53 protein-coding genes (2 of these 53 cut by a window edge) are annotated in these 56,136 nt (G+C 60.5%); 28 read left to right on the top strand and 25 right to left on the bottom strand.

Translation table 11 applies throughout. The features are described 5' to 3' along the window. The 6 genes from emhB to V3W27_RS08615 all read left to right on the top strand — a co-directional run. Nucleotides 1-1,297, top strand: partial view of an efflux RND transporter permease subunit EmhB gene (gene emhB, locus V3W27_RS08640; protein WP_027614405.1) — the 3' portion only. Its footprint begins 1,853 nt before the window's first position; 1,297 of the gene's 3,150 nt are visible here — the last part of the coding sequence; the start codon falls outside the window, past its left edge; the stop codon is at nt 1,295-1,297. Further along, a complete protein-coding gene (emhC, locus tag V3W27_RS08635; protein WP_027614404.1) occupies nt 1,294-2,754 on the top strand; it encodes an efflux RND transporter outer membrane subunit EmhC in 1,461 nt (486 codons plus the stop codon). Before emhB ends, emhC begins: the two co-directional genes overlap by 4 nt. A 411-nt stretch (nt 2,755-3,165) precedes the next feature. Further along, nucleotides 3,166-4,425 (top strand): OprD family porin, encoded by a 1,260-nt coding sequence (locus V3W27_RS08630; protein ID WP_285373235.1) that lies wholly within the window; start codon nt 3,166-3,168, stop codon nt 4,423-4,425. 188 nt (nt 4,426-4,613) lie between these two features. Next, complete coding sequence (locus V3W27_RS08625) at nt 4,614-5,804, top strand: NAD(P)/FAD-dependent oxidoreductase (protein WP_330206387.1); 1,191 nt, start codon at nt 4,614-4,616, stop codon at nt 5,802-5,804. A 26-nt stretch (nt 5,805-5,830) separates the two neighbouring features. Next, nucleotides 5,831-6,187: a DUF1641 domain-containing protein gene (locus tag V3W27_RS08620; protein WP_027614401.1), complete on the top strand. Its 357-nt coding sequence runs from the start codon at nt 5,831-5,833 to the stop codon at nt 6,185-6,187. A 21-nt stretch (nt 6,188-6,208) separates the two neighbouring features. Next, a complete protein-coding gene (locus V3W27_RS08615; RefSeq protein ID WP_330206386.1) occupies nt 6,209-7,027 on the top strand; it encodes a methyltransferase domain-containing protein in 819 nt (272 codons plus the stop codon). A gap of 578 nt (nt 7,028-7,605) precedes the next feature. Here the strand turns inward: V3W27_RS08615 and pcaC are convergent. From pcaC to pcaR, 11 genes are all read right to left on the bottom strand, one after another. Then, nucleotides 7,606-7,998: a 4-carboxymuconolactone decarboxylase gene (pcaC, locus tag V3W27_RS08610; protein WP_027614399.1), complete on the bottom strand. Its 393-nt coding sequence runs from the start codon at nt 7,996-7,998 to the stop codon at nt 7,606-7,608. A 10-nt stretch (nt 7,999-8,008) separates the two neighbouring features. Beyond that, on the bottom strand, nt 8,009-8,800 hold the full coding sequence (gene pcaD, locus V3W27_RS08605; RefSeq protein WP_135295112.1) for a 3-oxoadipate enol-lactonase: 792 nt from the start codon (nt 8,798-8,800) through the stop codon (nt 8,009-8,011). A 12-nt stretch (nt 8,801-8,812) separates the two neighbouring features. After that, entirely contained in the window at nt 8,813-10,177 is a 1,365-nt protein-coding gene (locus V3W27_RS08600; RefSeq protein ID WP_150370418.1) for a 3-carboxy-cis,cis-muconate cycloisomerase, read from the bottom strand. Nucleotides 10,178-10,223: 46 nt separating this feature from the next. Then, nucleotides 10,224-11,519: an MFS family transporter gene (locus V3W27_RS08595; protein ID WP_041070509.1), complete on the bottom strand. Its 1,296-nt coding sequence runs from the start codon at nt 11,517-11,519 to the stop codon at nt 10,224-10,226. Nucleotides 11,520-11,790: 271 nt separating this feature from the next. Further along, entirely contained in the window at nt 11,791-12,357 is a 567-nt protein-coding gene (pcaG, locus tag V3W27_RS08590; RefSeq protein WP_003222412.1) for a protocatechuate 3,4-dioxygenase subunit alpha, read from the bottom strand. 1 nt (nt 12,358) lies between these two features. Continuing rightward, nucleotides 12,359-13,063 (bottom strand): protocatechuate 3,4-dioxygenase subunit beta, encoded by a 705-nt coding sequence (gene pcaH / locus V3W27_RS08585; protein ID WP_027614394.1) that lies wholly within the window; start codon nt 13,061-13,063, stop codon nt 12,359-12,361. A gap of 37 nt (nt 13,064-13,100) precedes the next feature. Next, nucleotides 13,101-14,306, bottom strand: coding sequence for a 3-oxoadipyl-CoA thiolase (gene pcaF, locus V3W27_RS08580; protein WP_177408942.1), 1,206 nt, complete (start codon nt 14,304-14,306; stop codon nt 13,101-13,103). Beyond that, complete coding sequence (locus tag V3W27_RS08575) at nt 14,303-15,082, bottom strand: CoA-transferase subunit beta (RefSeq protein ID WP_027614392.1); 780 nt, start codon at nt 15,080-15,082, stop codon at nt 14,303-14,305. The genes pcaF and V3W27_RS08575 overlap by 4 nt, the downstream gene beginning before the upstream one ends. Further along, nucleotides 15,082-15,939, bottom strand: coding sequence for a CoA transferase subunit A (locus tag V3W27_RS08570; protein WP_003222404.1), 858 nt, complete (start codon nt 15,937-15,939; stop codon nt 15,082-15,084). Before V3W27_RS08570 ends, V3W27_RS08575 begins: the two co-directional genes overlap by 1 nt. Before the next feature lie 273 nt (nt 15,940-16,212). After that, entirely contained in the window at nt 16,213-17,559 is a 1,347-nt protein-coding gene (locus V3W27_RS08565) for an MFS transporter (protein ID WP_027614391.1), read from the bottom strand. 294 nt (nt 17,560-17,853) lie between these two features. Next, nucleotides 17,854-18,696: a pca regulon transcriptional regulator PcaR gene (pcaR, locus tag V3W27_RS08560; protein ID WP_007963153.1), complete on the bottom strand. Its 843-nt coding sequence runs from the start codon at nt 18,694-18,696 to the stop codon at nt 17,854-17,856. A 653-nt stretch (nt 18,697-19,349) separates the two neighbouring features. Here pcaR and V3W27_RS08555 point away from each other — a divergent pair. Continuing rightward, complete coding sequence (locus tag V3W27_RS08555) at nt 19,350-19,550, top strand: hypothetical protein (protein ID WP_003222398.1); 201 nt, start codon at nt 19,350-19,352, stop codon at nt 19,548-19,550. Between the two features lie 376 nt (nt 19,551-19,926). Continuing rightward, a complete protein-coding gene (locus V3W27_RS08550; protein ID WP_003222397.1) occupies nt 19,927-21,402 on the top strand; it encodes an inorganic phosphate transporter in 1,476 nt (491 codons plus the stop codon). Nucleotides 21,403-22,465: 1,063 nt separating this feature from the next. Here V3W27_RS08550 and ccoM read toward each other — a convergent pair. The 3 genes from ccoM to V3W27_RS08535 form a co-directional block, all read right to left on the bottom strand. Continuing rightward, a complete protein-coding gene (ccoM, locus tag V3W27_RS08545; protein ID WP_003222396.1) occupies nt 22,466-22,579 on the bottom strand; it encodes a cytochrome c oxidase subunit CcoM in 114 nt (37 codons plus the stop codon). Nucleotides 22,580-22,727: 148 nt separating this feature from the next. Then, nucleotides 22,728-22,889: a hypothetical protein gene (locus V3W27_RS08540; protein WP_096797040.1), complete on the bottom strand. Its 162-nt coding sequence runs from the start codon at nt 22,887-22,889 to the stop codon at nt 22,728-22,730. 112 nt (nt 22,890-23,001) lie between these two features. Next, complete coding sequence (locus tag V3W27_RS08535) at nt 23,002-23,343, bottom strand: aspartate-semialdehyde dehydrogenase (protein ID WP_330206385.1); 342 nt, start codon at nt 23,341-23,343, stop codon at nt 23,002-23,004. Nucleotides 23,344-23,595: 252 nt separating this feature from the next. Here V3W27_RS08535 and rapA point away from each other — a divergent pair, with 252 nt between their 5' ends. Further along, complete coding sequence (rapA, locus tag V3W27_RS08530; protein WP_150370417.1) at nt 23,596-26,442, top strand: RNA polymerase-associated protein RapA; 2,847 nt, start codon at nt 23,596-23,598, stop codon at nt 26,440-26,442. A gap of 162 nt (nt 26,443-26,604) precedes the next feature. Here the strand turns inward: rapA and V3W27_RS08525 are convergent, their stop codons facing one another. Beyond that, nucleotides 26,605-27,954: a spinster family MFS transporter gene (locus V3W27_RS08525; protein ID WP_330206384.1), complete on the bottom strand. Its 1,350-nt coding sequence runs from the start codon at nt 27,952-27,954 to the stop codon at nt 26,605-26,607. Between the two features lie 300 nt (nt 27,955-28,254). Here V3W27_RS08525 and V3W27_RS08520 point away from each other — a divergent pair, with 300 nt between their 5' ends. Next, a complete protein-coding gene (locus V3W27_RS08520; RefSeq protein WP_095138466.1) occupies nt 28,255-28,623 on the top strand; it encodes a YkgJ family cysteine cluster protein in 369 nt (122 codons plus the stop codon). 147 nt (nt 28,624-28,770) lie between these two features. Next, the gene (locus V3W27_RS08515) at nt 28,771-31,053 is read left to right on the top strand and encodes a putative bifunctional diguanylate cyclase/phosphodiesterase (RefSeq protein ID WP_330206383.1); all 2,283 of its coding nucleotides are present in this window, start codon (nt 28,771-28,773) and stop codon (nt 31,051-31,053) included. Here the strand turns inward: V3W27_RS08515 and V3W27_RS08510 are convergent. Beyond that, complete coding sequence (locus tag V3W27_RS08510) at nt 30,944-31,840, bottom strand: NAD(P)-dependent oxidoreductase (protein WP_330206382.1); 897 nt, start codon at nt 31,838-31,840, stop codon at nt 30,944-30,946. The two genes, V3W27_RS08515 and V3W27_RS08510, sit on opposite strands and share 110 nt — an antisense overlap. Nucleotides 31,841-32,037: 197 nt before the next feature. Between V3W27_RS08510 and V3W27_RS08505 the strand changes: the two genes are divergently transcribed. Next, nucleotides 32,038-34,236: a hypothetical protein gene (locus V3W27_RS08505; protein ID WP_123586962.1), complete on the top strand. Its 2,199-nt coding sequence runs from the start codon at nt 32,038-32,040 to the stop codon at nt 34,234-34,236. A gap of 295 nt (nt 34,237-34,531) precedes the next feature. On the opposite strand, the gene V3W27_RS08500 is transcribed toward V3W27_RS08505, so the two are convergent. Next, nucleotides 34,532-34,837 (bottom strand): DUF2288 domain-containing protein, encoded by a 306-nt coding sequence (locus V3W27_RS08500; protein ID WP_330206381.1) that lies wholly within the window; start codon nt 34,835-34,837, stop codon nt 34,532-34,534. A 351-nt stretch (nt 34,838-35,188) separates the two neighbouring features. Here V3W27_RS08500 and V3W27_RS08495 point away from each other — a divergent pair, with 351 nt between their 5' ends. The 5 genes from V3W27_RS08495 to V3W27_RS08475 all read left to right on the top strand — a co-directional run bounded on the left by V3W27_RS08495 (nt 35,189) and on the right by V3W27_RS08475 (nt 40,189). Then, entirely contained in the window at nt 35,189-36,316 is a 1,128-nt protein-coding gene (locus tag V3W27_RS08495; RefSeq protein WP_047601142.1) for a branched-chain amino acid ABC transporter substrate-binding protein, read from the top strand. Between the two features lie 230 nt (nt 36,317-36,546). Continuing rightward, nucleotides 36,547-37,470, top strand: coding sequence for a high-affinity branched-chain amino acid ABC transporter permease LivH (gene livH / locus V3W27_RS08490; RefSeq protein ID WP_027614381.1), 924 nt, complete (start codon nt 36,547-36,549; stop codon nt 37,468-37,470). After that, nucleotides 37,467-38,723 carry a high-affinity branched-chain amino acid ABC transporter permease LivM gene (locus V3W27_RS08485; RefSeq protein WP_007969481.1) on the top strand — a complete coding sequence of 419 codons (1,257 nt, stop codon included), beginning with the start codon at nt 37,467-37,469 and terminating at the stop codon, nt 38,721-38,723. Before livH ends, V3W27_RS08485 begins: the two co-directional genes overlap by 4 nt. Further along, a complete protein-coding gene (gene livG, locus V3W27_RS08480) occupies nt 38,720-39,487 on the top strand; it encodes a high-affinity branched-chain amino acid ABC transporter ATP-binding protein LivG (protein ID WP_007969480.1) in 768 nt (255 codons plus the stop codon). Before V3W27_RS08485 ends, livG begins: the two co-directional genes overlap by 4 nt. Next, nucleotides 39,488-40,189, top strand: a complete 702-nt coding sequence (locus V3W27_RS08475) for an ABC transporter ATP-binding protein (protein ID WP_003222380.1) — start codon at nt 39,488-39,490, stop codon at nt 40,187-40,189. A 184-nt stretch (nt 40,190-40,373) separates the two neighbouring features. On the opposite strand, the gene V3W27_RS08470 is transcribed toward V3W27_RS08475, so the two are convergent. Then, the gene (locus tag V3W27_RS08470) at nt 40,374-41,612 is read right to left on the bottom strand and encodes a DUF2599 domain-containing protein (RefSeq protein WP_330206380.1); all 1,239 of its coding nucleotides are present in this window, start codon (nt 41,610-41,612) and stop codon (nt 40,374-40,376) included. A 30-nt stretch (nt 41,613-41,642) separates the two neighbouring features. Continuing rightward, the gene (locus V3W27_RS08465) at nt 41,643-43,016 is read right to left on the bottom strand and encodes a DUF2599 domain-containing protein (protein WP_330206379.1); all 1,374 of its coding nucleotides are present in this window, start codon (nt 43,014-43,016) and stop codon (nt 41,643-41,645) included. Nucleotides 43,017-43,320: 304 nt separating this feature from the next. On the opposite strand from V3W27_RS08465, the gene V3W27_RS08460 reads away from it, so the two are divergent. From V3W27_RS08460 to V3W27_RS08445, 4 genes are read left to right on the top strand one after another with little or no spacing between them, the layout of a single operon-like run. Next, nucleotides 43,321-43,629 (top strand): BufA1 family periplasmic bufferin-type metallophore, encoded by a 309-nt coding sequence (locus V3W27_RS08460; RefSeq protein ID WP_330206378.1) that lies wholly within the window; start codon nt 43,321-43,323, stop codon nt 43,627-43,629. 25 nt (nt 43,630-43,654) lie between these two features. Beyond that, nucleotides 43,655-44,542, top strand: a complete 888-nt coding sequence (bufB, locus tag V3W27_RS08455; RefSeq protein ID WP_330206377.1) for an MNIO family bufferin maturase — start codon at nt 43,655-43,657, stop codon at nt 44,540-44,542. Then, nucleotides 44,539-45,297 (top strand): HvfC/BufC N-terminal domain-containing protein, encoded by a 759-nt coding sequence (locus V3W27_RS08450; protein WP_330206376.1) that lies wholly within the window; start codon nt 44,539-44,541, stop codon nt 45,295-45,297. The genes bufB and V3W27_RS08450 overlap by 4 nt, the downstream gene beginning before the upstream one ends. Beyond that, the gene (locus V3W27_RS08445) at nt 45,294-45,770 is read left to right on the top strand and encodes a DoxX family protein (RefSeq protein WP_247269444.1); all 477 of its coding nucleotides are present in this window, start codon (nt 45,294-45,296) and stop codon (nt 45,768-45,770) included. The genes V3W27_RS08450 and V3W27_RS08445 overlap by 4 nt, the downstream gene beginning before the upstream one ends. 107 nt (nt 45,771-45,877) lie before the next feature. On the opposite strand, the gene V3W27_RS08440 is transcribed toward V3W27_RS08445, so the two are convergent. Beyond that, nucleotides 45,878-46,792 (bottom strand): LysR family transcriptional regulator, encoded by a 915-nt coding sequence (locus tag V3W27_RS08440; protein ID WP_123586970.1) that lies wholly within the window; start codon nt 46,790-46,792, stop codon nt 45,878-45,880. Nucleotides 46,793-46,895: 103 nt separating this feature from the next. Between V3W27_RS08440 and V3W27_RS08435 the strand changes: the two genes are divergently transcribed. The 3 genes from V3W27_RS08435 (at nt 46,896) to V3W27_RS08425 (ending at nt 49,919) form a co-directional block, all read left to right on the top strand. Further along, nucleotides 46,896-47,495, top strand: coding sequence for a short chain dehydrogenase (locus V3W27_RS08435; protein ID WP_330206375.1), 600 nt, complete (start codon nt 46,896-46,898; stop codon nt 47,493-47,495). A gap of 59 nt (nt 47,496-47,554) precedes the next feature. Beyond that, the gene (locus V3W27_RS08430; RefSeq protein ID WP_247269446.1) at nt 47,555-48,208 is read left to right on the top strand and encodes a COG3650 family protein; all 654 of its coding nucleotides are present in this window, start codon (nt 47,555-47,557) and stop codon (nt 48,206-48,208) included. 97 nt (nt 48,209-48,305) lie between these two features. Next, the gene (locus V3W27_RS08425; RefSeq protein ID WP_330206374.1) at nt 48,306-49,919 is read left to right on the top strand and encodes an NAD(P)/FAD-dependent oxidoreductase; all 1,614 of its coding nucleotides are present in this window, start codon (nt 48,306-48,308) and stop codon (nt 49,917-49,919) included. Nucleotides 49,920-50,056: 137 nt separating this feature from the next. Here V3W27_RS08425 and V3W27_RS08420 read toward each other — a convergent pair whose 3' ends face one another. Then, nucleotides 50,057-51,151 (bottom strand): PLP-dependent cysteine synthase family protein, encoded by a 1,095-nt coding sequence (locus tag V3W27_RS08420; RefSeq protein ID WP_442962648.1) that lies wholly within the window; start codon nt 51,149-51,151, stop codon nt 50,057-50,059. Between the two features lie 336 nt (nt 51,152-51,487). On the opposite strand from V3W27_RS08420, the gene V3W27_RS08415 reads away from it, so the two are divergent. From V3W27_RS08415 to V3W27_RS08405, 3 genes are read left to right on the top strand one after another with little or no spacing between them, the layout of a single operon-like run. Then, the gene (locus V3W27_RS08415) at nt 51,488-52,711 is read left to right on the top strand and encodes an S-type pyocin domain-containing protein (protein ID WP_330206372.1); all 1,224 of its coding nucleotides are present in this window, start codon (nt 51,488-51,490) and stop codon (nt 52,709-52,711) included. A gap of 7 nt (nt 52,712-52,718) precedes the next feature. After that, a complete protein-coding gene (locus V3W27_RS08410) occupies nt 52,719-52,964 on the top strand; it encodes a colicin E3-like toxin immunity protein (protein WP_041070595.1) in 246 nt (81 codons plus the stop codon). 27 nt (nt 52,965-52,991) lie between these two features. Continuing rightward, nucleotides 52,992-53,243, top strand: a complete 252-nt coding sequence (locus V3W27_RS08405) for a pyocin S6 family toxin immunity protein (RefSeq protein WP_041070597.1) — start codon at nt 52,992-52,994, stop codon at nt 53,241-53,243. 73 nt (nt 53,244-53,316) lie between these two features. On the opposite strand, the gene V3W27_RS08400 is transcribed toward V3W27_RS08405, so the two are convergent. Next, complete coding sequence (locus V3W27_RS08400) at nt 53,317-53,781, bottom strand: glycine zipper 2TM domain-containing protein (RefSeq protein WP_007969461.1); 465 nt, start codon at nt 53,779-53,781, stop codon at nt 53,317-53,319. A gap of 167 nt (nt 53,782-53,948) precedes the next feature. Here V3W27_RS08400 and V3W27_RS08395 point away from each other — a divergent pair, with 167 nt between their 5' ends. Next, a complete protein-coding gene (locus V3W27_RS08395; RefSeq protein WP_096797521.1) occupies nt 53,949-54,185 on the top strand; it encodes a hypothetical protein in 237 nt (78 codons plus the stop codon). A 5-nt stretch (nt 54,186-54,190) separates the two neighbouring features. Here V3W27_RS08395 and pdxH read toward each other — a convergent pair whose 3' ends face one another. The 3 genes from pdxH to V3W27_RS08380 form a co-directional block, all read right to left on the bottom strand. Further along, the gene (pdxH, locus tag V3W27_RS08390; RefSeq protein WP_330206371.1) at nt 54,191-54,838 is read right to left on the bottom strand and encodes a pyridoxamine 5'-phosphate oxidase; all 648 of its coding nucleotides are present in this window, start codon (nt 54,836-54,838) and stop codon (nt 54,191-54,193) included. 24 nt (nt 54,839-54,862) lie between these two features. Next, on the bottom strand, nt 54,863-55,999 hold the full coding sequence (locus V3W27_RS08385) for an OmpA family protein (RefSeq protein WP_330206370.1): 1,137 nt from the start codon (nt 55,997-55,999) through the stop codon (nt 54,863-54,865). Between the two features lie 113 nt (nt 56,000-56,112). After that, nucleotides 56,113-56,136, bottom strand: partial view of a serine hydrolase domain-containing protein gene (locus V3W27_RS08380; protein ID WP_330206369.1) — the 3' portion only. 1,122 nt of this gene lie beyond the right edge of the window; 24 of the gene's 1,146 nt are visible here — the last part of the coding sequence; its start codon lies off the right edge, out of view; its stop codon occupies nt 56,113-56,115.

Genomic DNA, 56,136 nt, shown 5'->3' with positions numbered 1-56,136 from the left:
CGGTCGTGGTCAGAGCTCGGGGCTGGCGTTCATCATGCTCAAGCCGTGGCACGAGCGAGATTCGGGCAACAGCGTGTTTGCCCTGGCACAGCGTGCGCAGCAACACTTCTTCAGTTTCCGCGATGCGATGGTGTTTGCGTTCGCCCCGCCTGCGGTACTGGAATTGGGTAACGCCACCGGTTTCGACGTGTTCCTGCAGGACCGCGCCGGTATCGGTCACGAAAAACTGATGGAAGCCCGCAACCAGTTCCTCGGCATGGCCGCGCAGAGCAAGGTGCTCTACCAGGTACGTCCGAACGGTCTGAACGACGAGCCGCAATACCATCTGGAAATCGACGATGAGAAAGCCCAGGCCCTGGGTCTGAGCCTCTCCGACATCAACAGCACCCTGTCGATCTCCTTCGGTAGTAGCTACGTCAACGACTTCATCGACCGTGGTCGGGTGAAGAAGGTGTATGTGCAAGGTCAGGCCGGTGCGCGCATGAGCCCTGAAGACCTGAAAAAGTGGTACGTGCGCAACAGCGCCGGGACCATGGTGCCGTTCTCCGCGTTCGCCAAGGGCGAGTGGATCTACGGTTCGCCGAAACTGGCCCGTTACAACGGCGTCGAAGCGATGGAAGTGCTCGGTTCTCCGGCGCCGGGTTACTCCACCGGTGAAGCGATGGCCGAAGTCGAAGCGATTGCCAAGAAGCTGCCGGCCGGTGTCGGTATCTCCTGGACCGGTCTGTCCTACGAGGAACGTCTGTCGGGCTCGCAAGCGCCAGCGCTGTACGCCCTGTCGCTGCTGATGGTGTTCCTGTGTCTGGCGGCGTTGTATGAAAGCTGGTCGATTCCGATCGCGGTCATGCTCGTGGTACCGCTGGGGATCATCGGTGCGCTGATGGCCACCAGCCTGCGCGGGCTGTCCAACGACGTGTACTTCCAGGTGGGCCTGTTGACGACCATCGGTCTTGCGGCTAAAAACGCCATTCTGATCGTCGAGTTCGCCAAGGAGCTGCATGAACAAGGGCGCAGTCTGCGCGATGCGGCGATCGAAGCGTGCCGCATGCGTCTGCGACCGATCATCATGACCTCGCTGGCGTTCGTCCTCGGTGTAGTACCGCTGGCGATCTCCACCGGTGCCGGTTCGGGTAGCCAGCACGCGATCGGTACTGGCGTGATTGGCGGTATGCTCACGGCCACGATCCTGGCGATCTTCTGGGTCCCACTGTTCTTCGTCACGGTTTCGTCCATCGGCCAGCGTAAAATCGCCGACCCGGACGAGACGACTGAAACTCCTAAAGAGGCTGGCCAATGAGCAAGTCGCTACTCTCCATCGCAGTCGCCGCCTTCGTGCTGAGCGGTTGCTCGCTGATCCCCGATTATCAGCAGCCTGAAGCACCGGTCGCGGGCCAGTACCCGCAGGGGCCGGCGTACTCGCCGGCCCAGGCTCCGGCGCAAGCCGCTGCCGAACAGGGCTGGAAGCAGTTTTTCCATGACCCGGCCCTGCAACAGCTGATCCAGGTATCACTGGAAAACAACCGCGACCTGCGTGTCGCGGCGCTGAACATCGACGCCTATGCGGCTCAATACCGCATCCAGCGTGCTGACCTGTTCCCGGCGGTTTCGGCCAATGCCAGCGGCAGCCGTCAGCGGGTTCCGGCCCGTGCCTCGCAGACCGGTGAAGCGAACATCAGCAGTTCCTACACCGCGACCGTCGGCATCAGCGCCTACGAACTCGACCTGTTCGGTCGGGTGCGCAGCCTGAGCGAACAAGCGCTGCAACAATATTTCGCCACCGAAGAAGCGCGCCGCAGCACGCAGATCAGTCTGGTGGCCAGTGTGGCCAACGCTTACATGACCTGGCAGGCCGACAAGGAACTGCTCAAGCTGACGCAAGACACCCTCGGTGCCTTTGAAGAAAGCTACAAGCTGACCAGCCGCAGCAACGAAGTCGGTGTGGCTTCGGCGCTGGACCTGGCGCAGTCGCGCACCTCGGTGGAAAACGCCCGGGCGCAACTGGCCAAGTACACCCGTCAGGTGGCTCAGGACGAAAACAGCCTGACGCTGCTGCTCGGCACCGGCATCCCGGCCAATCTGCAAGCGGCCAAACCGCTGTCGGATGATCTGCTCAGCGACGTACCGGCCGGTCTGCCTTCGGACCTGCTGCAGCGTCGTCCGGACATCCTCCAGGCCGAGTACAACCTGAAAGCGGCCAACGCCAACATCGGCGCCGCCCGTGCAGCGTTCTTCCCGAGCATCAGCCTGACCGCCAACGCGGGCAGCCTGAGCCCGGACCTGTCCGGTCTGTTCAAGGGTGGTTCGGGAACCTGGCTGTTCCAGCCGCAGATCAACCTGCCGATCTTCAACGCCGGCAGCCTGCGTGCCAGCCTCGACTATGCCAAGATCCAGAAGGACATTGGCGTGGCGAACTACGAGAAGTCGATTCAAACCGCCTTCCAGGAAGTCGCCGACGGCCTGGCTGCCCGCCAGACCTACACCGAGCAGTTGCAGGCGCAGCGTGACTTCGTCGCGGCCAACCAGGATTACTACCGCCTGGCCGAGCGTCGTTACCGCATCGGTGTCGACAGCAACCTGACCTTCCTCGACGCCCAGCGTCAGTTGTTCAGCGCGCAACAGGCACTGATCACCGACCGCCTCGCGCAGCTGACCAGTGCGGTCAACCTGTACAAGGCCCTGGGTGGTGGCTGGAATGCGCAGACCGCGCAGAACGAACCGCTGAAAGAAGAAGCACCGAAGATGAAGCTGTTCTGATCATCCGGTGAACACAAGGAGCCCGCCATTTGGCGGGCTTTTTGTTGCCTGAAACAAATGTGTTGTCTGGAATGGCGCTATCGCGAGCAGGCTCACTCCTACAGGGGAACGCATTCCAATTGTAGGAGTGAGCCTGCTCGCGATAGCGCCTTATCGACCACCACAAAACCCGGCTCAATCTTGCGTTCGATAATCGCCCAGAACCCGCTTTTACCAATTGAATCAAAACATCCGCCCCCCGCACCATTCGCTCCACAAAACCAATAACAACAGGTTCGATACATGCTCCCGCGCCCTGTCCCGTCCGGCTGATCGCCGCCGCTTCATCCCTGATTCTGCAAGCTCGTGCCCGCCCCGAAAATGGCGGCAACGGCTCTGTTCGACCTAAAAAAAATAACAAGAGACCCTGCGATGACTCATCCCACTGCGCCGTACGCACTCCCCGGCCTGATCGCCCTGGCCCTGACCGGCGTCGCCCTCCCCGCCGCAGCCGAAGAAGCCGGTTTCGTCGAAGGTGCCAAGGTCAACCTCAACCTGCGCAACTTCTACATCAACCGCAACTTCACCAACCCGACCAAGGCTCAGGGCAAGGCTGAAGAGTGGACGCAGAACTTCATTCTCGATGCCAAATCCGGCTTCACCCAAGGCACCGTCGGCTTCGGCATGGACGTGCTCGGCCTGTACTCGGTGAAGCTCGATGGCGGCAAAGGCACCGGTGGCACGCAACTGCTGCCGCTGGATCACGACGGGCGGCCGGCGGACAACTTCGGTCGCACCAACGTCGCGTTCAAGGCCAAGCTCTCTCAGACCGAAATCAAGGTTGGCGAATGGATGCCGGTGCTGCCGATCCTGCGCTCGGACGACGGCCGTTCGCTGCCGCAAACCTTCCGTGGCGGGCAGATCACTTCGAAGGAAATCAACGGGCTGACCCTGTACGGCGGGCAGTTCCGCGCCAACAGCCCGCGCGACGACAGCAGCATGAGCGACATGTCGATGACCGGCAAAGCGGCGTTCACCTCTGATCGCTTCAACTTTCAGGGCGGCGAGTACGTTTTCAACGAAAAACGCACGCAGATCGGCCTGTGGAACGCCGAACTCAAGGACATCTACAGCCAGCAATACCTCAACCTGATTCACAGCCAGCCACTCGGCGACTGGACGCTGGGCGCCAACCTGGGCTTCTTCTACGGCAAGGACGACGGGAGCGCCCGCGCCGGCGAACTCGACAACAAGACCTGGTCGGGGATGTTCTCGGCCCGCTACGGCGGCAACACCTTCTACGTCGGCCTGCAAAAACTCACCGGCGACAGCGCCTGGATGCGGGTCAACGGCACCAGCGGCGGCACCCTCGCCAACGACAGTTACAACGCCAGCTACGACAACGCTCAGGAACGCTCCTGGCAGGTGCGCCACGACTACAACTTCGCCGCCCTGGGCATCCCCGGCCTGACCCTGATGAACCGCTACATCAGCGGCGACAACGTGCACACCGGAACCATCACCGACGGCAAGGAATGGGGCCGCGAATCGGAACTGGGCTACACCGTGCAGAGCGGCGCCCTGCGCGACCTCAACGTGCGCTGGCGCAACTCGACCATGCGCCGCGATTTCAGCAACAACGAGTTCGACGAAAACCGTCTGATCATCAGCTATCCGATCAGCCTGCTCTGAACCCGCACGCCGGCGCTGCACAAGCGGCGCCGGCATCAACCACTGGTCAGCCCGGACTGGCGATTTGTCGAGGCGCAGATACAGTCAACAGAGTGTGTAAATTCTCCAGCCTGCTGTAGGAGCCCTTAGTTTTCTTCCGTTATCTCCGGATGCTGTACGCGAAGCTGCCTTGGCCACGGAGGTCAGGTATGAGCAAGCGAATAGTTATCGTCGGTGGCGGTGTAGGTGGAACCATGCTGGCCAATCAACTGGTCGGCAAGCTGTATCCCGAAGTTCTACGCGGCGACGTCTCGATCACATTGCTGTCCAGTTCCCCCGATCATTACTACAAACCTGCGTTCATGTACGTGGCGTTCAGCCAGTTCTTCGAAGAAGAACTCAAACGTCCGGAACGCTCATTGTTGCGCCCGGAAATCAGTTTCCACGTTGAAGAAGTCACCCGTTTCGACTTTTCCGGGCAGCAATTGCGCACCCGAACCGGCAAGCGCTTCGACTATGATTTTCTGGTGATCGCCACCGGCTGCGTGCCGGCGCCGGAACGCATCGAGGGTCTGCAAGAAGCCGGCGACCACTTCTATCAATACCTTCCTGCCCGGCAGCTGGCGCAACGCCTGAACAGCATCGAAAAAGGCCGGATTTTCATTACCGTGTCCTTCCCGCAGACACCGAACGTCCCGCACCAATGCGGAATCGCACCCGTGGAAACGACATTGATGCTGGATGATTTGTTGCGTCGTCGAGGTGTTCGCGAGCAGGTGGAAATCATCTACACCTACCCGACGGTTGCCCAGCTATTGCGCAATTGTCTGTTCTTGCAGCGCCCCACGGGTGAAATTCTGCCGAGCATTTTTGCCCGGAAAAACATTCAATTTCAGCGCGGCTTCACCCTGAGCCATGTGGATCCTGATGCAAAAATCGCCTACTCAGCCGAGGGCGATGCGCAACCCTTCGACATTCTGATGGCTACTCCACCCATCCAGGCCGTCGAGGTGGTGCGTGGGTGCGGCATCTCACAAGCCGCCAATGATGAAGGATGGCTGCCGACCAATCACGAAACGCTGCAGGTCTACGGTCTGGAGAATGTCTACGTGATCGGCGACACCGTCGACCTGCCGGTCAGCAAGGCCGGCGGCGCCTGTCATAACCAGGCGCCGGTGATCGCCAACAACATCACGGCCCAGATCCGTCTTGGTGCACCCAACTCGGTATACGACGGTCGGGTACAGGCGGTAGCCCAAATGGGCCTGAATGCCGGGATGCCACTGTGGTACGACTACGCCCACGATGTATTGCCGACACCCCCGACCAAATTGGGCGGTCTGCTCAGAAACGGTTTCAATCGCGGTCTTTACTGGGCGGTGGCCCGGGGAATGCTTTGACCCTGCACAGGGAGGAGTGATTGCTCATGAACATGCCCGAGGAAATGTCAGCCACGCCCGGGTTCACTGCCTTGATGGCAAAACTGCAACCGTTAATCGATGGCGGACGCCTGGAGAATATTGTCGACCTGCTTTCCCTGGTTTCCGATATCGCCGATCTGCTCGACGCGGCCATGGTGGAAAAACTCGCGCAATTGTTCGAGAGCAGCACAGCCGCCACCTGGACAGTCAGTAATGCAGTGCGCGTAGCCAAAGCCGAAGTATCGGCACAGTCAGCGGCGCCGGGCACTCTGGCGTTGCTCAAACTGCTGAATGAAGAGGACACACGCAAAGGCGTGGCCGTTGTCCTGAAAACCCTCAACGTCATTGGACGACAACTGTAATCCGCCAGAGAGGACCTCCTCATGAGCGCCAAACTCGAAACGGCAGGGAACGCCTGCACCCACTGGGACGCCAAGGCGTACCAGCAGTTTTCCCGTCTCAGGCAACGCCCGGTCAACGAATTGCTCGACCGCGTCGATCTGCACGACCCTAAACACATTTATGACCTGGGCTGCGGCACCGGCATAGCCACGCAGCTGCTGGCCGAACGCTGGCCGCGTGCGCAGTTGCTGGGTGTCGACAGCTCGCGGCAGATGCTTGATCAGGCCCGGTGCCTGCCGATCAACGCCCAATGGCAAGAGTGCGACCTGCTCGACTGGCAACCCGAACAACCAGCCGATCTGCTGCTCGCGGCGGCAGTGCTGCATTTCATTGGCGATCATCAACACCTGCTGCCGCGCCTGCTGGGGTATCTGCGCCCGGGCGGCTGTCTGGCGGTGCACATGCCGGACTGGCGCGATGCCTTGTGGTATCGATTGATGCTCGACACCCTCGACGACGCGGGACCGGGACACACCCCCATCGGCACACCGCAACTGCGCCAGTGCATGGCTGCGCGGTCATTGTTGACACTGGAGGACTATTACCGCGTGCTGGCGCCGCTGACCACGTCGCTGGAGATCTGGGAAACCGAGCAATTGCAGGTGGTTGGCGGCAAATCGCCGGTGTACGACTGGGTGAAGGTCTCGGCGCTGCGGCCGGTGATGCAGACGCTGACGTCTCAGGAACAGGCGCGGTTTATCTATCGCTTCCTGATGCGGGTGCATAAACATTACCCGCCGGAGAAAAACGGGCAGACATTGTTTCCGTTCAAGCGGATTTTCATTGTCGCCAGGGTCTGAGTGTCTGTGCTGATTGATGCATCACGGCGCCTGCCGCTTTCGCGAGCAAGCCCGCTCCCACAGGGAAATGCATTCCCAATGTGGGAGTGGATTTTCATTGTCGCCAGGGTTTGAGTGCATGTGCTGATTGATGCATTACGGCGTCTGCCGCTTTCGCGAGCAAGCCCGCTCCCACAGGGAAATGCATTCCCAATGTGGGAGCGGATTTTCAATGTTGCCAGGGTTTGAGTGCCTGTGCTGATTGATGCATCACGGCGTCTGCCGCTTTCGCGAGCAAGCCCGCTCCCACAGGGAAATGCATTCCCAATGTGGGAGCGGATTTTCAATGTTGCCAGGGTTTGAGTGCCTGTGCTGATTGATGCATCACGGCGCCTGCCGCTTTCGCGAGCAAGCCCGCTCCCACAGGGAAATGCATTCCCAATGTGGGAGTGGATTTTCAATGTTGCCAGGGTTTGAGTGCCTGTGCTGATTGATGCATCACGGCGTCTGCCGCCTTCGCGAGCAAGCCCGCTCCCACAGGGAAATGCATTCCAAATGTGGGAGCGGGCTTGCTCGCGAAGGCGTCAGTTCAGGCACCATCACTCCCGGGATTCGACTCCCAGTTCATCCCACACCGACTCCGCCAGATGAAACGTGGCATTCGCCGCCGGGATCCCGCAATAAATCGCGCTCTGCATGATCACTTCCTTGATCTCGCTCCGGCTCACACCGTTGTTGGCCGCCGCACGCAGATGCAATTTCAGCTCGGCCTCGCGGTTCATCCCGATCAGCATGGCGATAGTGATCAGGCTGCGCGTGTGCCGAGGCAGGCCCGGGCGGGTCCAGATGTCGCCCCAGGCGTGACGAGTGATCATCTCCTGGAATTCCGAGTTGAACTCGGTCAGCGCATTCAGGCTGCGGTCGACGTGAGCATCGCCCAATACCGCACGGCGTACTTGCAGGCCTTCGTCGTAACGTTGTTTCTCGTCCACAAAAACTTCCTCACTGAGCGTTCAGAAACGCCAACACACGATCACTGAAAGCGGCACCGGCCTGCACGTTGGACAGGTGCGCGGCATAGAACTCGGCGTACTCGGCGCCGCGCACATGCTCCTGAATGAAATGCCCACCAGACGGTGGCGTTACCGCATCTTCGGTACCCGCGATGACCAGCAGCGGTAGGTTGATCGAGGCCAGTTGCTCACGGAAATCGGCATCGCGCACCGCCGCGCAATTGGCCGCATAACCTTCAGGCGAAGTCGCCGCGAGCATGTCGGTGATCTTCTTCGCCGCGGCCGGATTGGCCGCGGAAAAATCAGGCGTGAACCAACGGGCAATCGACGCATCACGCAATGCGACCATCGCTGCCGGGCCATCACGCAACACGGTTTCGATGCGCGGATTCCACACCGACGGATCGCCGATCTTCGCGGCGGTGTTGCACACGATCAATTTGTGCAGACGATGACCGGCATTGATCCCCAGCCACTGGCCGATCAAACCACCCATCGACAGTCCGCAAAAATGCGCGCGCTCGATATGCAGCGCATCGAGCAAGCCGAGCACGTCGCGGCCCAGTTGCTCGATGCTGTAAGGCCCCGGCGTCACCAGCGACTGGCCGTGACCACGGGTGTCGAAACGCAGCACCCGGAAATGCTCGGTGAATGCTGGCATCTGCGCGTCCCACATGTGCAGGTCGGTGCCCAGCGAGTTGGACAGCACCAGCACCGGCGCATCGACCGGGCCTTCAATAACGTAATGCAGTTCGCCATCGGCGAGTTGAACGAAAGCCACAGCCCTCTCCTTTCAGACAGACAATGCGTTGTGTTCGGCCACCGCGCGCTCGACCCAGTTTTGTGCCTGGCCGAGGTAATGCGCGGGGTCGAGCAGATGATCCAATTCGGTGCTGCTCAGTTCGGCGGTCACTTGCGGCTCGTCGCCGAGTACCGCACGCAGGTGGCGCTGTTCGGCCACCGCGCGTTTGCAGCATTGTTCGAGCAGGTGATGCGCGGTGTCGCGACCGACCCGCTGCGCGAGAACGATGCTCACCGCTTCGGCCAGCACCAGCCCTTGGGTCAATTGCAGATTGCGCGCCATGCGCTCGGCATCGACTTCCAGACCATCGGCCAGCAGTCGCGCTTGTTGCAGCGCACCGGACACCAGGCAGCAGATGTCCGGCAGGGTTTCCCATTCGGCATGCCACAGCCCGAGGCTGCGTTCGTGCTCCTGCGGCATGGCGCTGAACAGCGTCGAGACCAGCCCCGGTACCCGCGTCGCCGCGCCGATCAACACCGCTGCGCCGACCGGATTGCGCTTGTGCGGCATGGTCGACGAACCGCCCTTGCCCGGCGCCGACGGCTCGAACACTTCCGCCGCTTCGGTCTGCATCAACAGACTGACGTCGCGCCCGAGTTTGCCGAGGCTGCCGGCGATCAAACCAAGCACCGCGCCGAACTCGACGATGCGATCCCGCTGGGTGTGCCACGGTTGTTCAGGCAAAGTCAGTTGCAGCTCTTCGGCCAACGCCTGGGCGATTGGCAGCGCTTGCTCGCCGAGCGCCGCGAGGGTGCCGGAAGCACCGCCGAATTGCAGCACCAGCAGCCGTGGCTTGAGTTCGCGCAGACGCTGACGGCTGCGGGTCACCGCGCCGAGCCAACCGGCGATTTTCATCCCGAGGGTGACGGGCGTAGCGTGCTGCAGCCAAGTGCGCCCGGCCAGTGGCGTCGTCGCATAACATTTGGCTTGGGTGGCGAGCGAATCGGCGAGCGCTGCCAGATCGTTTTCAATCAGCTCCAGCGCCTGCCGCAATTGCAGGACCAGCCCGGAATCCATCACGTCCTGACTGGTAGCGCCCAGATGCACATAGCGCTCGGCCTCGGCACTGCTCGCGGCGATCTGTTTGCCCAATGCCTTGACCAGTGGAATCGCCGAGTTGCCGGCCGTGGCAATCGCCTCGCCCAGCGCCGCGAAGTCATACAGACCGGCATTGCAGGCGGCGGCAATCGGCGCCACGGCAGACGCCGGAATCACCCCGACCCGCGCCTCGACCCGGGCCAGCGCCGCTTCGAAATCGAGCATGGCCTGCACCCGGCCCTGATCGCAGAACACCTCGCGCATATCGCGGGCCGTGAAGTAGGCATCGAACAATTGATTGCCCGGTCGCTGAGTCATAAACAGTCCTTGCCGGCGCGGGCCATCGCGGCCCGCGCTCATCGGTTTACAGATCGTGGTGCAAGTACGCCGCCTGTTTCGGCAGGCGCAGGCTGAACAGGAACGCCACCGCCATCATCACCGTGACGTACCAGTAGAAGGCGTTTTCCATGCCCCCGGCTTTCAGACTCAGGGCCACGTATTCCGCCGAACCGCCGAAGATCGCGTTGGCCACCGCATAGGCCAGACCGACGCCGAGGGCGCGGACTTCCGGCGGGAACATTTCGGCTTTCACCAGGCCGCTGATCGAGGTGTAGAAACTGACAATCGCCAGCGCCACGGTGATCAGCACAAAGGCCAGAATCGGGCTGCTGATGCTTTTCAGGCTCAACAGGATCGGCACAGTGAACAGCGTACCGAGCGCGCCGAACCAGAGCATCGAATTACGTCGGCCGATCTTGTCGGCGAGCATGCCGAACAGCGGCTGCATGCACATGTACAGGAACAGCGCGCCGGTCATGATGTAGCTGGCGGTCTTGGCGTGCATGCCGGCGGTGTTCACCAGGTACTTCTGCATGTACGTGGTGAAGGTGTAGAAAATCAGCGAGCCACCGGCGGTGTAACCGAGCACGGTGATGAACGCGGCTTTGTGATCACGGAACAGCGCGCGGATGCTGCCGGCGTCCTTGTTCTCGCGCATTTCCTTGCTGGTGGTTTCTTTCAGGGAGCGACGCAGGAACAGTGAAATCACCGCCGCCACCGCACCGACCACAAACGGAATCCGCCAGCCGTAAGCACGCAGTTCATCTTCACTGAGGAACTGTTGCAGGATCACCACCAGCGACACCGCCAGCAGTTGCCCGCCAATCAGCGTCACGTACTGGAACGAGGCGAAAAAGCCGCGCTGGCCCTTGAGCGCGACTTCACTCATGTAGGTGGCGGTGGTGCCGTATTCGCCACCCACCGACAGGCCTTGCAGCAGCCGCGCGAACAGCAACAGCAGCGGAGCCCAGACGCCGATGCTGGCGTAAGTCGGCAGACAGGCGATGAGCAGGGAGCCGAAGCACATCATCAGCACCGAAATCATCATCGAGGTCTTGCGGCCCTTCTTGTCCGCCAGCCGCCCGAAAATCCAGCCGCCAATCGGGCGCATCAGAAACCCGGCAGCGAACACCCCGGCCGTGTTGACCAGTTGCACCGTGGGGTTGTCGGAGGGGAAAAACGCCGGGGCGAAATAGATCGCGCAGAAGGCGTAGACGTAGAAGTCGAACCATTCGACCAGGTTGCCGGACGAGGCACCGACAATGGCGAAGATGCGCTTGCTGCGCTCTTCGCCGGTGTAATGAGCGGTGGTAGTGGTCATTGTTTTTTACTCTGAAGGGACAGGTGAGAGTCTAGACACACTTCGCAACAGTCCCGTTCCACAGATACATCCACGAGGCATTACACAACCCCTCCTCTGAAAGAGGGCTTTTGTGGCGAGGGGATTCATCCCCGATCGAGTGCGCAGCACTCGCAAATCCAGCAGACGCGGCGTGTCAGTTTCACCGTGAACTCCGGTCTTGGGGCTGCTTCGCAGCCCATCGGGGATAAATCCCCTCACCACAAACTCACTCCAATGGAACGAGGTGCGATCAATAATCGAAGAACACCGTCTCAGCCTCAGTGCCCTGCAAAATCACATTCCACTGATACACACCCGCCGCATCCGGCTTCGCCAGCAACGTCCCGCGGCGCTCCGCCGGCACACATTCCAGCAGCGGATCATTGACGTTCGCCGGATCGCCTTCGAAGTAGATGCGTGTCAGCAAGTGCTTGACCAGACCACGGGCAAACACCAGCACCACCAGATGCGGGGCCTGGGTCGAGCCCTTCAGGCCTTCGACCGTGCCCGGTTTGATCGTGGTGAAACGGAAGCGCCCTTCGGCATCCACCGGCACCCGGCCAAAACCTTCGAAATGCGGGTCCAGCGGTTTGTCCTGCTCGTCTTCCGGGTGCGCGTATTTGCCGGCGGCATTGGCCTGCCAGACTTCGAGCATCGCGTCGTTGACCACATCGCCGTTGCCGTCAACGACTTGGCCGGTGATCGCCACGCGCTCGCCGAGGGTTTGTTCGACCGCGAGGTTTTCGCGGTTCAGCCAGGTCAGGCCGATGTGATAGTACGGCCCGACGGTGTGGGACGTGGTGGCAGTCAGCGTCATCTTATTTCTCCATCGGCGTGGCGTCGCGGCCGCGCAAGACGATGTCCCAGCGATAGCCGAGGGCGTAGGACGGAATGGTTTTTTCCAGATCGAAAGCGGCGATCAGACGCTCTTTCGCGGAGGTGTCCGGCACGCAGTTGTAGATCGGGTCGTAGGCCAGCAGCGGGTCGCCGGGGAAATACATCTGCGTCACCAGACGGGTGAGGATGCTCGGCCCGAACAGCGAGAAATGGATGTGCGCCGGGCGCCACGCGTTGTGGTGGTTCCCCCACGGATAGGCGCCGGGCTTGATGGTCTGGAACTGATACCAGCCATCGGCGTCGGTCACGGTGCGGCCGGTGCCGGTGAAGTTCGGGTCCAGCGGCGCGTCGTGCAGGTCGCGCTTGTGGTTGTAGCGACCGGCGGCGTTGGCCTGCCAGATCTCCACCAGAATCCCCGGCACCGGCAAACCGTTTTCGTCGAGCACGCGGCCGTGAATGATGATGCGCTCGCCCAACGGCTCGCCGTCGTGCTGCGCGGTCAGGTCGTTGTCTTTCTCGGCGACGCGTTCGGCACCGATGGTCGGGCCGGTGATCTCCGACAACGAATGCGGCAGAAACACCAACGGCTTGGACGGCGAGCGCAGGTTGGTGGATTGATACGTCGGGTGCAGGTATTCAGGCTGGGTGCCTTCCTGCGGACGACGGTAGCCAGGCTTGTCAGTCATTTCGCTTTCCTCAGTTCTTATCAGTCGACGCGCTGCGTCAGACGCGTTCGATGGCCAGGGCCAGACCCTGCCCGACGCCGACGCACATGGTCGCCAGACCTTTCTTGCCGCCGGTCTTTTCCAGCTGATGCAGCGCCGTCAGCACCAGTCGCGCCCCGCTCATGCCCAACGGGTGGCCCAAAGCAATAGCGCCACCGTTCGGGTTGACCTGCGGCGCATCGTCCGCCAGACCCAACTCACGCAGCACCGCCAGGCCTTGGCTGGCGAAGGCTTCGTTGAGTTCGATCACATCGAAATCGCTGACCGCCACGCCGAGACGCTCGATCAGTTTGCGCACCGCCGGCACCGGGCCGATGCCCATCACCCTAGGTGCAACACCGGCGCTGGCCATACCCAGCACTTTGGCCCGTGCTGTCAGGCCGTGTTTTTTCACCGCTTCCGCCGACGCGAGAATCAGCGCGGCAGCACCGTCGTTGACCCCGGACGCGTTGCCGGCGGTGACAGTCTTGTCCGGGCCGTTGACCGGTTTGAGTTTGGTCAGCGCTTCAAGCGTGGTGTCGGCGCGTGGATGCTCGTCCTGGCTGACCACGGTTTCGCCCTTCTTGTGGGCGATCCGTACTTCGACGATCTCCTCGGCGAAATAGCCCGCCGCTTGTGCAGCAGCCGTGCGTTGCTGACTGCGCAGGGCGAAAGCGTCCTGATCGGCACGCGACACTTTATAGTCGTCGGCGACGTTGTCGGCGGTTTGCGGCATCGCATCGACGCCGTACTGGGCTTTCATCAGCGGGTTGATGAAACGCCAGCCAATGGTGGTGTCTTCCAGTTTCATGTTGCGCGAGAACGCTGCGTCCGCCTTGCCCATCACGAACGGCGCGCGGGACATCGACTCGACGCCGCCGGCAATCGCCAGCTCCATCTCGCCGCTGGCAATCGCACGGAAAGCAGTGCCGATCGCGTCCATGCCCGAAGCGCAGAGACGGTTGAGGGTCACGCCCGGCACGCTGTCCGGCAGACCCGCCAGCAGCAGCGCCATGCGCGCCACGTTGCGGTTGTCTTCACCAGCCTGGTTGGCGCAGCCGAGGAACACTTCGTCGATCGCGTTCCAGTCCACCGAAGGATTGCGTTCCATCAGCGCCTTGATCGGCACGGCGGCCAGATCGTCGGCGCGCACGGCGGACAAACCGCCGCCAAAACGGCCGATGGGGGTGCGAATCGCGTCGCAGATATACACGTCACGCATCATGCTTCTCCCGGTGCCTGGCCGTGGGCGGCGGCGGTGCGCGCTTCGAGATCGCGCAGTGCAGTCAGTTCGACCTCGGTCGGTGCCGCCGTGGTTTCAACGTTGTCGGCAAAGCGGATCGCCCAACCGGTGGCGGCGACCACTTGCTCGCGGGTCACGCCCGGATGCAGGGCGGTGACCACGAATTCGTGGGTGCCCTGCTCCGGTTCCATGATGCACAGGTCGGTAATGATCCCGACCGGGCCGGCACCCGGCAGGCCCAGACGCTTGCGCGAATCGCCGCCCTCGCCATGACCGACCGAGGTAATGAAGTCGAGCTTGTCGACGAACGAACGCGCCGACTGCTTGAGGATGATCAACACGCTCTTCGCCGAACCGGCGATCTCCGGCGCGCCACCGGCACCCGGCAAACGCACTTTCGGCGCGTGGTAATCGCCGACCACGGTGGTGTTGATGTTGCCGAAACGGTCGACCTGCGCCGCGCCGAGAAAACCGACGTCGATGCGCCCGCCCTGCAGCCAATAGCGAAAAATCTCACCGGTCGGGACCACGGTGTCGGCGGTCTCCGCCAGTTCGCCGTCACCGATCGACAGCGGCAACACGCTGGGCTTGGCGCCAATCGGGCCGGATTCGTAGATCAGCACCACGTCCGGCGATGAGGTCAGGCGCGCGAGGTTGGCGGCTTTCGACGGCAGGCCGATACCGACGAAGCACACCGAGCCGTTCTTCAGGCGACGGGCCGCCGCGACGGTCATCATTTCATTGGTGGTGTAAGTCATTACTTGGCCTCCGAAGCAGCGGCCAACTTGGCCTGAAACTCGCTGAAGTCAGCGCAGCCATGGATGTATTCGTTGATCCACGCGGTAAACGTCTCACGGTCGCGGGCGATCGGATCCCACGCCTGATAGAAACGATTGTCGCGTTCGGTGTAACCGTGGGCGTAGGACGGATGCGCGCCGCCGGGTACGTGGCAGACCGCGCTCAAGGCCCAGGTCGGCAGCACGCAGGCGTTCATCGGCGCGTTGAGGTTGTCGACGATCTCCTCGACGGTGACGATGCAGCGCTTGGCCGCCAGTGCGGCTTCTTTCTGCACGCCGAGAATGCCCCACAGCAGCACGTTGCCCTGACGGTCGGCTTTCTGCGCGTGGATCACGGTCACGTCCGGACGCACCGACGGCACCGCCGCCAGCACTTCACCGGTGAACGGGCAGGTCACGGATTTGATCAGCGGGTTGACCTTCGGCAGGTCGGAACCAGCGTAGGCCCGCAGTACGGCGAACGGTAGGCCGGAAGCGCCGGCGACGTAGGCATTGGCCAGGTCGGCGTGGCTGTGCTCTTCGATTTCCAGCGCATGCGGCCATTGTTTCTCGACCGCATCGCGCAGACGGTGCAGCGAACCCACACCCGGATTGCCGCCCCAGGAAAAGATCAGCTTGCGTGCACAACCGGCACCGATCAGTTGGTCGTAGATCAGGTCAGGCGTCATCCGCACCAGGGTCAGATCTTTCTTGCCCTGCCGAATGATTTCATGACCTGCGGCTGTCGGAATCAGGTGAGTGAAGCCTTCGAGCGCGACGGTGTCGCCGTCGTTGACGAATTGCTTCACCGCGTCGTGCAGCGAAAGGATCTCAGCCATGGAGCAGGCTCCCGTTTTTGTAGTGAATCGCCAGTGATAAAAAGGCGCGAGGTTCAGCGCCGGAGTCACTGAAGATTAAGCCGCTGAAAATCGCCAAACAATCCGATAATCGACTGAGTGTTCGTTTATCGAACGGATTGTTATCACCCTATCAATCACAAGCAAAAGCTTCGCGAGCAAGCCCGCTCCCACATTTGAAATGTGTTTTCCCTGTGGGAGCGGGCTTGCTCGCGAAGGCGTCGGAACATTCAACGCAAATCAAAATGACTCGACTCAGGTCGCATCCGCATGACTGACCATGCCTTTAATCACCACGGCCGTCGTCGCCAACGCCGCCGGAATCACCAACGCCGTCAGCACCTGTTCGAAGTTCCAACCCAACCCCAGCAACGTCGCGCCCATCCACGCCCCGAGAATCGCGCCAAACCGGCCAATCCCGAGCATCCACGACACCCCGGTCGCCCGCCCCTGCGTCGGATAAAACCGCGCCGCCAATGAAGGCATCGCCGATTGCGCACCGTTGACGCACATCCCGGCCACCAGCACCAAGGTCGCGAGCAATGTGATGTTGCCCAGACTCTGCCCCACCGCGTAGGCAAACACCCCGGCCAGCAGGTAAAAAGTGCCGATGACCTTGTGCGGATTGAAGCGATCCATCGCCCAGCCCACAGCGACCGCACTCAACACCCCGCCGAACTGGAACAACGCGCCGATGAACGCCGCCTGCTCCATGCTCGCGCCGCTGTCACGCATCAGGGTCGGCAGCCAACTGGTCAGCAGATAAACGATGACCAGGCCCATGAAGTAGGTCAGCCACAGCAGCAAGGTACCGACGCTGTAGGTGCCGGAGAAAATCACCGCGAACACGTTGCGCGCCTTGACGGTTTTCTGTTCCGGCACGCTGAAACTCGAGGCCTGCGCGACGGTGACCGGATCGATTGGCGACAAGGTCTTGCGTACTTTGTCGGTGCCGCGATTGCGCACCACCAGAAAACGCGCCGACTCCGGCAGCCAGAACAGCAGCACCACCGCGAGGATCAGCGGCAGGATCCCGCCGATCAGCAGCAGGCTGTGCCAGCCGAACGCCGGGATCAGCTTCGCCGAAATGAAACCGCCACCGGCCATGCCGAGGTTGAAGCCGCAGAACATGCTGGTCACCAGCAAGGATTTCTTGCGCTCCGGGGTGTATTCCGAGAGCAGCGTGGTGGCGTTGGGCATGCCGGCGCCCAGACCGAGGCCGGTGAGGAAGCGCAACACCAGCAGTTGCTCGACGTTGGTGCTGTAGGCCGAGGCCAGGCTGAAAGCGCCGAACAGCAGCACCGCGCCAACCAGCACCACTTTGCGTCCGAAGCGGTCAGCCAGCGGGCCGGAACCCAGTGCGCCGAAGACCATGCCGATCAACGCGGCGCTCATTACCGGGCCCAGGCTGGCGCGGTCGATGCCCCAGTCCTGGGACAGTGCCGGCGCGATAAAACCCATCGCCGCGGTGTCGAGACCATCGAGAAATACAATCAGGAAACACAGGATCACCACCCGCCACTGATAGCGCGAGATCGGTTGGGCATTGATGAAGGTCTGCACGTCGAGGCAGTTACCTACAGCGGACTGAGGCTGGTTCATTATTTTTATTCCACGCAAAAAACGCAGTCGAACGGCGGCCGGCCAGAGAGCGGCACGGTCACAAGAATAGAAGATCGAAATCAGGCGTTGCGGTGAATCCGGCAACAGGGAATGGAGCTGAGACAGTCGGGGAGCATGCGCATGGTGAGTTGCCTCTTGTCATTATTATGGGAGTCGACAATCCGGCAGGCTCATTCAAATCAGCGCCGGATGACGCTGCCGCGACATTAATGATCCGGGGCTTTTAGCGTCAATTCGATAAACGCAACACTGTGCGTTTATCGAACAGCTTCATCAGGCGAACAACTGCGCGCTGAGGTCGCGGCTGGCACTGAGCAGGCCCGGCAGGAAGCGTTGTTCCAGTTCGGTACGACTGACGCGGCCGGCGTGGGTACTGACGTTGAGCGCCGCCACCACCTGACCCGACGCGTCGTAGACCGGCACGGCAATCGAACGCAGGCCTTGCTCGAGTTCCTGATCGACGATGCACCAGCCCTGCTGCCGTACTTCCTGCAGGCATTCGAGCAGACTTTCGGGGGTGTGCAGCGTACGGCTGGTCTTGGCCACCAGTTCAGCATGGTCGAGGTATTCGCGCAGCGAGGTGTCGTCCAGCGCCGCCAGCAGGATGCGGCCCATCGATGTGCAATAGGCCGGCAGACGCCCGCCCACCGACAGATCCACCGAGATCAGCCGTTGCGTGGTCGCCGAACGGGCGATGTACAGAATGTCGTCACCTTCGAGCGTGGCCATGTTGCAGGCTTCGTGCAGTTGCTCGCTCATGCGGTCGAGGTACGGCTGGGCCGACACCGCCAGCGGCGTCGACGAAAGATACGCGTGCCCGAGAGTCAGCACTTTGGGCAGCAACGAGTAAGTACGGCCATCAGTGGTGGCGTAACCCAGTTTGATCAGTGTGTGCAGGCAACGGCGCACGGCAGCGCGGGGAATTTCCGTGCGATGGCTGATCTGGGCGATGGTCAGGTGCCGCTTGCGCTCCTGAAACGCCTGCACCACCGCCAGGCCACGGGCCAGCGAGGTCATGAAATCCGGATCGCCGGTCAGCGCCTGGATGCGTTTGGCCGGCGAAGCGACGATCGGCGGCGCCACGGAGGTGAAGGAGTTGCGCATTTGATCGTTCATTTCTTGTCCTTGTTTCCGGCACGAATCAATGGCTATACAAGCGGCTCGCCAGCAGATGCACAAGAGTCGAGACGCCAAGATTGGGCGATTATCGAACCGCCGACCGATTATCGCAATTCATCAGCCGCTATCCTTCTTGGCTTCTTCATTCATTCACCTGCCTGTTCATCCAACTTCGCATGCCTCATTAGTTGATCGACTTAATGGCGCCAGAAACTGAACGCGAGTCCTTAAAAGGTTTCGGCGAATTTCAACTAGCGATAAAACTTGTCAGTAACAAAACGATCACACATCCCGAACCGTTTTTAACTTGGCAAAGATAGTCATTCCCGAATCGACCGCTATAATGCACCTCAGTGGCGCCACGTTTTCACTGGCCGAGGGTGCCGCCCGCTGACCCGATGCCTATTGCCGTCAGCCCGGCCAGCGCCTGACGCTCATTATTCATGCACCGCCAGCGCGCTTGCTGAAACAGGAAACTGATGCTGCGTCAGTTTTAATCTGGTGCCGTAGCCGCCTGCAACATGGAAGTCTTGATCGCCCTGCCGATAACGCCAATGCCTGAACCGGCATGGCCCTTTGGTGGACGTGTTCAATCGACTCGTTGCCGTGCGTTTCACCAGATATTTATCTCAACTCAAACAGGTAGCACTGTGACGAAAGACGAACTGCGCGCGGAACTTGAGCGCCAGGAACAACGTTACAAGGAAGTTTACGGCGGGGAAGTCACCACCTACGCCGCGCAACCCGAACCGGAACGCAAGGCATGGCGCAAACGCCCCACCGTTCAGGATCAGGTTTTCCAGCAAGAACTGAAAAAGATGGAAGAAGAACTCAAAACCGAAGAGCCCTGAACGGGCGATCCTGAGATTTTCGAGGGTCTGCGTCGCCACCGGCTAAAAGCACGGTGACCCGACCATGTCTTGCGCGCCCGCTATCCGCGGGCAGCGGCCCACCTCCCCCGGCCTGCACGGGAAAGGAGCGTGTCTGACTCGTTTCAGAGATATTTCACACAAACGTTTGAGGCCCCTGCGCGCTCGACAAAACGCCTGCTGCCTGAAAGTTTTTCCAACCCAATCAAGCACTTGAAAAACCCTGCAACACGCTCGGGCTTTGCACCTTGCAACAATTTAATTCGACATTGATTGCTACCGATGAGCAGGTAGGGGATCGATTTCCAGTCTTTTCTGGCATAATCGCGCCCCCTTATGACCGGGTCAGAAAACCTTCATGATCGATTTATTCAGCGGACTGGATGCTTGGGTGCTTGTGAGCCTCTTGCTCGCCCTGACGTTTGTCCTCGCCTTCGAGTTCATCAATGGATTTCATGACACCGCTAACGCGGTAGCCACTGTTATCTACACCAAAGCCATGCCGCCTCACCTGGCGGTGTTCTTCTCCGGTGTGTTCAACTTCCTCGGCGTGTTGCTGGGCGGCGTTGGCGTGGCGTATGCCATTGTTCACCTGCTGCCGGTAGAACTGCTGATCAATGTGAATACCGGCCATGGCCTGGCGATGGTGTTCTCGTTGCTCGCCGCGGCGATCACCTGGAACCTGGGCACCTGGTACTTCGGTATCCCGGCCTCCAGTTCCCACACCCTGATCGGCTCGATCCTCGGCGTCGGCCTGGCCAATGCCCTGATCAACAACATCCCGTTGGCCGACGGCGTGAACTGGCAGAAAGCGATCGACATCGGCGCCTCGCTGGTGTTTTCGCCAATGGCTGGCTTCCTGATTGCCGCGCTGATCCTGATCGGCCTGAAGTGGTGGCGTCCGCTGTCGAAGATGCACAAGACCCCGGAACAGCGCCGCAAGATCGACGACAAAAAGCACCCGCCGTTCTGGAACCGTCTGGTTCTGGTGATTTCGGCCATGGCCGTGAGCTTCGTGCACGGTTCCAACGATGGCCAGAAAGGCATCGGCCTGATCATGCTGGTATTGATCGGTATCGTGCCTGCGCAGTTCGTCCTCGACCTGAGCAGCACCACCTACCAGATCGAGCGCACCCGCGACGCGACCCTGCACCTGAGCCAGTTCTACAAGCGCAATGCCGATTCTCTGGGCGAATTCCTGGCCCTGGGCAAAAGTGTTGAAGGCGATCTGCCGGAGAAATTCCGCTGCAACCCGCAGCAGACCGAACCGACCATCAACGCCCTGCTTGGCACCCTTAAAGGTGTAGCGGACTACCATTCGCTGTCCTCGGAAAGCCGCATCGAAGTGCGTCGTTACCTGCTGTGCCTGGACGACACCGCGAAGAAAGTCGGCAAGCTGCCAGGCCTGGAAGCGCGTGAGAAGGCTGACCTGGACAAACTGCGCAAAGACCTGACCACCACCACCGAATACGCCCCGTTCTGGGTGATTCTGGCGGTGGCCCTGGCCCTTGGCCTGGGTACCATGGTCGGCTGGAAACGCGTGGTACTGACCATCGGCGAGAAGATCGGCAAGCAGGGCATGACCTACTCTCAAGGCATGTCGGCGCAGATCACTACCGCCAGCTTGATCGGTATGGCCAACATCTTCAGCCTGCCCGTGTCGACCACTCACGTGCTGTCCTCGGGCGTGGCGGGCACCATGGTCGCCAACAAGAGCGGCCTGCAGGGCGGGACTGTTCGCACTATCCTGCTGGCGTGGGTGCTGACCTTGCCAGCGACTGTGGCGCTGTCGGCTGGTTTGTTCTGGTTGGCGTCCAAAGCGTTGGGTAGCTGATAGACCGCTGCACATGAGAAAGGCGTGGTTCGTGAGGATCGCGCCTTTTTTTTTGGGTTTGGTTTTGTGAGCATATCCGTTGCTGCGGTAACGGCCTCCTATGGTTCCGCCCTTACGGCGGGTCACTTTTTCCAAACGCCGAAAAAGTAACCAAAAAGGCTTCCCCCGGCGTACGGCACTTCGCTGAGGCTCAGTGTTCCCTCGCTACGGCGTCCATCCGGGGGCATCGCCTCCGGTTTGCTTCGCTGCACCTCCTCTCGATGTATGCGGCTTCGCCGCATGGCGCTGCGCGCCTAACCCCCGGATGGACACCTACGCTCGGCCTGCCGAAGGGGCTGAAGATCAAAAGCCACATCAAGAGCCAGAGCAAGAGCCAAAGCCAAAGCCAAAGCCAAAGCCAAAGCCAAAGCCAAAGCAGATCAAAAGATCACAGCCTTCGGCAGTTCCTACAGGGGATTGGGTGTATTCAGTTTTGAGATTTGGTCGGCTGTCAGGCCGCCTTCGCGAGCAAGCTCGCTCCCACAGTTGGATGAGTGCATTCAGTCAGAGATCGGTCGGCTCGTAGGCCGCCATCGCCAGCAGGCTGGCTCCTACAGAAAAGCAAAAGCCGAGCGCACGCTTTTCCACCACTCAACACGATGAGCGTTAGCTCGAGTAAAGCTTTTGATCTGAGGGCCCGTCGGCAGGCTGAGTGGAGGGGTTTATCCGGGGGTGGGAGCGCAGCGACCGTTTGGCGCAGCCAAACACAGCGAGAGGAGGTGCAGCGAAGCAAACCGTAGGCGCTGCCCCCCGGATGAATCCCGCAGCGAAGGAACCCGAGCCTAAGCGAGGGCCGAACGTCAGGGCATAGACCTTTTGGTTACTTTTGGCTGGGCCGGCATTCCGGGCGTTTGCCAAAAGTGACCCGCCGTAAGGGCGGAACCCTAGGTGGCCGTTACCGCAGCAACGGATATTCACAAAGCACACCCAAAGTCTGGTCGGCCCAAAGGCCGCCAAGACACAAAAAAAAAGGGCAACCGAAGTTGCCCAAAATGCCTTGCGTGCTCATCAAACCCGGAAAGACCTACTTCTTGCGCTTATTCGCATCCTTCCAGATAAAAAATCCAAACCCTGCAAAAAACAGAACCATGAGCCCCACGGTCAGAACCCCGGCAAACACCACGTTATCGAAAAACATGACTGTGGCCTCCTGGCCCCTGCTTTGCTGCGATGGAGCTAAGTTAACCAATCGCGCAGGCGCAGAAATTGACCAGGATCAAGTCCGGTCAACACAGAAGGCAAAGGCGGGAAAATAACTGACCTGCATCAAAGGATGCAGGGGAAGATCAACGCTTTTTCGGTTTCTTTTTCGGCTTTTTCTGGGCTTTTCCCAACGGCATGGCTTGCTCGAAGGCCTTGCGCACTTCGTTCAGCCGCTTTTCGTTGAGATCATGCACACGCTTGGCGCGCTCGGTGCCGAGGTCGATCAGTTTTTCATCTTGGCTCATGACGTTCAGCGCATCACTTGAAGAAAACACAACTGCCGCATCAGAGGCAGGACTGCGCCAATCATGCAGCCTGACGCCAGCGCTCGACAACAATTGATGTAAATAAGCAGACTCAGATCTCGATATCGACCCACAAGCCCTGACGCGGCTGATCTTCCATCAGCGGCACCACCGGCACGGTGTTGTCGGCATTCAGCTCGGTGCCCGGCACGGCCAGATGCTCTTCCGGGTCTTCGTCGGCTTCGCGACGGCGACGATCACGCTCCTGCCGGCGACGCTGTTCTTCGCGCGCCAGCAGTCGATCCTCTTCCGGATCGCGCTTTTGCAGATCGATCGTGCTTTCGTTGGAGCTCTCCTGCACCGGCACCACCGGAGGAATGTCCGGCCGCTGGCGAATCGGATCCTGCTGGGAAGTGATCGGCACAGCGCTCAGGGGGAGCATCGGTGGCAGCATATAAAGGGTCTCCTGTCAGCAGGCTATCGGCTGCGGCAAAGGCGCCTTGAGCCATCCGTCGCAAATCTGTGATCGGGTTGGCACTGCAGGAGCTGCCGCAGGCTGCGATCTTTTAATCGGACATCACAAAACTCAAGTGTTTCCAAAGATCAGAAGATCGCTGTCTGCGGTAGCTTCTGCCCAGTAATCTTTGGCCCTGAAGCCTGCATTCCGTTAAGATAGCCCGCTTTTTCAAGGTGGGAGTCAGGCAGCATGGCGCAGCAGTATCAACCGGGGCAACGCTGGATCAGTGACAGCGAAGCAGAGCTTGGTTTAGGCACCGTTCTGGCACAGGACGGCCGCTTGTTGACCGTGCTTTACCCGGCCACTGGCGAAACCCGCCAGTACGCGCTACGGAATGCGCCCCTCACCCGCGTACGGTTCTCGCCGGGTGACACCATTACTCACTTCGAAGGCTGGAAGATGACCGTGCGCGAAGTCGACGACGTCGACGGGCTGATGGTCTATCACGGCCTCAACGGGCAGAACGAAGCCGTCACCCTGCCGGAAACCCAGCTGTCGAACTTCATTCAGTTCCGTCTGGCCAGCGATCGTCTGTTCGCCGGGCAGATCGACCCGCTGTCGTGGTTCTCCCTGCGCTACAACACCCTGGAACACACCAGCCGCCAGTTGCAGTCCTCGCTCTGGGGCCTGGGCGGCGTGCGTGCGCAACCGATCGCGCACCAGTTGCACATTGCCCGTGAAGTCGCCGACCGTATCGCGCCGCGGGTTCTGCTGGCAGACGAAGTGGGTCTGGGGAAAACCATCGAAGCCGGTCTGGTGATCCATCGCCAACTGCTCTCGGGCCGCGCCAACCGCGTACTGATCCTGGTGCCGGAAAACCTGCAGCACCAGTGGCTGGTGGAAATGCGCCGCCGTTTCAACCTGCAAGTGGCGCTGTTCGACGAAGAACGCTTCATCGAAAGCGATGCCACCAACCCGTTCGAAGACACCCAGCTGGCATTGGTTGCCCTGGAGTGGCTGGTCGAAGACGAGAAGGCGCAGGACGCCTTGTTCGCCGCCGGCTGGGATCTGATGGTGGTCGACGAAGCCCACCACCTGGTGTGGCACGAAGACAAGGCCAGCCCCGAGTACTCGCTGGTCGAACAATTGGCTGAAGTGATTCCCGGCGTGCTGCTGCTCACCGCGACCCCGGAACAACTCGGTCAGGACAGCCACTTCGCCCGTCTGCGCCTGCTCGACCCGAACCGTTTCCATGACCTGGCCGCGTTCCGCGCCGAGAGCGAGAACTATCGCCCGGTGGCTGAAGCCGTTCAGGAACTGCTCGACAAAGGGCGCCTGTCGCCGGAAGCGCACAAGACCATCCACGGTTTCCTCGGCAACGAAGGCGAAGCCCTGCTGACTGCGGTCAACGATGGCGATAGCGAAGCCAGCGCCCGTCTGGTGCGCGAGCTGCTCGACCGCCACGGCACCGGCCGCGTGCTGTTCCGTAACACCCGCGCCGCCGTGCAGGGTTTCCCCGAGCGCAAACTGCACCCGTACCCGCTGCCATGCCCGGACGAATACCTCGAACTGCCGCTGGGCGATCACGCCGAGCTGTACCCGGAAGTCAGCTTCCAGGCCCAGCCGGACGCCAGCGAAGAAGAGCGCTGGTGGAAATTCGACCCGCGCGTCGAGTGGCTGATCGATCAGCTGAAAATGCTCAAGCGTACCAAAGTGCTGGTGATCTGCGCCCACGCCGAAACCGCGATGGACCTGGAAGACGCGCTGCGCGTGCGTTCCGGCATCCCGGCCACGGTGTTCCACGAAGGCATGAACATCCTTGAGCGTGACCGCGCCGCCGCCTACTTCGCCGACGAAGAGTTCGGCGCGCAAGTGCTGATCTGCTCGGAAATCGGCAGTGAAGGTCGCAACTTCCAGTTCGCCCATCACTTGGTGCTGTTCGATCTGCCGTCGCACCCGGACCTGCTTGAGCAGCGTATCGGTCGTCTCGACCGGATCGGCCAGAAGCACATCATCGAACTGCACGTGCCGTACCTGGAAACCAGCCCGCAAGAGCGCCTGTTCCAGTGGTACCACGAAGCCCTGAACGCGTTCCTCAACACCTGCCCGACCGGCAACGCCTTGCAGCATCAGTTCGGCCCGCGCCTGCTGCCGCTGCTTGAAGAAGCCGACGACGGTGAGTGGCAAGCGCTGATCGACGAAGCGCGCACCGAGCGCGAGCGTCTGGAAGCCGAGCTGCACACCGGCCGCGACCGTCTGCTGGAGCTGAACTCCGGCGGTTCGGGCGAAGGCGATCAGTTGGTCGAGGACATCCTTGAGCAAGACGATCAGTTCGCCCTGCCGATCTATATGGAAACCCTGTTCGACGCGTTCGGCATCGACAGCGAAGACCATTCGGAAAACGCCCTGATCCTCAAGCCGAGCGAGAAGATGCTCGACGCCAGCTTCCCGCTGGGCGATGACGAAGGCGTGACCATCACTTACGACCGCAACCAGGCGCTGTCGCGCGAAGACATGCAGTTCATCACCTGGGAACACCCGATGGTGCAGGGCGGCATGGACCTGGTGCTGTCCGGCTCGATGGGCAACACCGCCGTCGCGCTGATCAAGAACAAGGCGCTGAAACCGGGCACCGTGCTGCTGGAACTGCTCTACGTCAGCGAAGTGGTTGCACCGCGTTCGCTGCAACTGGGCCGCTACCTGCCACCGGCCGCCCTGCGCTGCCTGCTCGACGCCAACGGCAACGATCTGTCGGCCCGCGTCTCGTTCGAAACCTTGAACGATCAACTGGAAAGCGTGCCACGCGCCAGCGCCAACAAGTTCATCCAGGCCCAGCGCGATCAGCTGACGCCACGGATCAACGCCGGTGAAGACAAGATCACCCCGCGTCACGCCGAGCGCGTGGCCGAGGCCCGTCGTCGTCTGGCGGCGGACACCGACGAAGAACTGGCGCGCCTGACCGCGTTGCAAGCGGTCAACCCGACTGTACGCGACAGCGAACTGGATGCGTTGCGCAAGCAGCGTGAACTGGGTCTGGCGATGCTCGATAAAGCGGCATTGCGTCTGGAAGCGATACGGGTGTTGGTGGCGGGTTAAGTCCCCTGCTCTACCGCTATAAATGAAGAGGCCCGCAGCGATGCGGGCCTTTTTGTTTGTCTGGTATTTATCGGCTGATGCTGATGGCCCTTTCGCGAGCAAGCCCGCTCCCACAGTTTGGAATGCGTTCCCATGTGGGAGCGGGCTTGCTCGCGAAGGCGGTTATGCAGTCGCCACAGAAACATCAGGCTCAACCACTGCCACCAACCCCTCCTTCATCCGCTGCGCATCGCGCACAAAACAGCGCGCCGCCAGAAACAGAAACACCATGGTGAAGAACAGCGCCACCGGAATCAGGTACATCGCGTCATGCAGCCCCACAGCCTTGAACGCCTCGGTCATCTGTTCGGCGCCTGCCGAAATCATCGCCGATTTGGCGAAATGATCGGACAAGGCCCCCACCACCACTGGCCCCAAGCCGCCGCCGAGCAGGTACAGCCCGGCAAAGAACAGCGCCATCGCCGTGGCGCGCAGGCGTGGTTCGACCACGTCCTGAATCGCCGTGTACACGCAGGTGTAGAAGTTATAGGCAAACAGCCAGCCGACACTGAACACCACGACGAACACGCCGATCTCGACCCGTCCGGCGTGCAGCGCCCACGCGGTGCACAGGGTCGAGATGATCAGGCTGAAGCCGGCAAACAGCAGCCGGCCGTTGGCGACTCGTTGATGAATCTTGTCAGCGATCCAGCCGCCGAGGGTCAGACCGATCAACCCGGTGACACCGACGATCACGCCGGTCGCCACCGCCGCCTCCTGCAACGGCATCAGGAAGTAGCGCTGCAGCATCGGCACCAGAAACGAGTTGCAGGCATAGGTGGCGAAGTTGAAGCACAAACCGGCCATCACCAGCCACAGGAATGTCGGCACCGCCAGCACCCGGCGGATAGGCTTGTCGACTCTCTCTTGGGACACCTGCACGGTTTCCGCCGCGCCGCGTTTGGGTTCCTTGATGAAGAACATGAACACCGCGAGGATCAGCCCCGGCACCGCCGCGATAAAGAACGGCGCGCGCCAGCTGTCGAAGGCCTTGACCATCGCGCCGATGGTGAAGAACGCCAGCAGCAGGCCCAACGGCAAGCCGAGCATGAAAATACCCATGGCCCGCGCCCGGCGGTGCGCCGGGAACAGATCACCGATCAGCGAGTTGGCGGCCGGCGCGTAACTGGCCTCGCCAATGCCGATGCCCATGCGCACCAGCAGAAAACTCCAGAAACTGCCGACCAGCCCGTTGACCGCCGTCAGCGCGCTCCAGGTCGCCAGGCCCCAGCCCATCAGTTTGCTGCGCGAACCGGTATCGGCCATGCGCCCCAGCGGCAGGCCGGCGATCGCATAAACCAAGGTGAACGCGGTGCCGACGATTCCCAGTTGAAAATCGCTGAGGTGCCATTCCATGCGGATCGGCTCGATGATGATCGCCGGAATGGTGCGGTCGAAGAAATTGAACAGGTTGGCAAGGAATAACAGGAACAGAATGCGCCAGGCATTCGCCGCTTGGGTCGAGTTCTGCATGGGTCCGTCTCTTTATTGTTATGTGGGCTTCACTGCCGACGCATCCGAGCCCGGAACCTGCAATCTAGACAGGCCTGCCGAGGCTGTCTGTGATCATTCGTCAGCCTGATAATGAGCCATGGCACTGTAAAGAAACGTAAGCCCTTGATAACACGGCAATCCCCCGTAAACCGGGGGTTTGCGGCAAAACCCGGCTACAAAAAAATACTTTCGCGCCCCCCTTCCCAAGTTCAAGGCGAAGCCTAGAATAGCCGCCGGATCCGTCCGGATTCGCCGATCAACCCCTTTGATACCCTCCCCATGTCCGAAGTCAGTCCGTGTCTGAATTGCGGTGCCTGCTGTTCCCATTTTCGCGTGTCTTTTTTCTGGGGTGAATGCTCATCCTCCGGGGGTACGGTGCCCGATGAACTGGTCACCCAGATCACACCCAGCCGGGTGGCCATGATCGGTACCGATCAGAAACCGGCACGCTGCACCGCGTTGGTCGGCGAAGTCGGCAACGTTGTGCAATGCTCGATCTACGACAAGCGTTCCAGCACTTGCCGCGAGTTCGAGGCGTCGTGGGAGAACGGTGAACAGAACGTCGATTGCGACGCCGCCCGGGCACGATTCGGCCTGCCGCCCCTCGACCCGGAGTGGAACCGGATTCATTACGACCAGAGTGCCTGACGCTTAGCACCAATCGCTATGAAGCTCATGCCGAAATCGTTGACTGCAATGTGCCACTACCGCTTGCACGATAAAAACCGCCTCTATACTCCTCTCATTCGCCTGCGTTGCTGAGGCAGCAGGGACGACTTCAGAGACGGGGATGCTATGGAGTGGCTTGGTTTGCAGTTTGTTACCGAGCTGCCGGAGAGCGGGCAGGTCATTCTCGATTGCACACACAATCCCTTGTTGGTGCTGGTGGCCTATCTGGTTGCCTGCGCCGCGAGTTTTGCCACCCTCGACATGGCCGAGCGGGTTGGCCACGCCGAAGATCCGGGTTCGCAACGGGTCTGGCGCTGGATCGGCGCCACCTGCCTGGCTGGCGGCATTTGGGCCATGCACTTCATCGCCATGCTGGCATTCCAGGCGCCGCTGGAAATCCATTACGAACTGGCCACCACTCTGTTTTCCCTGGTGATCGCCCTGCTCGCCTCGTGGCTGGCGATGCACACCCTGAGCGTGCCTCAACCCTCGCTGATGCAATACCTGAAAACCGCCATCGTTATTGGCCTGGGCATCGCCGGCATGCATTACGTCGGCATGGCGGCGATGCACTCGGTGGCCACTGCGTATTACCAACCGCTGCTGTTCTGCCTATCAATCGTGATTGCCATCGGCGCCAGCTTCGCCGCGCTGTGGGTCGCCGGTTACCTGCGTGAAGGCAGCGGCCGTTTTCATCAGTTGCTCAAATACACCGCCGCAGTGATCCTCGGCGCCGGCATCATCAGCATGCACTTCACCGGCATGGCCGCGTTGAATCTGGTGGTGCCCGAGGGCGCAGCACCGACCCTGAGCGGCGAAACCAATTACCTGCAACTGGGCCTGACCGTCGCATTGATCATCCTGCTGATTCTCGGCAGCGCGATCAGCGCGGCACTGGCCGACAAGAAACTGCAAAGCAAGGAACACGATCTGCGCCGGGTCAACGCCCTGCTCGGCCAGCTCGATCAGGCGCGGATGTCATTGCAGCAAGTGGCCAATTACGACGCGCTGACCAACCTGATCAACCGCCGCGGTTTCAACCAGCTTTTCGCCGAGAAACTCAACCAGAAAACCAGCGAGGGCGGCATGCTCGCGGTGATGTTTCTCGACATCGACCACTTCAAGCGAATCAACGACAGCCTCGGCCATGACGCCGGCGACGCCCTGCTCAAAGTCATCGCCAATCACATCAAGGGGTCGGTGCGCAGCCATGAAGACGTGGTCGCCCGCTTCGGCGGTGACGAGTTCTGCATCCTGATCAGCCTGCGTGAACGTGAGGAAGCGCGCAACATGGCGCAACGGATCATGCTGAAAATGAAGGAGCCGATCGAACTGGCCGGCCGCCGTATGGTGATGACCACCAGCATCGGCATCAGCCTGTTCCCCGACGACGGCACCACCTGCGAAGAACTGCTCAAGCACGCGGATCTGGCGCTGTATCAATCCAAGGGCGCCGGGCGTAACGGCCTGCATTTTTTCAGTGCCAACATGAAGACCCGCGCCAGCCTCGAACTGCAACTGGAAGAAGAACTGCGCCAGGCCCTGCGCGAAGAAAACGGGCTGACGCTGTATTACCAACCGATCTTCGAACTGAAAACCGGTCGAGTGACCAAACTCGAAGCGCTGATCCGCTGGCAGCATCCGGTGCATGGCTTGCTAGCCCCGGATCGCTTCATCGCGATTGCCGAAACCAATGGCCTGATCGCCGAACTGGATAACTGGGTGTTGCGCCGGGCCTGCACTGACCTCGGCGAACTGACCCGGCATGGCTGCAACGACCTGAAAATCGCCTGGAACTGCTCGCCGCTCAACCTTGCCCGGGAAGAGCTGGCCGATGAGATCGAAAGCGCACTGCGCAGCGCTGGCGTTGCGCCGGAACGGCTGGAACTGGAAGTCACCGAAAACGCGCTGATGGGCAACATCGCCAACACCCTGGTGCTGCTGCGGCAGATCCGCGCCCTCGGGGTGTCGCTGTCGATCGACGACTTCGGCACTGGCTATTCATCGCTGGCCTACCTCAAGCGCCTGCCGCTCAATACGCTGAAAATCGACCGCTCGTTCATCCTCGACATTCCCACGGCGACCGCCGACATGGAGATCGTCCAGGCGATCATCGTCATGGCCCACACCCTGCATTTGCAGGTGGTGACCGAAGGCGTGGAGAGCCTGGAACAGTACGAATTTCTTGAGCGCTCAGGCTGCGATTTCATTCAGGGCTACCTGCTCAGCCGCCCGGTGCCGCTGGACGAGTTGCGCCCGGTGCTGGAAGAAATCAATCAGCGCAAACACTCGCACGCGGTCAATCCGTTGAGTCTGGCGCGCGGTACATTTGTACCAGTGTCGCTGGATCCTTCTGCAAAAAGCCCTGCGCCCCATGCAGGCGCATCAATTGTGCGGCCAATCCGCTGATCGGCGTGGCCGAGCCTTGTTCGCGGGAGAGTTTCACTGCGGTATCGAGGTCCTTGAGCAGCGTGCGCACGTGCCATTTCACCGGTTCAAAACGGCTCTCGGCCATTTGCGGGGCGAGGATCTGCAACGGTTTCGAATCGGCAAAACCACCGGCCAGCGCTTCGGCAATCAGGCTCGCATCGACCCCGGCCTGTTCGGCCAGTGCCACCACCTCGGCGATCACCAGCGCATTGCAGGCGACGATCATCTGGTTACAGGCCTTGGTCACCTGCCCGGCGCCGACACCGCCCATGTGCGTGACCCGTTGACCGAGGCTGAGCAGCACCGGGCGCACCCGATCCAGATCCGCCGCCTCGCCGCCGACCATGATCGCCAGACTGCCGGCCTCGGCACCGACCACGCCGCCGGACACCGGCGAGTCGAGCCAGCTCATCCCGGCCTTGTCTGCCAACTCGGCCGCCATCTCGCGAGTTGCAGTCGGTTCGAGGCTGGAAAAATCCACCAGCAACTGGCCTTCTTTCGCGCCTTCAGCAATACCAGCGGCGCCGAACACCACCTCACGCACCACCGCCGTGTCGGCCAGACAGAGCATCACCACGTCCGCGAGTTCACACAATTCAGCGGGACTCGCCACCTGCCGGGCGCCGGTTTCGACCAGCGGCGCGCACTTGGCCGGATTGCGGTTCCACACGGTCAGCGGGTAACCCGCCGCCAGCAGACGACGGCACATCGGCAGGCCCATCAGGCCGATTCCGGCAAAGCCCAACGAAGGTAGCGTTGACATCATTTTGCCTCTTTTCGATTAAAGATCACTGAATAATGGCCGATTCATGAACGATCAGGAAAGGATTCCCCCGCGCGACGATCAGGCCAAGCCCCTGACGCCCGGGCCAAATACGCGCAGTCAAAGACGCGAGATCCTCTTTCCGTGAGGCTCGATGACAACGGTCGCCGAGCCAACCCTGTCCAGGTATATGGCGCACAATGACTTCTAAAAACAATCCGGCCACTGCGGTATCCGATCTGACCCTGAGCCCTGCGGCGAACAGCCCGGCTCCGATGAAGCCATTGCCTCCCTCGCGCCCGCTGGGCACTCAGCAATATCTGTACTACACCGAGACCAACACCGACCGCATCCTCGACAACCTCGACGGGCTGCGCGATCTGGTATTCCCGCGCCCACCGCACCTGGAAGGCGACAACGAACAGCACAACGATCAGGAGTTTCCGTCGGTGTGCCTGATCGGCCTCGGTCGCTGCGGCTCGAACATCGCTCTCGATGTCGCGGAGCTGGTGTACAACGCGCGCAAGTTCTACCTCAACGAATTCAACAATGAAGACCGCGCGGCGGATCGGCGTCTGGCCGACAAGGGCTACAGCCCGGCGCAGTGGATCAAAAACAACCTGCGCATCGGTCCGAACAAGTCGAGCAAACCGGTGTTCCTCGTCGAACCGCTGGTAATGCTGGGCGACCTCGACAAGGACATCGCCGGGCGCATCCGTTTCTCGCGCAAGGGCGAGAAAAGCGGCTTCCTGCGCGACTACAGCAAAATGAAAATCATGGACTTGTCCGAAGTCCACGCCGGTGGCGCCGGTAACGCGCCGATCCTCGGCCAGTATCTGGCGAAGATCATCCTCAACAAGGACACCCAGCGTTTCTCCAGCCCTGACTGGAAAATGATCCACTCGTACCTGATCGACAGCTGCGGCATCAAGGCCAACCAGTCGCGCCTGTACTTCTCGATCTTCAGTGCCGGCGGCGGTACCGGTTCGGGCATGGCCTCGGAGTTCGGCCTGGCCCAGCAGCACTCGTACATGAACAAGACGTTCGACACCAAGCCGATGGACGAACACGACGGCAAAAGCGGGCATTCGTTTGTGTTCGAGCCGATCTTCACCAGCGGCATCTGCGTGCTGCCGAACATTTCCGATCACCGCAGTGAAATGTCCGAGGCGCTGCACATCAACGCCGGACGCCTGCTGTGCAAATACCTCTCGGAAGAATGGGATTTCTCCTACAACTTCGCCAATGAAGACAGCAGCGAAGCCAGCGTCATGGGCCGTATCCGCCCATGGAACGCGATGATGCTGATCTCCAACGACATCATGCGTTACGCCGAAGAGAGCGATGACGGCAACATCCAGAACATTGATGTCAATGCGATGGAAAAGCACGCCAACCAGTACATCTCGCAGCAGATTTTCAACATTCTGACGGCGCAGGCGGTGACCACCGACTACGACCAGAACTACTTCCGCCGCGCCGGCATCGACATCGGCGAAACCATTCGCCTCGATGCCAACGACCTGTTCATGAGTCTGGCCGGCCCGGTTGCGATTGCCTACGCCGAATCGGTGGTGCCGGAAACCCCGCCACCGAGCAGCGACAAGTTCAAGGTGTTCGACAAAGAGCCACAGCGTCTGAACATCGATGACCTGTTCTTCCGTTCGATCGACCTGCCGCACTTCAATAAAGTCACCCAGGCCATCGAAGGCATCAGCCTGCTGCCGATCGAATCCAAGCGCTATCGCGCCTCGCTCGAGCAGTACAAGAATTCCGGCTACGACGCCGCCGCGCTGCACGACCTGCACTTCTTCAAGAACTGCTCGTCGGTGGTCTCGATTGTCTCGTTGCCGAAGGACTACAAGCTGTCGTACATGGACCTGAACCGGTTGAAGACCCACCTCAACAGCCTGTTCCCCAACACCACGCTCAAGCGTTATGCGCTGGTGATCGGCGCTTCGGCCAACCTGTCGCTGACCACCCTGATCGCCAAGAGCCCGTGCCTGTCGGACGACTTCCTGACGTTGATCGTGGCGTTCATCAAGCGCTGCTTCGCCAAGACCCCGTACCGTTTCGACGAGACTCTGGACAACTCGATCCTCGACTTCATCATCAATGAAGACTTCGACGAAGACCGCATCGACGATCTGCTCAACGAGTTCGAGAACCCGGCGAAGATCCTCGACACCAACTGGTACGCGATCAAGCCGATGTACGAGAAGAAGTACCGCGAGCTGATCAACGACAAGGACAAGTTCGTCTCGATCAACGACATTCGCCTGTCGCGCGATTGCGTGAAGAAGTCGATCAAGTACCTGCGCGAGATCTACCGTCACCGGATCGGCAAGACCAAGGTTATTTCGCTGAATAACCATACCGGGAAGACTTACTCGGTCTGATCCGGAACCGAGTTGCCCCTATCGCGAGCAGGCTCACTCCTACAGTTGGAATGCGTTCCTCTGTAGGAGTGAGCCTGCTCGCGATGAGGCCCTCAAATTCCCTGAAAATCTCAGCCGTTCCAACATCCAGAAACAATTAAGCAGCCCTCAGGCTGCTCAATAAACTGTTCCCGTTACGTTTACGTCACCGTGAGGCCACCCACGCTTGTGGCCTTTCTCTACGGCAACGTGCCATCACGCTACTCGGCTACACACTTTTCGCTGCTGGCCAGGCGCACTACAAAGGTGCACAAGCTCAGACGGCCGCCCTTTCCTGGATCAGAATCCACGGACTCACCACCACCGCCCACAGCGCTGGATCACGTTCGAAAATATCCAGCGCCCGCGTTTCAGACAGCTTGGCGACCTTGTCCTCGGCCAGCCAGGCGGCGACTTTCTCGCCATCATCCGAAGCCACGGCCTCGGCGGCGGCGATCAAATCCAGGGCTGGGTCGACCCACAATAGGGCACCCTTGGCAAAGAACGGCTCCAGCTCTTTCCAGGTAATAGATGCGGTTTCACCAAGCAGCTTGGCATAGAGGGTGCTAGGTTCTTGATTCATGGGACTGTCCGGAAAAGAAATCGACGCGAATGATAACGTCGGTGGTCCGGCAGAAAAACCCGGTTGCAAATGGCTTCACCGAACGAAAAGAGCAGGAACGCCAAGGAATGCTGGTGTTTGGGATATATGCCCACGAAAGCCCCGCCGCAATTCTGTCTTTTTCATTCAAAAATGCGACACCTCCAAGTTTTGCCCCTCGGCGCCTGCTTCCCAGGCCAACAACCGGCGCTCTACACTGTACCGGTACAGTTGCCGGGGGCATTTCCGGAGGGTATCGCAAAGATATCTGACCCGGTTCTGCTGCTACGGCGCCAGAACTCAAAAAAATTACAACAGTAAGAGTGGAGCACTATGACTAAGGCTACTAAGCAGATTTCCAAACTGTTTGCCGCTATGGTTCTGGCCGGGGTTGCCAGCCATTCGTTCGCCGCTGACACCATCAAGATCGGTATCGCCGGCCCTAAAACCGGTCCTGTAGCCCAATACGGCGACATGCAGTTCAGTGGCGCGAAAATGGCCATCGAGCAGATCAACGCCAAGGGCGGCGTCGACGGCAAGAAACTCGAAGCCGTTGAATACGATGACGCGTGCGATCCTAAACAAGCGGTAGCGGTGGCGAACAAGGTCGTCAACGACGGCGTCAAGTTCGTGGTCGGTCACCTGTGCTCCAGCTCCACTCAGCCTGCTTCGGACATCTATGAAGACGAAGGCGTGATCATGATCACCCCGGCTGCCACCAGCCCGGACATCACCGCCCGTGGTTACAAAATGGTCTTCCGCACCATCGGTCTGGACAGCGCCCAGGGCCCTGCCGCCGGTAACTACATCGCCGACCACGTGAAGCCGAAAATCGTTGCCGTACTGCACGACAAGCAGCAATACGGTGAAGGCATCGCTACCGCAGTCAAAGCGACCCTGGAGAAGAAAGGCGTGAAAGTCGCCGTGTTCGAAGGCGTCAACGCCGGCGACAAGGACTTCTCCTCGATGATCGCCAAGCTCAAGCAAGCCAACGTCGACTTCGTCTACTACGGCGGCTACCACCCGGAGCTGGGTCTGATCCTGCGTCAATCCCAGGAAAAAGGCCTGAAAGCCAAGTTCATGGGTCCGGAAGGCGTGGGTAACGACTCCATTTCGCAGATCGCCAAAGAGTCCTCCGAAGGCCTGCTGGTGACCCTGCCGAAATCCTTCGACCAGGATCCGGCCAACGTTGCCCTGGCTGATGCCTTCAAGGCGAAGAAAGAAGACCCGAGCGGCCCGTTCGTGTTCCCTTCCTACTCGGCGGTTGAAGTGATTGCCGAAGGCATCAAGGCAGCCAAATCCGAAGACGCGGCCAAAGTGGCCGAAGCCATCCACGCCGGCACCTTCAAGACCCCTACCGGCGACCTGAGCTTCGACGCCAAGGGCGACCTGAAGGACTTCAAATTTGTGGTTTACGAGTGGCACTTCGGCAAACCGAAAACTGAAGTTTCGCCTCAGTAAGGCGCGCCCTGACTGACTGCCAATAAAGCCCACGGCGTGCCGTGGGCTTTGTTTTACGAATGTATGGGCCGCGCTGGCGTGATCCGCCAGTCTCCCCACCTGAAAATCTCAAAACCGTCATCAGCGGTTCGCTGGCAAAACCCGGATTCGAAGTGGATAAAGATCCACGGGGCCGGGCGGGAAAATGACTCCACCAGTGAAATGCGTATCAGGTTTTTAGGAGCGTTGTAATGCCTGACATCTATCACTTCTTCCAACAGCTGGTTAATGGCCTGACCATTGGCAGCACGTATGCCCTGATCGCCATCGGCTATACGATGGTTTACGGCATCATTGGAATGATCAACTTCGCCCACGGCGAGGTGTACATGATCGGTTCCTACGTGGCGTTCATCGCTATCGCCGGGCTGGCCATGATGGGAATCGACAACGTCCCGCTGTTGATGACCGCCGCGTTCATCGCGAGCATCGTCGTCACCAGTTCCTACGGTTACAGCATCGAACGGATCGCCTACCGCCCCCTGCGCGGCAGCAACCGTCTGATCCCGCTGATTTCCGCGATCGGTATGTCGATCTTCCTGCAGAACACGGTTCTGCTCGCGCAAGACTCCAAGGACAAATCCATCCCCAACCTGATCCCCGGCAACTTCTCCATCGGGCCAGGTGGCGCACATGAAGTGCTGATTTCCTACATGCAAATCGTGGTGTTCGTGGTGACCCTGGTCGCCATGCTCGGCCTCACGCTGTTCATCTCCCGCTCTCGCCTGGGTCGCGCCTGCCGTGCCTGCGCCGAAGACATCAAGATGGCCAACCTGCTGGGCATCAACACCAACAACATCATCGCCCTGACCTTCGTCATCGGTGCCGCGCTGGCAGCCGTTGCGGCTGTGCTGCTGAGCATGCAGTACGGCGTGATCAACCCCAACGCCGGTTTCCTCGTCGGCCTCAAGGCCTTCACCGCTGCGGTACTCGGCGGGATCGGCAGCATCCCCGGCGCCATGCTCGGCGGGCTGGTGCTTGGGGTGGCGGAAGCCTTTGGCGCCGATATCTTCGGCGACCAGTACAAGGACGTCGTGGCTTTCGGCTTGTTGGTTCTGGTGCTGTTGTTCCGTCCGACCGGCATTCTGGGCCGTCCGGAGGTTGAGAAAGTATGACTAGGAATCTTAAACAGGCACTGTTCAGTGCCTTGCTGGTGTGGGCCGTGGCCTACCCGGTACTCGGTCTGAAACTGACCATCGTCGGCATCAACCTCGAAGTGCACGGCACCAGCCCGGCCATTCTGGCGACCATCGCCGTGTGCTCGGTGCTGATGTTCCTGCGCGTGCTGTTCAACCAGCAGATCAGCAAGGCGTGGAAATCCTCGCCGGGCCTGCCGTTGATCCCGGCCAAGGCCAGCAACTTCCTGACCCTGCCGACCACGCAACGCTACATCATCATTGCGCTGATCCTCGGTGCACTGGTGTGGCCGTTCTTCGGCTCCCGTGGAGCGGTGGACATCGCCACGCTGATCCTGATCTACGTGATGCTCGGCCTTGGCCTGAACATCGTCGTCGGTCTGGCCGGTCTGCTCGACCTGGGTTACGTCGGCTTCTACGCCGTCGGCGCCTACAGCTACGCGCTGCTGTCGCACTACTACGGCCTGAGCTTCTGGATCTGCCTGCCGATTGCCGGCCTGATGGCGGCGACGTTCGGCTTCCTGCTGGGCTTCCCGGTGTTGCGTCTGCGCGGTGACTATCTGGCGATCGTGACCCTCGGTTTCGGTGAGATCATTCGTCTGTTCCTGCGTAACCTGACCGACATCACTGGTGGCCCGAACGGCATCAGCAACATCGAGAAACCGACGTTCTTCGGCCTGACCTTCGAACGTAAAGCGGCGGAAGGCATGCAAACCTTCCACGAATATTTCGGCCTCGAATACAACTCGATCAACAAGGTGATCTTCCTCTACCTGGTTGCCCTGTTGCTGGCGCTGGCAGCGCTGTTCATCATCAACCGCCTGCTGCGCATGCCGATCGGCCGTGCGTGGGAAGCGCTGCGTGAAGATGAAATCGCCTGCCGTGCACTGGGTCTGAATCCGACGATCATCAAGCTGTCGGCGTTCACCCTGGGTGCGAGCTTCGCCGGTTTCGCCGGTAGCTTCTTCGCTGCCCGTCAGGGTCTGGTGACGCCGGAATCGTTCACCTTCATCGAGTCGGCGATCATCCTCGCGATCGTCGTGCTGGGTGGCATGGGCTCGCAGCTGGGCGTGATTCTCGCGGCCGTGGTGATGATCCTGTTGCCGGAAATGATGCGTGAGTTCAGCGAATACCGGATGTTGATGTTCGGTGCGCTGATGGTGTTGATGATGATCTGGCGTCCACAAGGTCTGCTGCCGATGCAACGCCCACACATGGAGTTGCGAAAATGAGCCGCGAGATCCTTAAAGTCGAAAACTTGAGCATGCGCTTCGGCGGCTTGCTGGCGGTCAATGGCGTGGCCCTGACCGTCAAGGAAAAACAAGTGGTGGCGCTGATCGGGCCGAACGGCGCGGGCAAGACCACCGTGTTCAACTGCCTGACCGGTTTCTACCAGCCATCGGGCGGCAGCATCCTGCTGGACGGCGAGCCGATCCAGGGCCTGCCGGGGCACAAGATCGCCCTCAAGGGCGTGGTGCGCACCTTCCAGAACGTGCGGTTGTTCAAGGACATGACGGCGGTCGAGAACCTGTTGATCGCCCAGCACCGTCACCTGAACACCAACTTCCTGTCCGGCCTGTTCAAGACCCCGGCGTTCCGCAAGAGCGAACGCGAGGCCATGGAATACGCCGAATACTGGCTGGAAAAGGTCAACCTGAAAGAGTTCGCCAACCGTACCGCCGGCACCCTGGCCTACGGTCAGCAACGGCGCCTGGAAATCGCCCGCTGCATGATGACCCGTCCGCGGATCCTCATGCTCGACGAACCGGCCGCCGGTCTGAACCCGAAGGAAACCGAAGACCTCAAGGCGCTGATCAGCGTGCTGCGTGAAGAGCACAACGTCACCGTGCTGCTGATCGAACACGACATGAAACTGGTCATGAGCATTTCCGACCACATCGTCGTGATCAACCAGGGCACACCTCTGGCTGACGGTACGCCGGAACAGATCCGCGACAATCCTGAAGTGATCAAAGCCTACCTGGGGGAAGCGTAAATGCTGCAGTTCGAAAACGTTTCCACCTTCTACGGCAAGATCCAGGCCCTGCACAGCGTCAACGTCGAAGTCCGCCAGGGCGAGATCGTGACCCTGATCGGTGCCAACGGTGCCGGCAAGTCCACGCTGCTGATGACGCTCTGCGGTTCGCCGCAGGCGCACAGCGGCAGCATCCGCTACATGGGTGAGGAACTGGTCGGCCAGGACTCGTCGCAGATCATGCGCAAGAGCATCGCCGTGGTGCCGGAAGGTCGTCGGGTGTTCGCCCGACTGACCGTCGAAGAGAACCTGTCCATGGGCGGCTTCTTCACCGACAAGGGCGACTATCAGGAGCAGATGGACAAGGTCCTCGGCCTGTTCCCGCGCCTGAAAGAACGCTTCAACCAGCGCGGCGGCACCATGTCCGGCGGCGAACAGCAGATGCTCGCCATCGGCCGGGCGCTGATGAGCAAGCCGAAACTGCTGCTGCTCGACGAGCCGTCGCTGGGCCTGGCACCGATCATCATCCAGCAGATCTTCGACATCATCGAACAGCTGCGCAAGGACGGTGTAACGGTGTTCCTGGTCGAGCAGAACGCCAACCAGGCGCTGAAAATCGCTGACCGTGCGTACGTTCTGGAGAACGGCCGCGTGGTCATGCAAGGCACCGGTGAAGCGCTGCTGACCGACCCGAAAGTGCGCGAGGCGTACCTCGGCGGTTGAGGCTTTCGCTGAACAGAAAAACGGCCCTCGGGCCGTTTTTTTTTGTGCCTGGCAGATAGATTGAATCCAACACAGATCCCCTGTGGGAGCGGGCTTGCTCGCGAAAGCGCTGTGTCATCCGACATCAATGGTGTCTGACACTACGCCTTCGCGAGCAAGCCCGCTCCCACACAATCAAAAGCCGTCAGTAGGGGTTGCAGTACTGCGCCACCGCCTTCGCCTGATCGACATAAGGCCGTGCCGGCTCAAGGTTCCACTCAGGCTTGTTCCTCACAGGCTTGCCGTCGTAGACCGCCGCCAGATGGCAGACCATCTGCCGCCGCAACGACCCGCCATTGACGCTGTACTCGCGCCATTGCGCATCGTCCTTGTGCTTGTTGTACAGCTCGGCAAACATCCGGTCGGTCTGGTCGTCCTTGATCGCCCGACCACACGCGGTCGGTACGACCGAGAGCGACCAGGTCTTCGGCCCCAGTTTCGGATCGGGACGTTGTACCCAGGTGCTGGACTCGATGTACTTGTCGCAGAATTTCGGTTCTGTCGGCGTCGAGGTCTGGATGCACGAGAAAGAGGCCTTGGCCACCGGCGTTCTCGGGAAGTCGATCTTGATGATGTTTCGATCCTTGCCGGTCTTGGCCTTGTAATCCTTTTGATTGGCCAAGGCATCATTCAAGCCGCGCTGATCGCTGTAGAAAAACGCCAGAATCGGCAGTTCATCGGTTTTCGGATTGCCCAGGCGCAGCTCCGTCTGAGTCTGAAACTCACGGCTGTTGATGACTTTGCGCGCGCCCATGAAATTGCGGAAGGCGTCGACCCGCTCCTTGCTGCTCATCGGATTGCGCATGTTGAAACCGCACTGCAACTGGTCCTGCTGGCGATTGTTGTTGTACTGGGTGAAGTGCGCGACCCAGGCATTGGGACTGGCAATCGGTGGTTTCATGGCTTGGCAGACTGCTTCGGTCGGAGCGGTATTCTTGTTGTCGCCACAACCACGGTCGTTACGAAAATCGGTCCAGGCATCGTTGGGAAACGCGCAATAGACATGCACCGGCGTCTCGGGGTCTTTCACCAGATCCCGTGGCGTAATCAGGTAGCCGTTCTGCGTGCTCATGCCAGGGTCTTCATAACTGATGCCGTCGGCGCGCATGAACGAGGCGGCAAACGTGCCCAGCTCCACGGCTTTCGGGCTGGGGTTCCAGACGTCCCACTTTTGCCCCTTGGCCGGATCGGCCCGGTGCGTGCCGCGCACCAGCAGCCCCGAGCAGTCCGAGGCGGGGTCCTGACCGCAACTGTCGACGGTATTGTTGTAGAGTTTTTCAACCTTCCTCAGCGTCTCGTCACATGACTCGGCATTGGCCCATGCCGCATGCACCAACAGCGGCAACACGAGCAACGGTGCGATCCTGTTCAGACGTTTCTTCATGGCTTGCATCTCCTTGATTAGCCAACACACTCAACGCGGGACCGGGTTGCAACCCGCGGCGCGAGTCTCGCTGTCCGACAACGCCGGCCTGAACGGTTCCAGATTCCATGGCGTCTTGTTGCGGTAATTGACCATCACGCAGCGCAGTTGCTGACGCATGCTGCCAGCGGACTTTTCGTTGTCGCGCCAGTTGCTGTCCGGCCCCTTGAGGGCGAACAACTGATCGTACAGAGCGCCGACCTGCTCACCGGGCAAGGCGCGCCCCGCCGCGGTGGGCACGATGCTCAGGCTCCATTCATCCTTGCGGGTGCCGGGGTCGTAACGTTTGATCCAGTCGGCGGAGGCAATGTATTGCGGCACCGGGGCCCCACCCACCACCATTTCGGCGATCGCCTGATCGGCAGCGACATAGCTGAAACGCTGTTCGGCTGGCTTGGTGAAGTCCAGACGCAGGATCGGCACGCTGTAGCCCTGGGCCTGGAGTTTTTTCTGGAAATTGCGCGCGCTGTTCAGACCGTTCTCCGGTTTCGGCGGCGCCTGATCACCGCGGGTGGCGAAATTCTGCGTGCTGTTGACGTTGTAGATGAAGGCATCGATGTACTTCATGTTTTCGCTGCCATCGTTGCTCGCGGTGGCGTTCTTCAACATGAATTCGTTGACCTGGGCACTGAAGGCAAAGGGGTCCTTGTTGGTGGTGTTCGGGCGCGACTCGTGCACGCGGATCATCGCGTGCCAGTCGCTGGGTTTTTCCGCGTTCCACGAACATTGGCTGTACTGGATCGGCCCCTTCATCAGCCCGGTGTATTTCTGCGTCCACTGCTCGGCGGTGGTGACACCGGCCTCGGCACAGGTGCCGTATGCCAGCGCGGCATTGCGATTGTTCAGCGTGACTTGCGCCGCGCGCGGCGGTTCGCGGCTGTCGAAGAAACCGCAGCCATACCATTTGCGCTCCGGCCCGGTGCCGCCATCAAACGCATAGATGCAGGTGAAACCCTGCTCTTTGACCGGCAGCTTCAACGCCGCCGCATCGGTGGGTGTGCGCAGGATGAAACCGGCCGGATGAATCAGAATCCGCGTGCTCAGATCCTTGCGGATCCACGAATAGGAAGTGGCGCCGATCTTGATCGCATAGGGGCTGTAATCCCACGGATTGAACGGCCCGTCATTGACCATGCGCAAGGTCACGCCGCTGCAGTAATACAGCCCGCGCGCAGCACCGGTATCGGGTTCCTGGCAGCTGTTCTTGACGGTGTTGTAATTACTGTTGATGCGTTTGAGCGTGTCCAGCGGGTCGGTTTGCGGCTGAGCGTTGACCGTGGAAACCAACAGGGGCAGCGTGCAAGCCAGAGCGAATGATGAAGCCTTGCGCGATAGCGCAGCAGAGTCTGAGCGATCCTTCGTCATAAGATACCGTCCTGGTAAATCGGCCTGTCAGAGTGGCCGTTGAAATGACTATAGAACAGGCGAGAGTGAACACAATCCAGTGTGGGAGCGGGCTTGCTCGCGAAGGCGTAGTGTCAGACGCCATTGATGTTTGATGACACACCGCCTTCGCGAGCAAGCCCGCTCCCACAGTAAATTGCAGTGTTCGAAAATCTTTTCGAAAAAACTTTGCACTGCGCTGTAACGCATCGCCATGAGCGTTCTCTAGTGGGGTAAGCAAGCGCACTTCGCTTGTAAAACCCAAGCTCAAATCTGGAGAAACATCATGACTGCTACCACTCGCACCCTGTCCGCCGCTGCACTGGTTCTGGCTCTTGGTTCCGCCCTGAGCATGACTGCCGTTTCCAGCGCCAATGCCGCCGACAACAACAACATGGAAAAATGCTTCGGCGTGGCCATGAAGGGTCACAACGATTGCGCCGCGGGCGCGGGCACTACCTGTGCCGGCACAGCGAAGATGGACTACCAGGCCAACTCGTGGAAGTTCGTGCCAAAAGGCACCTGCACCACCACCGAGAGCAAGACCTCGCCGACCGGTTTCGGTCAGATGGAAGCCTTCAAAGCCAAGTCCTGATCCATTGCCTGCCCGAGCGACGCCCATGTTCACCACCAACGAACCTGTCCCACCGCGCACTCGGGCAGCCCTCTGCGGGCTCCCGCCCCGCGCGGGGCTGGGGCTCAAGACCGGGCACTTTGTTGAAGTGCTCGGCACCCAACCGGACATCGGTTTCTTTGAAGTCCACGCCGAAAACTACATGGTCGACGGCGGTCCGTTTCATCATTTTCTCGGCTTGATCCGCGAGCAGTATCCGCTGTCGCTGCACGGCGTCGGGCTGTCGATCGGGGCCGAAGGGCCATTGGACATTCAGCACCTGCAACGCCTGCAAACACTGATCGAGCGCTATCAACCGCAAGCCTTTTCCGAACACCTGGCCTGGTCGAGCCACGGCCCGGTGTTCCTCAATGACCTGCTGCCGCTGGCGTATGACACGCCGACGCTGAACCGCGTCTGCGAACACATCGATCAAGTGCAGAACAGCCTCAGGCGGCCGATGCTGCTGGAGAATCCAGCGACCTATCTCGGCTTCGAGCGCTCGACCATCGACGAGCCGGCGTTCATCACCGAGGTGATCCGTCGCAGCGGCTGCGGTCTGCTACTCGACGTCAACAACGTCTACGTCTCGTGCATCAATCATCAGCGCGATCCACTGACCTACCTCGACGCGCTGCCATTGCACGCGGTTGGCGAGATTCATCTGGCCGGGTTCGCCGAAGACGCCGACAGCCTCGGCGACCGCTTGCTGATCGATGATCACGGCGCGCCGATTGATGACGCGGTCTGGGCGCTATACCGACAGGCGCTCGAACGCGTTGGCCCGGTGGCAACCTTGATCGAGCGGGACAATCAGGTCCCGGCGTTCAATGTGCTGCTGGCCGAGGCGCAGCAGGCCGAAGCGTTGTTGCTGCACGCTGGGAGTCGGCCATGAGCACGCAAGCCGACTTCAGCGCCGCCCTGCTCGACACTCGCCTGCCCTGCCCCGCTGGCCTGTGCAGCGCCAACGGTGCTGATCCTGCCAGCCGATTCTCGGTGTATCGCAATAACGTGCAAGGTTCGTTGATCAACGCGCTGGCCGACAGTTATCCGGTGGTGCAGCAATTGGTCGGCGAGGAATTCTTTCGCGGCATGGCGAGCATTTTCATCCAGCAGCAGCCGCCGCACAGTCCGTTGATGAGCCGTTACGGCGACGGTCTGGCGGACTTCATTGACGCATTCGAAGCGGCGACCGAGGTGCCGTATCTGGCCGATGTCGCGCGGCTCGAACGCTTGCGCACCCGCGCTTATCACGCCGCCGATGCCGCGACGGTCAGTGCGCAACAGATCAGCGCTGCACTGGCCGATCCGCAAACACTCGCCGAACTGGACATCACCCTGCATCCCTCGCTGCAACTGCTCGATTCGGCTTACGCGGTGGTTTCGATCTGGGCGGCGCATCAAGGAGAAGCGACGCTGGCAGGCATCGACATCCATCAAGGGCAACACGCACTGGTGCTGCGCAACGGTCTGGAGGTCGAGGTGTTTGCCCTCGATCACGGCGCCAGCGTATTCATCCGCCATCTGCTCCATCACCGACCGCTGCTGCAAGCCGCGCAAGACAGTCCACCTTTCGATCTGCCGCAGACCCTCGCCCTGCTGATCGGCCACAACGCCATCACCGACCTGAACACCAAGGTATCGCCATGAACAACCTCATCATTTGCGCCATCGGACTCATGGAAAAAATCCCCCACAGCCTGATCGCCTTCATCGCGCGATTCTCGATTGCCGCGGTGTTCTGGAAGTCCGGGCAGACCAAGGTCGAGGGGCTGGCCATCGATTTGATCGACGGCACCTTGCAACTCGGCTGGCCACATTTGGCGGACTCGACGATTCCGTTGTTCCAGAGCGAATACCACGTACCGCTGCTGTCACCGGAAATCGCCGCGCACATGGCGGCGTTTGCCGAACACTTCTTTCCGGTGCTGATATTGATCGGCTTCGCCACGAGGTTTTCGGCGCTGGCGCTACTGGGCATGACGCTGGTCATCGAGGTGTTTGTCTACCCCGATGCCTACCCGACCCATGGCACCTGGGCGGCAGTGTTGCTGTACCTGATGGCGACCGGACCGGGCAGATTGTCGATCGATCACCTGATCGCACGACGTTTTGCCAGCTGACCACAAACTGTAGGAGTGAGCCTGCTCGCGATAGCGGTAATCCAGCCAACATTTCTGTTGAATTTGCTTACGCAATCGCGAGCAGGCTCACTCCTACAGGAAATGAGTTAGCGCTGAAGGCGATCCAGCGCCTCGCCGCTGCGTTTGAACCAGCCAATCAGATAATCCGCCAGCACTTGCGTGCGTTTGGGCAAACCGCCCTGGTAGGGGTGCACCAGATACATCGGCATCCGCCGCGTCTGAAAATCGCGCAGCAGCCAGCGCAACCGGCCATCAGCCAACTCCGTTTGCAGCAGGTACGACGGCAACCGAGCGATACCGGCGCCGGCCAGTGCGGCTTTCTTCAGCAGGTTGTAATGGTTGCTGGCGAACGGCCCCGACACCCGCACCCGCAGCAATTCGTGCTGTTGGTGATACAGCCATTCCTCGCGGCCACTGTAGTGGCTGTTGAGCAGGCAACGGTGTTCGGCCAGCTCCTGCGGGGTCAGCGGTTCGCCGAATTGTTCAAGGTATATCGGGCTGGCGCAGGTCAATTCCTGCCACGCCAGCAGGGGTTTGGCCACCAACCGCTCGTCATTGGCCACCTCGGAGCGAATCGCCAGATCGAAGCCATCCCGGGACAGGTCGCGATAGTGGTTGTTCAGCTCCAGTTCGATCTGCACCTCGGGGTATTTCTGCGAGAACTCCAGCAGCAAGCCGTCGAAAAACGTTTCCCCCAGCGACACCGGCACCGTCATCCGCACCGGGCCGGCCATGTCGTCCTTCAAACGCGCCAATGCCTGCCGCGCGCGCTCCACCTGGACGACCAGCGCTTGCGCCTGCGGCAGCAAAGCGGCGCCGGCGGCAGTCAGGCTCAGACGGCGCGTCGTGCGTTGCAGCAACACCACGGAAAACTGCGCCTCCAGTTGACTGATGCGCTTGGACAACTGGCCCTTGCTGCAACCCAGTTGCTGCGCCGCCAGGGTAAAGCTGCCGGCCTCGATCAACACCGCGAACGCCGCCAGATCATCCATTTCGCTCATGGATTGTTTCCATTTGAAAACCAAAGGTTGCCTATTAGTGCGCTTATCCGCAGAAAAAACCACTCTAGACTGAAACCTCGTTCAACCCATTGAGGAACAGCCCATGAAGATTCTGTTGATCGGTGCCGCCGGCACCATCGGTTCGGCCGTGGACAAAGAGCTGAGCCAGCGTCACGAAGTGATTCGCATCGGTCGCAGCAGCGGCGACTTCCAGGTCGACATCAGCGACAGCGCCTCGATTCGCAAACTGTTCGAGCAGACCGGCAAGTTCGACGCGCTGATCTGCGCCGCCGGCAACGTGACCTTTGCTCCGCTCGGCGAGATGAACGCTGACAGCTTCGCCCTGGGCCTGAAAGACAAGCTGATGGGCCAGGTCAACCTGCTGCTGATCGGCCGCGAATACGCCAACGACGATGCCTCGTTCACCTTCACCACCGGCGTGCTCAGCCACGACCCGATCCGTACCGGCGCCTCGGCGGCACTGGTCAACGGCGCTCTGGACAGCTTCGTCAAAGCCGCCGCCATCGAGTTGCCGCGAGGCCTGCGCATCAACTCGATCAGCCCGACCGTGCTGCTGGAAGCGATGGGCAGCTACGCCCCGTACTTCCGTGGCTACAAGCCGGTTCCGGCAGCCGATGTGGCATTGGCCTACGCGAAAAGTGTCGAAGGCCTGCAAACCGGTCAGACCTTTCACGTGGGCTAAACCCTTGTGATCAACGGTCAGCCTGCGTAACGTGGCGGCACTTGTCTGGAGAGCCGAAGATGCGTGTTGCCCGTTCGTTGATCGTTGTTGCCCTGCTGCCGTTGTTCGCCGCCTGCCAATTGCTCGATGGCCCGCGTGAAAGCGCGTCCCACGTCGGGCAGACCCGGATGCAGGGGCAGTTGACCGCAGCCGAGGGCAAACTGGTGTTCCAGCCGTGTGGCGAACAGCGTCAGTACGTGGTCAACGACATCGGCGGCACCAGCGTGCTGCAAGAGGCCGCGACCCTCGCCGACCAACAGGGCAAGCTGTTTGCCGATGTGCGCGGCAAGCTCGTCGGCGACCGCATCGACCTCGGCCAGTTGTACCGGGTCGAGCGCTCTGGCACTGCGTGCGATGACCCGAACTTCAAGCTGTTGATCCTGCGTGCCGCCGGCCACGGTCCCGAGTGGAACGTCAAAGTCAGCGGCAAGGGCATGGTCATCGACCGTGAAGGCCAGCCGGCGCTGGCGGTGCCTTATGTCGAAGAGCAATTGGGCGACGGCCGCTTCAACCTGAGCAGCGAAGCCAACAACCAGCGCATCGAGTTGTGGGTCGCGCCGCAACGCTGCGTCGACAGCAGCACCGGCAGCGTGCAGCACATGAGCGCCGAACTGCGCATCGACGGCAAGGTCGAGCGTGGTTGCGGGTATTTCGGCGGATCGCGCAACGACTGAGCGTTTTAGCCTCACCGGATCCGGCCTTTGCGGCTTATAATCGCGGCCTTCAAACGCCCTGGCGCAGTTGTGCGCCCCGCGAATCCGGATCCTCGCCATGTTACGAATCACCGAACTCAAGCTGCCAATCGACCATCCCGAAGAAGACCTGCGCACGGCCATCGTGCAGCGCCTGGGCATCGCCAGCGATGATTTGCTCGATTTCACCTTGTTCAAGCGCAGCTACGACGCGCGCAAAAAGTCCTCCGAACTGTGCTTCATCTACACCATCGACCTCACCGTGCGCGACGAGGCCAAGGTGCTGGGCAAGTTCGCCGACGACCGTAACGTCAACGTGGCGCCGGATGTCAGCTACAAATTCGTCGGCCAGGCGCCAAGCGACCTGAGCCAGCGCCCGATCGTGGTCGGTTTCGGCCCGTGCGGGATCTTCGCCGGCCTGTTGCTGGCGCAGATGGGCTTCAAGCCGATCATCCTCGAGCGCGGCACCGAAGTCCGTCAGCGCACCAAGGACACCTGGGGCCTGTGGCGTAAAAGCGTGCTCAACCCCGAGTCCAACGTGCAGTTCGGCGAAGGCGGCGCGGGCACGTTCTCCGACGGCAAGCTGTACAGCCAGATCAAGGATCCGAAGTTTCTCGGCCGTAAAGTCCTGCACGAATTCGTCAAGGCCGGCGCGCCGGAAGAAATCCTCTACGTCAGCAAACCGCACATCGGCACGTTCCGTCTGACCGGCATGGTCGAGACCATGCGTGAAGAGATCCGCGCCCTGGGCGGCGAAGTGCGTTTCCAGGAGCGCGTCACCGACGTGCTGATCGAAGACGGCCAACTGGTCGGCGTCGAACTGGCGAGCGGTGAAACCCTGCATTCGAAACACGTGGTTCTGGCCCTCGGCCACAGCGCCCGCGACACCTTCCGCATGCTTCACAGCCGTGGCGTGTTCATGGAAGCCAAGCCGTTCTCGGTGGGTTTCCGCATCGAGCACCCGCAATCGCTGATCGACCGTGCGCGGCTGGGCAAGTACGCCGGCCACCCCAAATTGGGCGCTGCCGACTACAAACTGGTGCACCACGCCAAGAACGGTCGTTCGGTCTACAGCTTCTGCATGTGCCCGGGCGGCACCGTGGTTGCAGCGACCTCCGAGCCGAACCGCGTGGTCACCAACGGCATGAGCCAGTACTCGCGTAACGAGCGCAACGCCAACTCCGGGATCGTCGTCGGCATCACCCCGGAAGTCGATTACCCGGGTGGCCCGCTGGCCGGTATCGAGTTGCAGGAGCGTCTGGAGTCCCACGCGTTCATCCTCGGCGGCAGCGACTACAAGGCCCCGGCGCAACTGGTCGGCGACTTCATCAACGGCACCCCGTCCACCGAGCTGGGCGAAGTCGAGCCGTCGTACAAACCGGGCGTGGCCCTGGGCGACCTGGCCCTGGCGCTGCCGGACTTTGCCATCGAAGCGATTCGTGAAGCGTTGCCGGCGTTCGAAAAGCAGATTCGCGGCTACTCGCTGCACGACGCGGTGTTGACCGGGATCGAAACCCGCACCTCGTCGCCGCTGCGCATCACGCGTAACGAGTCGCTGCAGAGCATGAACGTCAAAGGTCTGTTCCCGGCGGGTGAAGGTGCGGGTTATGCCGGCGGGATTCTGTCGGCGGGTGTGGACGGGATTCGGATTGCGGAAGCTGTGGCGCGGGACATTCTTGGTCTGGAAGCCTGATACATCTGTCTTGAAGTAACACCAACCTCCTGTGGGAGCGGGCTTGCTCGCGAATGCGGTGGGTCAGTCGACGACAATGTTGACTGACCCACCGCATTCGCGAGCAAGCCCGCTCCCACATTGGTTTCTGTGTTACTTCAGATATTGGCGCGCAGGACTGAAGTCGGCAGCGGCTCACCTTTCTCGGCACTCGCCGCCACCGCAGCAATCAACTCCTCCAGCTCATAGCCCTGCGCCTTTAGCCACGCCTGATCGTAATACGTGTCGGCGTAACGCTCGCCGCCATCGCACAGAATCGCCACGATCGACCCCGACTCCCCCGCCGCTTTCATCTGCTGCGCCGCCATCAGTGCGCCGATCAGGTTGGTGCCGCTCGATCCGCCGACATGCCGTCCCAGACGCTGCGCCAGATAATGCATGGCCGCCAGCGACAAGGCGTCCGGCACCTTGACCATCGCATCGATAACCTTGGGCAGGAACGACGCTTCCACCCGAGGCCGGCCGATGCCTTCGATCCGTGAACCGCAGTCCAGACGTAGACTGGCGTCACCACTCTGGTAGTAATCGAAAAACACCGAACGCTCGGCGTCGGCGCACAACACCCGGGTGCAATGCTGGCGGTAACGCACGTAACGACCGAGGGTCGCGGTGGTGCCGCCGGTGCCGGGGCTGGAAATCAGCCAGCTCGGTTCCGGGTGTTTCTCGAAACGCATCTGCTGGAAGATCGACTCGGCGATGTTGTTGTTCGCCCGCCAGTCGGTGGCCCGCTCGGCGTAGGTGAACTGGTCGATGAAGTGGCCGCCATGCTCGCGGGCCAGACGTTCGGATTCGGCGTAAATCTGCGTCGGATCCTTCACCAGATGGCTCTGACCACCGTAGAAGGCGATCTGCGCGATCTTCTCTTTCGAGGTGGTCGCCGGCATCACCGCAATGAACGGCAAACCGAGCATGCGCGCGAAATACGCCTCGGAAATCGCCGTCGAACCGCTGGACGCCTCGATCACCGGCGCGCCGGGCTTGAGCCAGCCGTTACACAACGCATACAGGAACAACGACCGCGCCAGACGGTGCTTGAGGCTGCCGGTGGGATGGCTCGACTCGTCCTTGAAATACAACTCGATGCCTGCAAACCCCGGCAGCGGCAAGGGGATCAGATGGGTGTCGGCGCTGCGCTGGAAGTCCGCTTCGATGATGCGGATGGCTTCGCGGGCCCACTGGCGGTTGTCGCTCATGGTCATGCTCTCGTTGAGTCGGGCAGGAGTAGCCTTGTCACAGGCTCAGTCCCCCAGCATAGGAAAAAAACGGCAAGGCTCACAGATACAGCTGAGGCTCAATTCATCCACCAACTGCCAGGTTCTGGGCAAATGGGTATCAGGCTTTTGCAGTAATTGCGCAGAACCCATCTCCCCGTTCTTTGAACTGAAGCGGCCTGCTCGCCCCCCTGCCAGACAAATAGCGAACAATCCGCACTTAATCAAAGATCCGTCCTACAGCCAGCAATTGTCCGCTTCGTTAACGTCGTGCAGCCCTTTCGAAGGGTTGTCGATGGATGAACGAAAGGACGCTCAGTGGCTCGCAACAAGGACATTCCCCGGGTTCCCAACCCGCCGGCGGGCGACGGTCATCACGTCACTTGGCGCTACATGACGGCCACTGAACTGGCCGAGCGCGAAGCCCGACAAAATGCATACGACGCCATGCTGGCGCGGCAGGAGGCTTTCGAGCGCAGTCGAGAGGTTGCGGCGAAAAAGCCTGATCCCGTACGCGCCGGGTGCGTGTTCGCCAAGTCCTGCAAGTTGCCGGACGCGATCATCGATTACTCGAATCCTTCGGGGATGGTGCCGACCGACAGCCTGAAAGATTACGGAGATCTGGTCCTGCTCGGCGGCCGTGAAGCCGATGACAGCGGCGGCGTTCCACTCAAGAAAATCAGCGGCACTGCCATTCCCGCAGGCCTGGGCACCTTCGCCCTTGCGGGTGAAGCGTTCAAGGCATTGCCCGCCATCGCTTCCGCCGCCGTTGTGACCCCTTTGGTCGGGCTGGTGGCGTTGCTCATGCCATCGAACCTGGGCGACAGCGCCCTCTATACCGAAGACCAGTTGCTCGCCCTCAGACAGGCCCGCACCCGCGTGCGCCTACATGTCGAACAACAGGCCGACGGCAGCCTCAAGGGTTATGGTTTTTACACCGGCAAGAATCGCGACTGGGAAATGGTCGATGTCGCGCAGTTCACCGCACGTGATAACCGCTTTGTCGCAGACCTCGGCGAAGGCATCGAACTGATCTGGACGCCCGCCGTGGACGGCTCCGACACCCTCGGCATCCCCGCGCTGGAGGCTGCACCGCAAACACCGCACATCTGGGTGTATCCGCCGACGAAAGCGGCGGACGGGATTCTGGTGAATCCGGTTTATCCGCCGGAGTATCGGGATTTCATTCTGGTGTTTCCGGCGGATTCGGGGGTAAAACCGTTATACGTTGTACTGAGTACAGAACGCAAAGGCTTGGCACCTGCTGGTCATAGCTACCATAAACCGCCGACTACGGAGCAAATCACCGCATTTCCAGACTTGAAAAAAGTTAAAGACAAAAATCCGGTTCAGGGTGGAGGTGGACTTCGTAAGCGCTGGACAGATGCCAAAGGAAAGAAAATTTACGAATGGGATTCAAGGCATGGGGAGTTAGAAATGTATCGAAGCGATGGAGCACACCTGGGAGCCTTCGATCCCCAAACAGGTGAACGACGCGAAGGCCCTTTAAAAGAAAGAAGCATTAAAAAAAGGTATCTGTGAGGAAGAAATGGGACTGGAACTAAGACTTGAGTGGTACGACACGACAACCCTGCAATTTCAGGGCGAGGAGACGTCAAAAGATCTGGGAGATGATGAATCAGTATTAAATGCCTTAGGTATTCCAGTGGATGGCAACATCAACAATGGCAGCTTCAACGTCGTCGAAAATTGGGTTGCTACCATTCAGCCGTACTTTCAACATCGCATCGCTCTGAATACTAACGACTATCAAATTTCGTTTGACTACAGTTGATATCGATAAACAGGTTGTTTGACCTCAATGCGCTACCTTTCGATCACCGGTTTTTTTCCCGATGTAGTTCAGGACGACTCTTTGCAGTTCGAGCTGGAGATCACGAGCAGCGAGATGAATGAAAAAATCGCCCTGCTCATAGAGTCCAAGCCTCTTGGTGAGGTTGAACCCGGCGAGTTGCTGTTGAATCAAGATCAGATACCCGCGCTAGAGAACCTTCTGAATGTCAGATTCCCGAAGGGTCTGGAATATTTCATGGGCACCTGTGCCCAGCATTGAGCGAGCGAATTGAAACAAACAAAAAACCCCGACAGTCACCTGATCGGGGTTTTGTTTTACCGCTCGTTCGCGCTTAGTGCGAAACGCGGCTGGTGCCACCGACGGTGGAGATGCGCACGCGCTCACCAACACGGAACACTTCGTTTTCCTGAACCTGTTGCACGTAGGCGCGCATGCTGCCGTCGTCTTCGCGCACGGTGATTTCCACGCCCTGGGTGCGGGTCAGGCCTTCTTCAGTCGCGGAACCGATCAGACCACCGGCCACAGCACCGATGACCGCCGCGACGATGCTGCCCTTGCCGCCACCGATGGCGCTGCCGCCGACACCGCCGACCACTGCGCCTGCAGCGCCGCCGATCGGGGTCTTGGTGCCTTCGATTTTCACCGGACGCAGGGATTCGATGGTGCCCATGCGAATCGTCTGCACACGACGCGCTTCGTCACGGGAGTAGGAGTCACCGGTCAGGCTCGACTGGCAGCCGGTCAGCAACATCGCCATCGTGGAAAAGGAAGCAACCAGCAGAACAGACTTACGCATAGCATCAACTCCAAAAGAACATGTGTTCATTAAACCCCGCTGCTTGACGCCTGTCACGACGCAGCCCGGATAAACTTGATTTTATTCAGGCCCGGTACAGGCACCTGCAAACTCACCCAACAGTAGCGCCAAATCGCTCAATCCGCCCTGCCGACCCAAGGATTTTCATGGATTACCTGATCATTTTCGTCACCACCGTCGCCGGTCTGTACTTCCATTGGTGGCTGTACGTGCGGATCAAACGCTGGATGGATCGTGATCTGGCCCTGTCGCTGGCGGGCAAGGATGAAGACAAACGCGCCTTCATGCTGGAACGACTGGCCGATGCCCGCGTGCAGAAGATCAAGCGTCGGGACCTGCCGAAGTGGCTTGAGGCCGCTGCGGCAGGCTATCCCGCTCGGTAGACTGCTCAGGGCGCCAGACGTTCAAGAATCCAGTTGGCGCCCTGCTGACGGTAGTTCAGGCGATCGTGCAGACGACTTGGACGGCCCTGCCAGAACTCGATGCGCTCCGGCAGCAGGCGGTAACCGCCCCAATGTTCCGGGCAGTCGGGCTGGGTGTCGCTGAAGCGCTGTTCAGTCGCCTTGAGCAGGTCTTCCAGCTCGCCGCGCCCGTTGATCACCCGGCTCTGCGGTGAGGCCCAGGCGCCGAGCCGGCTGCCCAGCGGTCGCACCTGATAATACGCGTCGGACTCTTGCGGCGTGACCTTGACCACCCGCCCTTCGATGCGCACCTGGCGCTCCAGGGTTGGCCAGAAAAATGTCATGGCCGCGAAAGGATTCGCTGCCAGATGCTGGCCCTTGGCGCTGTCGTAGTTGGTGAAAAAGGTGAAGCCCTGCGCGTCCAGGCCCTTGAGCAGCAGAATGCGGCAATGCGGTCGACCGTCCGAATCCACCGTGGCCAGGGTCATGGCGTTGGCTTCCACTGGCGCCTGTTCGGTTTTCACCGCGTCGGCAAACCATTGGTGGAACAGCGCAAAGGGTTCGTCCGGGGCTTGCGCCTCGGTCAGACCGTCCCGGGTGTAATCACGACGCATATCTGCCAGAGCCTGGGTCATGGCGCATTCCTTTTCGTTAGCGGATCACTGCTTGGAAGTATCGCTGGCGGCGACTTTCTTGTCTGTGGTCGCCGCTTTGGCCGGAGCGGTTTTCTTGGCCGGCGTTTTTGCCGGTGCCTTGGTCGCTGCTTTCTTCGCAGGTGCCTTGGCGGCGGCTTTCTTCGCTGGAGCCTTTTTGGTTGCAGGTACGGCGGCCTTCGAAGCAGCCGGCGCCGGGGTGACCGGTTTGGCTGCAGGCTTGACGTCCTGTGCGGCAAGCATCGTGGTCGGTGCCGGCGCCGGCATGTTGTACTTGCTCAGCAGCGCAACCATGGTGTTCTGCGGGGTCACCAGCAGTTCGACGCGACGGTTGAGGGCACGGCCTTCGGCACTGTCGTTGGCCGCACGCGGGGCATCGCCGCCCATGCCACGCAACATCAGGCGATCACGCTGCAAGCCGCTCAGACGGAAGATCGCCGCTACGGACTGGGCGCGCTCCTGGCTGAGTTTGACGTTGGCCGGCGCGGCACCGGTGTTGTCGCTGTGACCAAGCACCAGGACTGCGGTTTTCGGGTCAGCTTCGAGGATTTTCGCGACATTGGTGAACGGGCTGAGGGTCACCGGCAGCAGCATCGCTGGACGTTTCGGGTTGAACGAGCCTTCAACCGGCGCGATCACCACCAGCACGTTGTCACGGCGCTCAAGTTGCAGATTGCTGTCCTTGATCGCTGCACGCAGACGTGGCTCGTAGTCATCCAGCCAGGCTTGGGTGACTTTCGGGTCAGGCATCGGCACCACTTTGGCAGTGGATTGATCCTTGCCGCCGAACGGCCACCACCACTTCGTGCCGGTGTCGGCATCGGCCTTGGCCACTACCGCCGGTTTGGCTTCTGGTTTGACTTCGGGTTTCACCTCGGCTTTGGCCGCCGCATCATCGGAACCGCCGAACGGCCAGTACCAGTGGCTGCTGCTTTCAGTCTTGGCCACCGGTGCGGTCGCGGCAGGTTTGAGCGGCGCCGGGGCTGCGGCAGGAGCCGGGGCTGGGGCCGGCTCTTTGGCCGCCACTTTGTCGGAGGAACCGAACGGCCACCAGCTACCGCCGTCCGCATCGTTTTTAGGAGTCTGTGCACAACCGGTGATCGCAACACACAGGGCCAGGGCGAGAGTTTTTTTGGATGACATTGAAAATCCACAAAGTGAAGTAATGAAAAATCAGAGCTCTTTTGCCCGGATAAACTGACGCTTTGAATCGAAAAACCGGATCTGGTTCCAACTCTGGAACCTCATGTAAAGCTTTACAGACAAGTGGCAAGTACCCG

The organism is Pseudomonas sp. AM14(2022) (genome assembly GCF_036346455.1).
Classification (GTDB): domain Bacteria; phylum Pseudomonadota; class Gammaproteobacteria; order Pseudomonadales; family Pseudomonadaceae; genus Aquipseudomonas; species Aquipseudomonas putida_A.
The sequence above is the reverse complement of the archived record's forward strand: the minus strand, read 5'-3'. Positions and strand labels throughout refer to the sequence as shown.

What these genes read in the sequence shown, in the direction of transcription:
- emhC (WP_027614404.1), top strand. Translation starts at nt 1,294, where the DNA reads ATGAGCAAGTCGCTACTCTCCATCGCAGTCGCCGCCTTCGTGCTGAGC.
- V3W27_RS08630 (WP_285373235.1), top strand. Translation starts at nt 3,166, where the DNA reads ATGACTCATCCCACTGCGCCGTACGCACTCCCCGGCCTGATCGCCCTG.
- V3W27_RS08625 (WP_330206387.1), top strand. Translation starts at nt 4,614, where the DNA reads ATGAGCAAGCGAATAGTTATCGTCGGTGGCGGTGTAGGTGGAACCATG.
- V3W27_RS08620 (WP_027614401.1), top strand. Translation starts at nt 5,831, where the DNA reads ATGAACATGCCCGAGGAAATGTCAGCCACGCCCGGGTTCACTGCCTTG.
- V3W27_RS08615 (WP_330206386.1), top strand. Translation starts at nt 6,209, where the DNA reads ATGAGCGCCAAACTCGAAACGGCAGGGAACGCCTGCACCCACTGGGAC.
- V3W27_RS08600 (WP_150370418.1), bottom strand. Translation starts at nt 10,177, where the DNA reads ATGACTCAGCGACCGGGCAATCAATTGTTCGATGCCTACTTCACGGCC.
- V3W27_RS08595 (WP_041070509.1), bottom strand. Translation starts at nt 11,519, where the DNA reads ATGACCACTACCACCGCTCATTACACCGGCGAAGAGCGCAGCAAGCGC.
- pcaG (WP_003222412.1), bottom strand. Translation starts at nt 12,357, where the DNA reads ATGACGCTGACTGCCACCACGTCCCACACCGTCGGGCCGTACTATCAC.
- pcaH (WP_027614394.1), bottom strand. Translation starts at nt 13,063, where the DNA reads ATGACTGACAAGCCTGGCTACCGTCGTCCGCAGGAAGGCACCCAGCCT.
- pcaF (WP_177408942.1), bottom strand. Translation starts at nt 14,306, where the DNA reads ATGATGCGTGACGTGTATATCTGCGACGCGATTCGCACCCCCATCGGC.
- V3W27_RS08575 (WP_027614392.1), bottom strand. Translation starts at nt 15,082, where the DNA reads ATGACTTACACCACCAATGAAATGATGACCGTCGCGGCGGCCCGTCGC.
- V3W27_RS08570 (WP_003222404.1), bottom strand. Translation starts at nt 15,939, where the DNA reads ATGGCTGAGATCCTTTCGCTGCACGACGCGGTGAAGCAATTCGTCAAC.
- V3W27_RS08565 (WP_027614391.1), bottom strand. Translation starts at nt 17,559, where the DNA reads ATGAACCAGCCTCAGTCCGCTGTAGGTAACTGCCTCGACGTGCAGACC.
- pcaR (WP_007963153.1), bottom strand. Translation starts at nt 18,696, where the DNA reads ATGAACGATCAAATGCGCAACTCCTTCACCTCCGTGGCGCCGCCGATC.
- V3W27_RS08550 (WP_003222397.1), top strand. Translation starts at nt 19,927, where the DNA reads ATGATCGATTTATTCAGCGGACTGGATGCTTGGGTGCTTGTGAGCCTC.
- ccoM (WP_003222396.1), bottom strand. Translation starts at nt 22,579, where the DNA reads ATGTTTTTCGATAACGTGGTGTTTGCCGGGGTTCTGACCGTGGGGCTC.
- V3W27_RS08540 (WP_096797040.1), bottom strand. Translation starts at nt 22,889, where the DNA reads ATGAGCCAAGATGAAAAACTGATCGACCTCGGCACCGAGCGCGCCAAG.
- V3W27_RS08535 (WP_330206385.1), bottom strand. Translation starts at nt 23,343, where the DNA reads ATGCTGCCACCGATGCTCCCCCTGAGCGCTGTGCCGATCACTTCCCAG.
- rapA (WP_150370417.1), top strand. Translation starts at nt 23,596, where the DNA reads ATGGCGCAGCAGTATCAACCGGGGCAACGCTGGATCAGTGACAGCGAA.
- V3W27_RS08525 (WP_330206384.1), bottom strand. Translation starts at nt 27,954, where the DNA reads ATGCAGAACTCGACCCAAGCGGCGAATGCCTGGCGCATTCTGTTCCTG.
- V3W27_RS08520 (WP_095138466.1), top strand. Translation starts at nt 28,255, where the DNA reads ATGTCCGAAGTCAGTCCGTGTCTGAATTGCGGTGCCTGCTGTTCCCAT.
- V3W27_RS08515 (WP_330206383.1), top strand. Translation starts at nt 28,771, where the DNA reads ATGGAGTGGCTTGGTTTGCAGTTTGTTACCGAGCTGCCGGAGAGCGGG.
- V3W27_RS08510 (WP_330206382.1), bottom strand. Translation starts at nt 31,840, where the DNA reads ATGATGTCAACGCTACCTTCGTTGGGCTTTGCCGGAATCGGCCTGATG.
- V3W27_RS08505 (WP_123586962.1), top strand. Translation starts at nt 32,038, where the DNA reads ATGACTTCTAAAAACAATCCGGCCACTGCGGTATCCGATCTGACCCTG.
- V3W27_RS08500 (WP_330206381.1), bottom strand. Translation starts at nt 34,837, where the DNA reads ATGAATCAAGAACCTAGCACCCTCTATGCCAAGCTGCTTGGTGAAACC.
- V3W27_RS08495 (WP_047601142.1), top strand. Translation starts at nt 35,189, where the DNA reads ATGACTAAGGCTACTAAGCAGATTTCCAAACTGTTTGCCGCTATGGTT.
- livH (WP_027614381.1), top strand. Translation starts at nt 36,547, where the DNA reads ATGCCTGACATCTATCACTTCTTCCAACAGCTGGTTAATGGCCTGACC.
- V3W27_RS08485 (WP_007969481.1), top strand. Translation starts at nt 37,467, where the DNA reads ATGACTAGGAATCTTAAACAGGCACTGTTCAGTGCCTTGCTGGTGTGG.
- livG (WP_007969480.1), top strand. Translation starts at nt 38,720, where the DNA reads ATGAGCCGCGAGATCCTTAAAGTCGAAAACTTGAGCATGCGCTTCGGC.
- V3W27_RS08475 (WP_003222380.1), top strand. Translation starts at nt 39,488, where the DNA reads ATGCTGCAGTTCGAAAACGTTTCCACCTTCTACGGCAAGATCCAGGCC.
- V3W27_RS08470 (WP_330206380.1), bottom strand. Translation starts at nt 41,612, where the DNA reads ATGAAGAAACGTCTGAACAGGATCGCACCGTTGCTCGTGTTGCCGCTG.
- V3W27_RS08465 (WP_330206379.1), bottom strand. Translation starts at nt 43,016, where the DNA reads ATGACGAAGGATCGCTCAGACTCTGCTGCGCTATCGCGCAAGGCTTCA.
- V3W27_RS08460 (WP_330206378.1), top strand. Translation starts at nt 43,321, where the DNA reads ATGACTGCTACCACTCGCACCCTGTCCGCCGCTGCACTGGTTCTGGCT.
- bufB (WP_330206377.1), top strand. Translation starts at nt 43,655, where the DNA reads ATGTTCACCACCAACGAACCTGTCCCACCGCGCACTCGGGCAGCCCTC.
- V3W27_RS08450 (WP_330206376.1), top strand. Translation starts at nt 44,539, where the DNA reads ATGAGCACGCAAGCCGACTTCAGCGCCGCCCTGCTCGACACTCGCCTG.
- V3W27_RS08445 (WP_247269444.1), top strand. Translation starts at nt 45,294, where the DNA reads ATGAACAACCTCATCATTTGCGCCATCGGACTCATGGAAAAAATCCCC.
- V3W27_RS08440 (WP_123586970.1), bottom strand. Translation starts at nt 46,792, where the DNA reads ATGAGCGAAATGGATGATCTGGCGGCGTTCGCGGTGTTGATCGAGGCC.
- V3W27_RS08435 (WP_330206375.1), top strand. Translation starts at nt 46,896, where the DNA reads ATGAAGATTCTGTTGATCGGTGCCGCCGGCACCATCGGTTCGGCCGTG.
- V3W27_RS08430 (WP_247269446.1), top strand. Translation starts at nt 47,555, where the DNA reads ATGCGTGTTGCCCGTTCGTTGATCGTTGTTGCCCTGCTGCCGTTGTTC.
- V3W27_RS08425 (WP_330206374.1), top strand. Translation starts at nt 48,306, where the DNA reads ATGTTACGAATCACCGAACTCAAGCTGCCAATCGACCATCCCGAAGAA.
- V3W27_RS08420 (WP_442962648.1), bottom strand. Translation starts at nt 51,151, where the DNA reads ATGAGCGACAACCGCCAGTGGGCCCGCGAAGCCATCCGCATCATCGAA.
- V3W27_RS08410 (WP_041070595.1), top strand. Translation starts at nt 52,719, where the DNA reads ATGGGACTGGAACTAAGACTTGAGTGGTACGACACGACAACCCTGCAA.
- V3W27_RS08405 (WP_041070597.1), top strand. Translation starts at nt 52,992, where the DNA reads ATGCGCTACCTTTCGATCACCGGTTTTTTTCCCGATGTAGTTCAGGAC.
- V3W27_RS08400 (WP_007969461.1), bottom strand. Translation starts at nt 53,781, where the DNA reads ATGCGTAAGTCTGTTCTGCTGGTTGCTTCCTTTTCCACGATGGCGATG.
- V3W27_RS08395 (WP_096797521.1), top strand. Translation starts at nt 53,949, where the DNA reads ATGGATTACCTGATCATTTTCGTCACCACCGTCGCCGGTCTGTACTTC.
- pdxH (WP_330206371.1), bottom strand. Translation starts at nt 54,838, where the DNA reads ATGACCCAGGCTCTGGCAGATATGCGTCGTGATTACACCCGGGACGGT.
- V3W27_RS08385 (WP_330206370.1), bottom strand. Translation starts at nt 55,999, where the DNA reads ATGTCATCCAAAAAAACTCTCGCCCTGGCCCTGTGTGTTGCGATCACC.